Origin of the sequence: Wolbachia endosymbiont of Trichogramma pretiosum (assembly GCF_001439985.1) — a bacterium.
In the GTDB taxonomy this organism is placed as follows: Bacteria; Pseudomonadota; Alphaproteobacteria; order Rickettsiales; family Anaplasmataceae; genus Wolbachia.
The window spans coordinates 429,941-487,433 of sequence record NZ_CM003641.1 but is presented as its reverse complement, the minus strand read 5'-3'; the positions used below and the strand labels follow the sequence as shown (position 1 = coordinate 487,433).

General features: G+C 33.9%; 63 protein-coding genes, 2 tRNA genes, 5 pseudogenes and 1 riboswitch (1 of these 71 only partly in view). Of the genes and pseudogenes, 56 read left to right on the top strand and 14 right to left on the bottom strand.

Going from position 1 to position 57,493, the window contains the following annotated elements:
* Positions 1-54 precede the first annotated feature (54 nt).
* Both wTpre_RS02355 and wTpre_RS06480 read right to left on the bottom strand, forming a co-directional pair.
* Positions 55-522, bottom strand: coding sequence for a hypothetical protein (locus tag wTpre_RS02355; protein ID WP_068651686.1), 468 nt, complete (start codon positions 520-522; stop codon positions 55-57).
* 365 nt (positions 523-887) lie between these two features.
* A pseudogene (locus tag wTpre_RS06480) lies at positions 888-1,283 on the bottom strand (SDR family NAD(P)-dependent oxidoreductase).
* A gap of 290 nt (positions 1,284-1,573) precedes the next feature.
* Between wTpre_RS06480 and carA the strand changes: the two are divergent.
* From carA to wTpre_RS02170, 36 genes and pseudogenes are all read left to right on the top strand, one after another.
* Positions 1,574-2,662, top strand: a complete 1,089-nt coding sequence (gene carA / locus wTpre_RS02345; protein WP_068651684.1) for a glutamine-hydrolyzing carbamoyl-phosphate synthase small subunit — start codon at positions 1,574-1,576, stop codon at positions 2,660-2,662.
* Between the two features lie 109 nt (positions 2,663-2,771).
* Positions 2,772-2,853, top strand: a tRNA-Tyr gene (locus tag wTpre_RS02340).
* Positions 2,854-2,856: 3 nt separating this feature from the next.
* Positions 2,857-2,927: transfer RNA gene (locus wTpre_RS02335), tRNA-Gly, on the top strand.
* 77 nt (positions 2,928-3,004) lie between these two features.
* Positions 3,005-4,177: an elongation factor Tu gene (gene tuf / locus wTpre_RS02330; protein ID WP_068651682.1), complete on the top strand. Its 1,173-nt coding sequence runs from the start codon at positions 3,005-3,007 to the stop codon at positions 4,175-4,177.
* A 14-nt stretch (positions 4,178-4,191) separates the two neighbouring features.
* Positions 4,192-4,512: a 30S ribosomal protein S10 gene (gene rpsJ / locus wTpre_RS02325; protein WP_068652604.1), complete on the top strand. Its 321-nt coding sequence runs from the start codon at positions 4,192-4,194 to the stop codon at positions 4,510-4,512.
* Positions 4,513-4,521: 9 nt separating this feature from the next.
* Entirely contained in the window at positions 4,522-5,244 is a 723-nt protein-coding gene (gene rplC / locus wTpre_RS02320; protein ID WP_068651679.1) for a 50S ribosomal protein L3, read from the top strand.
* Positions 5,245-5,246: 2 nt separating this feature from the next.
* Entirely contained in the window at positions 5,247-5,861 is a 615-nt protein-coding gene (gene rplD, locus wTpre_RS02315) for a 50S ribosomal protein L4 (protein WP_068651677.1), read from the top strand.
* Complete coding sequence (locus wTpre_RS02310) at positions 5,858-6,145, top strand: 50S ribosomal protein L23 (protein ID WP_068651675.1); 288 nt, start codon at positions 5,858-5,860, stop codon at positions 6,143-6,145. Before rplD ends, wTpre_RS02310 begins: the two co-directional genes overlap by 4 nt.
* Before the next feature lies 1 nt (position 6,146).
* Entirely contained in the window at positions 6,147-6,971 is an 825-nt protein-coding gene (rplB, locus tag wTpre_RS02305) for a 50S ribosomal protein L2 (protein WP_068651673.1), read from the top strand.
* A gap of 3 nt (positions 6,972-6,974) precedes the next feature.
* Positions 6,975-7,259 (top strand): 30S ribosomal protein S19, encoded by a 285-nt coding sequence (gene rpsS / locus wTpre_RS02300; RefSeq protein ID WP_068651671.1) that lies wholly within the window; start codon positions 6,975-6,977, stop codon positions 7,257-7,259.
* 9 nt (positions 7,260-7,268) lie between these two features.
* Positions 7,269-7,619 carry a 50S ribosomal protein L22 gene (rplV, locus tag wTpre_RS02295; protein ID WP_068651669.1) on the top strand — a complete coding sequence of 117 codons (351 nt, stop codon included), beginning with the start codon at positions 7,269-7,271 and terminating at the stop codon, positions 7,617-7,619.
* Between the two features lie 38 nt (positions 7,620-7,657).
* A complete protein-coding gene (rpsC, locus tag wTpre_RS02290; protein ID WP_068651667.1) occupies positions 7,658-8,278 on the top strand; it encodes a 30S ribosomal protein S3 in 621 nt (206 codons plus the stop codon).
* An 11-nt stretch (positions 8,279-8,289) separates the two neighbouring features.
* Entirely contained in the window at positions 8,290-8,703 is a 414-nt protein-coding gene (gene rplP, locus wTpre_RS02285; RefSeq protein WP_068651665.1) for a 50S ribosomal protein L16, read from the top strand.
* Between the two features lie 11 nt (positions 8,704-8,714).
* The gene (gene rpmC, locus wTpre_RS02280) at positions 8,715-8,918 is read left to right on the top strand and encodes a 50S ribosomal protein L29 (RefSeq protein ID WP_068652602.1); all 204 of its coding nucleotides are present in this window, start codon (positions 8,715-8,717) and stop codon (positions 8,916-8,918) included.
* On the top strand, positions 8,911-9,141 hold the full coding sequence (gene rpsQ, locus wTpre_RS02275) for a 30S ribosomal protein S17 (protein ID WP_068651664.1): 231 nt from the start codon (positions 8,911-8,913) through the stop codon (positions 9,139-9,141). Before rpmC ends, rpsQ begins: the two co-directional genes overlap by 8 nt.
* 18 nt (positions 9,142-9,159) lie before the next feature.
* The gene (gene rplN / locus wTpre_RS02270) at positions 9,160-9,519 is read left to right on the top strand and encodes a 50S ribosomal protein L14 (protein WP_068651662.1); all 360 of its coding nucleotides are present in this window, start codon (positions 9,160-9,162) and stop codon (positions 9,517-9,519) included.
* Positions 9,519-9,836 (top strand): 50S ribosomal protein L24, encoded by a 318-nt coding sequence (rplX, locus tag wTpre_RS02265; RefSeq protein WP_068651660.1) that lies wholly within the window; start codon positions 9,519-9,521, stop codon positions 9,834-9,836. Before rplN ends, rplX begins: the two co-directional genes overlap by 1 nt.
* A gap of 6 nt (positions 9,837-9,842) precedes the next feature.
* Complete coding sequence (gene rplE / locus wTpre_RS02260; RefSeq protein WP_068651658.1) at positions 9,843-10,379, top strand: 50S ribosomal protein L5; 537 nt, start codon at positions 9,843-9,845, stop codon at positions 10,377-10,379.
* Positions 10,380-10,390: 11 nt separating this feature from the next.
* Positions 10,391-10,699, top strand: coding sequence for a 30S ribosomal protein S14 (rpsN, locus tag wTpre_RS02255; RefSeq protein WP_068652600.1), 309 nt, complete (start codon positions 10,391-10,393; stop codon positions 10,697-10,699).
* A gap of 22 nt (positions 10,700-10,721) precedes the next feature.
* Positions 10,722-11,117 carry a 30S ribosomal protein S8 gene (gene rpsH, locus wTpre_RS02250; RefSeq protein WP_068651656.1) on the top strand — a complete coding sequence of 132 codons (396 nt, stop codon included), beginning with the start codon at positions 10,722-10,724 and terminating at the stop codon, positions 11,115-11,117.
* Between the two features lie 16 nt (positions 11,118-11,133).
* Entirely contained in the window at positions 11,134-11,679 is a 546-nt protein-coding gene (rplF, locus tag wTpre_RS02245; RefSeq protein WP_068651654.1) for a 50S ribosomal protein L6, read from the top strand.
* Between the two features lie 5 nt (positions 11,680-11,684).
* On the top strand, positions 11,685-12,056 hold the full coding sequence (gene rplR / locus wTpre_RS02240; RefSeq protein ID WP_068651652.1) for a 50S ribosomal protein L18: 372 nt from the start codon (positions 11,685-11,687) through the stop codon (positions 12,054-12,056).
* A gap of 12 nt (positions 12,057-12,068) precedes the next feature.
* Positions 12,069-12,581, top strand: a complete 513-nt coding sequence (gene rpsE / locus wTpre_RS02235; RefSeq protein WP_068651650.1) for a 30S ribosomal protein S5 — start codon at positions 12,069-12,071, stop codon at positions 12,579-12,581.
* A 3-nt stretch (positions 12,582-12,584) separates the two neighbouring features.
* The gene (rplO, locus tag wTpre_RS02230; RefSeq protein WP_068651648.1) at positions 12,585-13,055 is read left to right on the top strand and encodes a 50S ribosomal protein L15; all 471 of its coding nucleotides are present in this window, start codon (positions 12,585-12,587) and stop codon (positions 13,053-13,055) included.
* Positions 13,056-13,058: 3 nt separating this feature from the next.
* On the top strand, positions 13,059-14,387 hold the full coding sequence (secY, locus tag wTpre_RS02225; protein ID WP_068651646.1) for a preprotein translocase subunit SecY: 1,329 nt from the start codon (positions 13,059-13,061) through the stop codon (positions 14,385-14,387).
* Positions 14,384-15,025: an adenylate kinase family protein gene (locus wTpre_RS02220; protein ID WP_068651644.1), complete on the top strand. Its 642-nt coding sequence runs from the start codon at positions 14,384-14,386 to the stop codon at positions 15,023-15,025. The genes secY and wTpre_RS02220 overlap by 4 nt, the downstream gene beginning before the upstream one ends.
* Positions 15,026-15,084: 59 nt before the next feature.
* On the top strand, positions 15,085-15,453 hold the full coding sequence (rpsM, locus tag wTpre_RS02215; RefSeq protein ID WP_068651642.1) for a 30S ribosomal protein S13: 369 nt from the start codon (positions 15,085-15,087) through the stop codon (positions 15,451-15,453).
* A 24-nt stretch (positions 15,454-15,477) separates the two neighbouring features.
* The gene (rpsK, locus tag wTpre_RS02210; RefSeq protein WP_068651640.1) at positions 15,478-15,864 is read left to right on the top strand and encodes a 30S ribosomal protein S11; all 387 of its coding nucleotides are present in this window, start codon (positions 15,478-15,480) and stop codon (positions 15,862-15,864) included.
* Between the two features lie 20 nt (positions 15,865-15,884).
* A complete protein-coding gene (locus wTpre_RS02205) occupies positions 15,885-16,952 on the top strand; it encodes a DNA-directed RNA polymerase subunit alpha (RefSeq protein ID WP_068651638.1) in 1,068 nt (355 codons plus the stop codon).
* A gap of 7 nt (positions 16,953-16,959) precedes the next feature.
* Positions 16,960-17,388 (top strand): 50S ribosomal protein L17, encoded by a 429-nt coding sequence (gene rplQ / locus wTpre_RS02200; protein WP_068651636.1) that lies wholly within the window; start codon positions 16,960-16,962, stop codon positions 17,386-17,388.
* Between the two features lie 10 nt (positions 17,389-17,398).
* Positions 17,399-17,742: pseudogene (locus wTpre_RS02195) on the top strand (YraN family protein).
* 47 nt (positions 17,743-17,789) lie between these two features.
* Complete coding sequence (gene atpH / locus wTpre_RS02190; RefSeq protein ID WP_068651635.1) at positions 17,790-18,338, top strand: ATP synthase F1 subunit delta; 549 nt, start codon at positions 17,790-17,792, stop codon at positions 18,336-18,338.
* Positions 18,335-19,876 carry a F0F1 ATP synthase subunit alpha gene (gene atpA / locus wTpre_RS02185; protein WP_068651633.1) on the top strand — a complete coding sequence of 514 codons (1,542 nt, stop codon included), beginning with the start codon at positions 18,335-18,337 and terminating at the stop codon, positions 19,874-19,876. The genes atpH and atpA overlap by 4 nt, the downstream gene beginning before the upstream one ends.
* Before the next feature lie 9 nt (positions 19,877-19,885).
* Positions 19,886-20,380, top strand: coding sequence for a transcription elongation factor GreA (gene greA, locus wTpre_RS02180; RefSeq protein WP_068651631.1), 495 nt, complete (start codon positions 19,886-19,888; stop codon positions 20,378-20,380).
* 3 nt (positions 20,381-20,383) lie between these two features.
* Positions 20,384-21,037: a 3,4-dihydroxy-2-butanone-4-phosphate synthase gene (gene ribB / locus wTpre_RS02175; protein WP_068651629.1), complete on the top strand. Its 654-nt coding sequence runs from the start codon at positions 20,384-20,386 to the stop codon at positions 21,035-21,037.
* Positions 21,038-21,107: 70 nt separating this feature from the next.
* Complete coding sequence (locus tag wTpre_RS02170; protein ID WP_068651627.1) at positions 21,108-22,373, top strand: M48 family metalloprotease; 1,266 nt, start codon at positions 21,108-21,110, stop codon at positions 22,371-22,373.
* Positions 22,374-22,397: 24 nt separating this feature from the next.
* On the opposite strand, the gene wTpre_RS02165 is transcribed toward wTpre_RS02170, so the two are convergent.
* Positions 22,398-22,733: a TrbC/VirB2 family protein gene (locus wTpre_RS02165; RefSeq protein WP_068651625.1), complete on the bottom strand. Its 336-nt coding sequence runs from the start codon at positions 22,731-22,733 to the stop codon at positions 22,398-22,400.
* A gap of 93 nt (positions 22,734-22,826) precedes the next feature.
* Positions 22,827-23,561, bottom strand: coding sequence for a 3-oxoacyl-[acyl-carrier-protein] reductase (fabG, locus tag wTpre_RS02160; protein ID WP_068651623.1), 735 nt, complete (start codon positions 23,559-23,561; stop codon positions 22,827-22,829).
* Positions 23,562-24,252: 691 nt separating this feature from the next.
* Here fabG and ppdK point away from each other — a divergent pair.
* From ppdK to wTpre_RS07375, 5 genes are all read left to right on the top strand, one after another.
* Positions 24,253-26,889: a pyruvate, phosphate dikinase gene (ppdK, locus tag wTpre_RS02155; protein WP_179945532.1), complete on the top strand. Its 2,637-nt coding sequence runs from the start codon at positions 24,253-24,255 to the stop codon at positions 26,887-26,889.
* A gap of 163 nt (positions 26,890-27,052) precedes the next feature.
* On the top strand, positions 27,053-27,181 hold the full coding sequence (locus tag wTpre_RS07180; protein ID WP_256359296.1) for a hypothetical protein: 129 nt from the start codon (positions 27,053-27,055) through the stop codon (positions 27,179-27,181).
* A gap of 89 nt (positions 27,182-27,270) precedes the next feature.
* Entirely contained in the window at positions 27,271-28,431 is a 1,161-nt protein-coding gene (locus tag wTpre_RS02150; protein WP_245609537.1) for a hypothetical protein, read from the top strand.
* Between the two features lie 1,236 nt (positions 28,432-29,667).
* Positions 29,668-29,892 (top strand): efflux RND transporter periplasmic adaptor subunit, encoded by a 225-nt coding sequence (locus wTpre_RS07380; RefSeq protein ID WP_245609536.1) that lies wholly within the window; start codon positions 29,668-29,670, stop codon positions 29,890-29,892.
* A gap of 15 nt (positions 29,893-29,907) precedes the next feature.
* A complete protein-coding gene (locus wTpre_RS07375; protein WP_245609535.1) occupies positions 29,908-30,504 on the top strand; it encodes an efflux RND transporter periplasmic adaptor subunit in 597 nt (198 codons plus the stop codon).
* A gap of 102 nt (positions 30,505-30,606) precedes the next feature.
* On the opposite strand, the pseudogene wTpre_RS02140 reads toward wTpre_RS07375, so the two are convergent.
* The 4 genes and pseudogenes from wTpre_RS02140 to wTpre_RS02125 form a co-directional block, all read right to left on the bottom strand.
* Positions 30,607-31,937 (bottom strand): annotated as a pseudogene (locus wTpre_RS02140) (IS4 family transposase).
* 211 nt (positions 31,938-32,148) lie between these two features.
* Positions 32,149-32,472, bottom strand: a complete 324-nt coding sequence (grxD, locus tag wTpre_RS02135; RefSeq protein WP_068651619.1) for a Grx4 family monothiol glutaredoxin — start codon at positions 32,470-32,472, stop codon at positions 32,149-32,151.
* Between the two features lie 16 nt (positions 32,473-32,488).
* Positions 32,489-32,707, bottom strand: a complete 219-nt coding sequence (locus tag wTpre_RS02130) for a BolA/IbaG family iron-sulfur metabolism protein (RefSeq protein ID WP_068651617.1) — start codon at positions 32,705-32,707, stop codon at positions 32,489-32,491.
* 38 nt (positions 32,708-32,745) lie between these two features.
* On the bottom strand, positions 32,746-34,065 hold the full coding sequence (locus tag wTpre_RS02125; RefSeq protein ID WP_083495758.1) for a malic enzyme-like NAD(P)-binding protein: 1,320 nt from the start codon (positions 34,063-34,065) through the stop codon (positions 32,746-32,748).
* 119 nt (positions 34,066-34,184) lie between these two features.
* Between wTpre_RS02125 and pgsA the strand changes: the two genes are divergently transcribed.
* The 10 genes from pgsA to wTpre_RS02080 all read left to right on the top strand — a co-directional run bounded on the left by pgsA (position 34,185) and on the right by wTpre_RS02080 (position 40,949).
* Positions 34,185-34,727 carry a CDP-diacylglycerol--glycerol-3-phosphate 3-phosphatidyltransferase gene (gene pgsA, locus wTpre_RS02120; RefSeq protein WP_068651615.1) on the top strand — a complete coding sequence of 181 codons (543 nt, stop codon included), beginning with the start codon at positions 34,185-34,187 and terminating at the stop codon, positions 34,725-34,727.
* A gap of 102 nt (positions 34,728-34,829) precedes the next feature.
* Positions 34,830-35,060, top strand: coding sequence for a hypothetical protein (locus wTpre_RS06465; RefSeq protein ID WP_245609534.1), 231 nt, complete (start codon positions 34,830-34,832; stop codon positions 35,058-35,060).
* A 13-nt stretch (positions 35,061-35,073) separates the two neighbouring features.
* Positions 35,074-35,829, top strand: a complete 756-nt coding sequence (locus wTpre_RS02115; RefSeq protein ID WP_245609533.1) for a hypothetical protein — start codon at positions 35,074-35,076, stop codon at positions 35,827-35,829.
* Between the two features lie 41 nt (positions 35,830-35,870).
* Positions 35,871-36,557, top strand: a complete 687-nt coding sequence (locus tag wTpre_RS02110; protein ID WP_068651612.1) for an outer membrane protein assembly factor BamD — start codon at positions 35,871-35,873, stop codon at positions 36,555-36,557.
* Between the two features lie 7 nt (positions 36,558-36,564).
* On the top strand, positions 36,565-37,305 hold the full coding sequence (locus wTpre_RS02105) for a YebC/PmpR family DNA-binding transcriptional regulator (RefSeq protein WP_068651610.1): 741 nt from the start codon (positions 36,565-36,567) through the stop codon (positions 37,303-37,305).
* Complete coding sequence (locus tag wTpre_RS02100; protein WP_068651608.1) at positions 37,302-38,360, top strand: M23 family metallopeptidase; 1,059 nt, start codon at positions 37,302-37,304, stop codon at positions 38,358-38,360. The genes wTpre_RS02105 and wTpre_RS02100 overlap by 4 nt, the downstream gene beginning before the upstream one ends.
* Entirely contained in the window at positions 38,344-39,213 is an 870-nt protein-coding gene (locus wTpre_RS02095) for an SPFH domain-containing protein (RefSeq protein WP_068651606.1), read from the top strand. The genes wTpre_RS02100 and wTpre_RS02095 overlap by 17 nt, the downstream gene beginning before the upstream one ends.
* Before the next feature lie 76 nt (positions 39,214-39,289).
* Positions 39,290-39,392, top strand: a riboswitch (TPP riboswitch).
* Entirely contained in the window at positions 39,381-39,635 is a 255-nt protein-coding gene (locus wTpre_RS02090) for a SemiSWEET family transporter (protein ID WP_083495757.1), read from the top strand. Its footprint overlaps the riboswitch before it by 12 nt.
* A gap of 91 nt (positions 39,636-39,726) precedes the next feature.
* Positions 39,727-40,017, top strand: coding sequence for a thiamine diphosphokinase (locus wTpre_RS06460; protein WP_369665135.1), 291 nt, complete (start codon positions 39,727-39,729; stop codon positions 40,015-40,017).
* Positions 40,018-40,472: 455 nt separating this feature from the next.
* Entirely contained in the window at positions 40,473-40,949 is a 477-nt protein-coding gene (locus tag wTpre_RS02080) for a hypothetical protein (RefSeq protein ID WP_068651604.1), read from the top strand.
* A 450-nt stretch (positions 40,950-41,399) separates the two neighbouring features.
* On the opposite strand, the gene wTpre_RS05835 is transcribed toward wTpre_RS02080, so the two are convergent.
* From wTpre_RS05835 to wTpre_RS02065, 4 genes are all read right to left on the bottom strand, one after another.
* Entirely contained in the window at positions 41,400-41,588 is a 189-nt protein-coding gene (locus tag wTpre_RS05835; RefSeq protein WP_068651602.1) for a hypothetical protein, read from the bottom strand.
* Entirely contained in the window at positions 41,569-41,700 is a 132-nt protein-coding gene (locus tag wTpre_RS05830; RefSeq protein ID WP_179945531.1) for an ankyrin repeat domain-containing protein, read from the bottom strand. Before wTpre_RS05830 ends, wTpre_RS05835 begins: the two co-directional genes overlap by 20 nt.
* 23 nt (positions 41,701-41,723) lie before the next feature.
* Entirely contained in the window at positions 41,724-42,239 is a 516-nt protein-coding gene (locus wTpre_RS02070; protein ID WP_068651600.1) for a hypothetical protein, read from the bottom strand.
* 413 nt (positions 42,240-42,652) lie between these two features.
* On the bottom strand, positions 42,653-43,813 hold the full coding sequence (locus wTpre_RS02065) for a Bcr/CflA family efflux MFS transporter (RefSeq protein ID WP_068651598.1): 1,161 nt from the start codon (positions 43,811-43,813) through the stop codon (positions 42,653-42,655).
* Positions 43,814-43,938: 125 nt separating this feature from the next.
* On the opposite strand from wTpre_RS02065, the gene ubiE reads away from it, so the two are divergent.
* Both ubiE and wTpre_RS02055 read left to right on the top strand, forming a co-directional pair.
* Positions 43,939-44,637 (top strand): bifunctional demethylmenaquinone methyltransferase/2-methoxy-6-polyprenyl-1,4-benzoquinol methylase UbiE, encoded by a 699-nt coding sequence (ubiE, locus tag wTpre_RS02060; RefSeq protein ID WP_068651596.1) that lies wholly within the window; start codon positions 43,939-43,941, stop codon positions 44,635-44,637.
* A 181-nt stretch (positions 44,638-44,818) separates the two neighbouring features.
* The gene (locus wTpre_RS02055; RefSeq protein WP_068651594.1) at positions 44,819-46,516 is read left to right on the top strand and encodes an ABC transporter ATP-binding protein; all 1,698 of its coding nucleotides are present in this window, start codon (positions 44,819-44,821) and stop codon (positions 46,514-46,516) included.
* A gap of 745 nt (positions 46,517-47,261) precedes the next feature.
* Here wTpre_RS02055 and wTpre_RS02050 read toward each other — a convergent pair.
* Positions 47,262-47,945: pseudogene (locus tag wTpre_RS02050) on the bottom strand (transposase); the annotation flags it as partial.
* Between the two features lie 1,129 nt (positions 47,946-49,074).
* Positions 49,075-49,242 (bottom strand): hypothetical protein, encoded by a 168-nt coding sequence (locus wTpre_RS05655; protein WP_157055008.1) that lies wholly within the window; start codon positions 49,240-49,242, stop codon positions 49,075-49,077.
* A 768-nt stretch (positions 49,243-50,010) separates the two neighbouring features.
* Between wTpre_RS05655 and wTpre_RS02035 the strand changes: the two are divergent.
* The 3 genes and pseudogenes from wTpre_RS02035 to wTpre_RS02025 all read left to right on the top strand — a co-directional run.
* A pseudogene (locus wTpre_RS02035) lies at positions 50,011-50,459 on the top strand (ankyrin repeat domain-containing protein).
* Positions 50,460-50,549: 90 nt separating this feature from the next.
* Positions 50,550-53,111: an ATP-dependent chaperone ClpB gene (clpB, locus tag wTpre_RS02030; RefSeq protein ID WP_068651590.1), complete on the top strand. Its 2,562-nt coding sequence runs from the start codon at positions 50,550-50,552 to the stop codon at positions 53,109-53,111.
* Between the two features lie 27 nt (positions 53,112-53,138).
* Positions 53,139-57,493, top strand: partial view of an NAD-glutamate dehydrogenase gene (locus wTpre_RS02025; protein WP_068651588.1) — the 5' portion only. It continues 316 nt past the right edge of the window; the window shows 4,355 of its 4,671 coding nt (coding positions 1-4,355); its start codon is at positions 53,139-53,141; the stop codon falls past the right edge of the window.

Genomic DNA, 57,493 nt, shown 5'->3' with positions numbered 1-57,493 from the left:
CTGATTTCAGTGTTTATACGTTAGCCATGGATCTAAAAATTTACAAACAAAAGATTACACTTCGCAACTTTGTGATGGAATAAGTTTCTTAATGCTGTTGACGCAAAACTCAGTTATATTATTAGCTATTTCATCGAATCTATCATTTATATACTTACCTATTTTTTCATCTTTAATATATTCGTACAGAGCTAAAATAGCTATAGTTGAACATATTGCGATGAAACCAACTTTTTCTGTAATAAGTAATGATAGCCCACCTGCAAATATGGACAGCCCTCCAATAGCTAGGTTTATAATTTTATTTTGCATTGATTGATTCTCCTTATCCTCTAAAGCGTTTGATATTGCTTTTGAGGAGGTTTTTATTGCTATTGCTGTAGTTGAGATTATAACAAACATCATGGCTATTTTTGCTAAGAGAAAAACTAATGGTAGCATTATTACAAGAAACAATAAAGCACCTCCTATAAACAACCATCTCCCACTTATTTTTTTAGACTGATTTGTACTATTAGGCAACGTAAAGCTCGAATTTCATTATCATTTTATCCTTGTAACATGAAACACGACGATAGTCAAGATGTTTTTGTGTGGAGAAGCTTGCGATTGAGTTTTGAAGAGCTTTAGCTTTACAAGATGGTAGATCTGGTGATTATCGTAAGATTCTTGCAGTCATTTTGGTGGGAAGAATTTGTAAAATATGAAAAAGTAACCGCCAGAAATTGGAAAAACTATAACTTTCTTTCCCTTAAATATACTTTTAAAATATATGCTGCAGCTTTTTCTGGCTCCCATATGAAGGAAAGTGGTTTATTAGACTTAAACATATCTGTTTTTACTGTCCCTGGCATTATGGTGATAAACTTTATACTACTGTTAGTATATTAGATTTTTAGTGATTGAACACAACTTTTTAGTGCTGCTTTGCTGGCACAGTATGCAGAAGCATGTGGTGTTGCATGCATAATAACAAGAGAAGATATAACTGCAAAAGTTGCCAAGGAATTATGATGAATCCATTCTTCAGTCCAGTTGATAACGCCAAAATAATTGGTTTCAAATATTTTTTTTATGAATGTTGGTATGAAACTTATCTTCTATTTTGCCACATCCTGCATTAAGAAAAAAGAGATTTGGTATAATATTTTGCTTTTTTAAAAATCAGACGAGTTTTTAACATTTTCACTTTTGCTTACATCACACGTTATAGGTAAAAAATTACTACCTAATTCTTCTTTTAATTTTTCCAGTTTTTTAGTGCTCCTTGCAATGCCAATCACAAACCATCCATCTTTAATGAGCAACCATGCTAGACTTTCTCCAATGCATAGATGATGCTCCTGTAGTGAAACAAGTTTTCTATCTATGTAAATTTACATAACATGAAGCATGAATGTAATGACTATTACCTATTTACACAAGTTAAGTTTGCTATAATTTTGCTAAATAATAAAAAAAAGAAAGCTGCTTATAATTTTGAATTTTATATAAACTTAAAGGGAAATTTAGTATTTACTTACTTGTAATTTAAAATTCTTATATAATACCTTAAATGAGTTGAGAGAATTAAATGCAGGATGCAGCTTTGGTTTTACAAGATGGCAAGTGCTTTTTGGGAAGATCGATAGGTAAAAACGGTAAATGTATAGGCGAAGTTTGTTTTATTACTGGTATGACCGGATATCAACATACTATAACCGATCCTTCTTTTGCTAATCAAATCATAGCGTTCACTTTTCCTCATATTGGTAATGTTGGAATAAATCACAAAGATAATGAAGGAGAGAAAATTTTTGCAAGTGGGGTGGTTATGCGTGAACTTTCTCTTATGTCTCACCCTTCTTCATATATTAGTTTACATGATTGGTTGGGGAAAAATAATGTAGTTGGGATATCGGGAATTGATACTAGAGCTTTGACGAGATATTTGAGAAAACATGGATCTCAAAATGGAATGATATGTCTGTCAAGTGAGGCACATATATTAGATGAATTGAAGAAATACAAATCTGTAAATGGAATAGAAATAACTAAGAAAGTCAGTTTAAGTAATAACTTTCAAAGCGCTCTTAATGCAAAATATAGGGTTGTAATTGTTGATTTCGGTGTAAAAAATAGTATAATCTCACGCTTAGTAGAACTTGATTGTACGGTTGAATTAGTCAAACCAGATACAGGTTTTGCTCACAAAATATTAAGCATGAATCCAGATGGTATAGTACTTTCAAATGGCCCTGGTGATCCACAAGTGATAGGAGAGAGTGTAATTTTAGAAATAGAAATTATTGTAAAATCTAAAATACCAGTTTTTGGCATATGCCTCGGCCATCAATTACTTGCAGTTACTTTGGGAGCAAAGACTGTCAAGATGGATATTGGTCATCGGGGTAGTAATCATCCAGTTTATGATCTGGAGAATAAAAAAGTTGAGATAACTAGCCAAAATCACGGTTTTGTTGTTGATTCATCTTCTCTTCCAAGTAACGTTGAAGTTACTCATATTTCTCTATTTGATAATAGTGTAGAGGGAATAATGATGAAGGATTACCCAGTCTTTTCTACTCAATACCATCCAGAAGAAGCTCCAGGTACACATGATTCACATCATTTATTTGGGCGTTTTATTGACAATATTTTGTTATACAAAAGTAAAATCTAACTGAAATCAGTTAGATTAGCTTTTATTACTTGATCTTTTGGATTTGGGTGTTTAATATTGAGAATAATAAGGCTTAAGTTAAGGTAGTGTTCTCTTAACGGACTCTTGTGGAGGAGTGACCGAGTGGTTAAAGGTAACAGACTGTAAATCTGTCCGCATTGCGTACGTAGGTTCGAATCCTACCTCCTCCATGTGCGGGTATAGCTTAATGGTAGAGCTCTAGCCTTCCAAGCTAGTGACGTGGGTTCGATTCCCACTATCCGCTCTTTTTTTGTTGTATTTATATAAAATCAACATATCATCTATTGATGTATTTATATTTTAGGTAGAAGAATTAAGATTATGACAGCGATAGTAGAAGCATTTGGAAAGCCGCATGTAAACGTGGGAACGATAGGACATGTGGATCATGGGAAGACAACGTTAACGGCGGCGATAACAAAGCATTATGGTAATTTTGTAGCATATGATCAAATAGATAAAGCGCCAGAAGAAAGAAAGAGAGGGATAACAATAGCAACAGCGCATGTTGAATATCAAACAGAAAAGAGACACTATGCGCACGTTGATTGTCCTGGACATGCTGATTATGTAAAGAATATGATAGTAGGTGCAGCACAGATGGATGCAGCGATATTAGTGGTGTCAGGGGTTGATGGGCCGATGCCACAAACGAGAGAGCATATATTGCTGGCAAAACAGGTGGGTGTTGGATATATCGTGGTATATATAAATAAAGCTGATGTTGCTGATGCTGATATGATAGATTTGGTAGAAATGGAAGTGAGAGAGTTGCTGAGTAAGTATGGATTTCCAGGTGATGAAGTCCCTATGATAGTTGGGTCTGCGTTAAAAGCATTAGAGGATGACGGTAGTGAATATGGAAAGAAATCAATAGATAAATTGATGGAGAAGTTAGATGAGTATGTGGCGGTACCTCCAAGGCCTATAGATTTGCCGTTTTTGTTACCAATAGAAGATGTATTTTCAATATCGGGCCGAGGGACGGTAGTAACAGGAAGAATAGAGAAGGGGGAGATAAAGACGGGCGATGAGATAGAGATAATAGGTCTGAGAGGGACGCAAAAGACGATATGTACTGGTGTTGAGATGTTTAAGAAGTTGCTAGATAAGGGTAGTGCAGGACTCAATGTAGGGATACTCCTAAGAGGAACAAAGAGAGAGGAAGTGGAGAGAGGGCAAGTACTGGCAAAACCAGGGACAATAACCCCGCATAAGAGATTTAATGCGGAGGTGTATATATTGAAGAAAGAAGAAGGAGGAAGGCATACGCCATTTTTTGGAAATTATCAGCCACAGTTTTACTTAAGGACAACGGATGTAACTGGCAGCATAAAATTGCTAGATGGAAAGGAGATGGTAATGCCAGGGGACAATGTAAGTATAGAAGTGGAGTTGCAAGTACCAATAGCAATGGATAAAGGATTGCGTTTTGCGATAAGAGAAGGTGGTAGAACTGTTGGTTCTGGCGTTGTTTCGGAAATTTTAGAATGAGTGTAATGACTAAGATGAAGCAAGATATATATATTAGAATCAAAGCTTTCGATTGTTCTTTGTTGGAAAAGTGTATTCGCGAGTTTATTGATCAATTAAAGCAGTTTAATGCAGATTTATCTGGTCCAATTGCATTACCAAGAAAAGACTCTAAGTTTACTGTTAATAGATCTCCTCATGTTGATAAAAAATCTCGTGAGCAATTTGAAATGAGAATTTCTAAGCGGTTAATTATTGTACATAATCCTACTTCTACTATGATGAAGATGCTTGCGGATTTATCTTTTTCCGCTGGCGTAGAAGTGGATTTAAGGGTTAAAGAAGTTAATATTTAGGAAAAGGAAATGGAGAGAATAAACTCGCTCAGGAGAATTGGTTTGTTAATGACGAATGTTGGCCATACCGCTATGTATTTTGATAATAGCCGCATAGCTGTAACCTTATTGCATCTCAGCGAAACTTATATTATTGATGTAAAAGGACAAGATAAATGTGGCTACAATTCAGTCATTTTAGGTACAGGAGATTTAAAAAAAATAGCAAAACCTCAGTTGGAATATTTAAAGAAAAAAGGTATAAATAGTAAGTGTAAGTTATACGAAAGTAGATTAACTGATTTATTCGGAATAGAATGTGGTAAAAAGGTGGGGGTTAATCATTTTGTAGTTGGTCAATATCTTGACATTACCGGTTATTCTTTAGGCAAAGGGTTTGCTGGTGTGATGAAGAGGCATAACTTCAGTGGGCTTAGGGCATCTCATGGCGTTTCTATTGCTCATAGATCACAAGGTTCTACTGGTCAATGTCAAGATCCTGGTAGAGTGTTCAAGGGGAAGAAAATGGCTGGTCATTTGGGTGGTGGTAGAGTAACTGTGCAGAATATGAAAATATTATCCATTGACTATGAAAATAGCATAATTGCTGTAAAGGGTAATAATGTTCCTGGGTTTAAAAACTCTTATGTTTTTGTGAGAGATGCAATTAAAAAGCCTTTACATAAAGATGTTCCTTTTCCAGTAGGTCTGCTGTTGAATGTGAGTGGTGATGATGGTAATTTGGTGAGTTAGTTATGGAATGTAAATTAGTTGATCTATCTAATAATAATGTAGGCAGTGTTGAGCTTAATCCCTTGATATTTTCTACCAAGAGAAAATTGAGTATTTTGCATGATGTAGTGAGATGGCAATTGGCAAAGAGAAGAGTTGGTGCTCATAAAACAAAGGGTATCAGTGATGTTTCTGGTACAACAGCTAAGCCGTATGGTCAAAAACGTACCGGTAGGGCGAGACAGGGGAGCTTACGATCTCCTCAATTTAGAGGTGGTGGAATTATTTTTGGTCCTGTTGTGAGGAGTCATGCTTATTCTCTTAACAAAAAAGTACGTAAATTTGGTTTGAGAATTGCTTTGTCTCTAAAATATTTAAATAATCAAGTTGTTGTTCTTGATAGTTTAAATGTTGATGTGAAGAAAACATCTAAAATGTGTGAATATATCAAAAATTTTAAATTCTCTTCTTTTTTAATAGTTGGTGATTATGGAGATGATTTGTTACGTACTGCTAAAAATTTACATTATGTAGATTTAATCAAACCCATTGGGTTGAATGTTTTTGATATATTAAATCATGAATGTGTGATGTTAACAAAAGACACTTTAAAGTATCTTGAAGGTAGATTGTTATGATTAAATATAATAATATAATAAAATCTCCTGTAATCACGGAAAAGTCTTCTCTTTTAAGAGAGAAGTTTAATAAATACTCTTTGTATGTTTTTGTAAATGTAAATAAGCGTCAAATAAAATCGGCAATAGAGTCTTTATTTAATATCAGAACTTCTTCTATAAATGTTATTAGGGTTAAACCTAAATATAGACGTTTCAGGGGTGTGGTTGGTTGTAAAAAACAGAGAAAAAAGGTTTATTTTTCTTTGATAGATGGTCAAAAATTAGATATAATGAACGTTTGATATGGGTATGAAATTTTTTAATCCTGTTACTCCGTCTTCTCGTGGGACTATATTAATAAGTAGAACTGGTTTATCAAAAGATAAGCCAGAGAAGTCTCTTGTCTTTGGTAAGAAATCCAGTGGTGGAAGAAATAATCATGGTAGAATTACAACTCGTCACAGGGGTGGTGGTCACAAGAAGAAGTATAGAGTTATAGATTTTAAACGTAATAGAAGTGGTCAGGGTGTGGTTGAGAAAATAGAATATGATCCAAATAGAAGTGGGTTTTTAGCATTAGTATCATATGGGGAAGATGATACTAAATCTTATATATTAGCTCCTCAGGGTATGAATCCTGGTGATGTTGTGACAGCTGGAGATGATGCTGATATTTTGCCAGGGAATTGTTTACTACTCAAGTATATACCTGTTGGTTCTTTTGTTCATAATGTTGAGCTGAAGCCGGGTAATGGTGCTGCGATTGCTAGAGCCGCTGGTTGTTATGCACAAATCGTTGGTCGTGATGGCCAATATGTTTTATTACGACTCAGGTCTGGTCAAATTAGGCTGATTTTATCTTCTTGCAAGGCTACTATCGGTGTAGTATCTAACCCTGACCATAAGAATAGAAAGTTGGGTAAAGCTGGGAGAAGTAGGTGGCTTGGGATCAGACCTACTGTACGTGGAGTTGCGATGAATCCGATCGACCATCCTCATGGGGGTGGGGAGGGAAAAACTTCTGGCGGTCGTCATCCTGTTACTCCTTGGGGTATTGCGACAAAAGGAAGGAAAACTAGGAAAAAAAATAAATCTAGTGATAAGTATATAAAAAAATTAAAAGGTTAATTTATGAGTAGATCTGTATGGAAACCGCCTTTTTTACACCCATCTGTGCTAAGATTAGTTCAGAGAGCTTTAAAAGAGGGTTCTATTAATAAGGTGATAAAAATTCATTCCAGGGCTTCTGTAATTCTTCCTAATCATTTGGGTTTAAAGTTTGCTGTTTATAATGGTAAAGATTACATTCCTGTTAGTGTTGATAATCAGAACATGATAGGTCATAAATTTGGTGAATTTTCACCTACTCGTAAATTTACTGGGCACAGTGGTGATAAAAAGGCAACAAGAAGATAGGTAATTTATATGAAAGATAGAGATATAATAGTTGAGGCTGGTTCTAGGATTTTAAGATCGACTCCTCGCAAATTGAATTTGGTTGCTGATTTAGTGCGTAATAAAAAAGTTTCTTTTGCTAATATACAGTTAAGATTTTGTGAAAAAAAAGCTGCTGGTTTTATAATGAAAGTGTTGAATTCTGCAATTTCTAATGCTCAAAATAATTATGGATTGAACATTGATAATTTATATATAAAGGAAATTTTAATAGGTAAGTCCCTTACTTTGCGTAGAGTATATCCAAAAGCTATGGGTAGGGCTAATAGAATGAGTAAATTTTATAGTAAAATAACTATAAAATTGAAAGAAATTATATGATTTATAGAAATAGAAAGTTAATAAGGAAAGTGTGAAATATGGGACAGAAGGTTAATCCTAAAGTATTTAGATTACGGGTAAATGGTAATACCTGGGATTCTGTTTGGTGTGCTACAGACGGTTATAAACAGAGATTGCATCACGATCTATTTATTCGCGGTTATATAAATGAATCCTTTAAGCATGCTGGTATTTCTAAAGTAATTGTAGAGCGTACAGTTAATTTAGTGTCTATAATAATACATTCCTCTAAGCCTGGAGTTATAATAGGTAAGAAAGGTTTGGATGTTGAGAAGATAAAGCAAAAAATAGCTAAAAAAGTAAAAAGTGGTGTCGAAGTCAATGTAGTGGGAGTTAAAAAGTCTGAAATAGATGCGGTTTTGATATCAAGGAGTATTACACATCAGCTAGAAAAAAGGATTTCATGTAGAAGAGCGATGAAAAAAGCTATTCAAAATTGTTTGAAGATGGGTGCTGAGGGTATTAAAGTAAGTTGCTCTGGGCGTCTTGGTGGAGCTGAAATAGCTCGTACTGAATGGTACAAAGAAGGTCGTTTGCCTTTACACACTTTGCGTGCTAATATAGATTATGCTCTTTGTGAAGCGAAGACTATATCTGGTGTTATAGGAGTTAAAGTTTGGGTTTATGTTGGTAGTTAAGGTATATTGAAATGTTCGTTCCCAAAAAGAGTAAATATAAAAAGTCATTTAAGGGGAGAATTAAGGGTAATGCTAAGGGTGGTAGCACGTTGTCCTTTGGAGATTATGGATTAAAAGCTATGGAGGTAGGTAAGGTTCAGTCTAAGCATATTGAAACTGCAAGGCGCGTAATATCTAGAACGTTAAAACGCTCTGGTAAATTGTGGATAAGAATTTTTCCTGATACTCCGGTTAGTAAAAAGCCAGCAGATGTACGTATGGGTAAAGGGAAAGGTAGTGTTGAATTTTGGGTATTTAGAGCTAAGCCCGGTAGGGTTTTGTTTGAGATTAGTAGTGATGTTCCCATGTATTTAGCAAGATCGGCGCTTGAAAAAGCGACTGCTAAGCTTCCTATGAAGTGTAAATTTATATCTAATCATAATTGAATGGAGTTGCAATGGATATAGTTAAACTTGAATCAGAATCTTCACAGGGATTACATGAACTCCTTGTGAATTTAAGGAAAGAATTTGTTAATTTGGCTTTTCAAAAAAAGCTGGGCCAGTGCAACAATTTTTCACGTTTTAGCTTAATAAAAAAGAGCATAGCTCGTAGTCTAACTGTGTTGAATAGAAGAAAGGGAGAGGGAAGGAATGCCTAAGAAGGTTTTGTGTGGTGTCGTAACTAATGCTGAGTCTGATAAGACTGTGAAGGTTTCGGTGTTACAAATGTATAAGGATAGGTTGTATAGAAAAGTTATTAGAAAATATAAGAAGTATACAGCACATGATGAGGATAATAGTTGCAAAAAGGGGGATAAGGTTTTAATACAGGAACATAAGCCTATTTCTGTTACTAAAAAATGGGTTGTTATCAATAGCTAAAAGGGAATAGGTACTTATATGATTCAAAAAAATACATTGTTAGAGGCCGCTGATAATTCTGGTGCGCGTGCAGTTCTTTGTATTGGCTTGTTGGGTGGTAGGAAATCTGCATCTGTAGGTGATACGATTATTATATCTACTAAGTCTATTAACCCAAAAGGTAAGGTTGAAAAAGGAAAAGTATATAAAGCAGTTGTTGTTAGAGTAAAAAGTAGTGTCAAGAAATCTGATGGTTCTGTAATTCGTTTTTCTAGCAATGCTGTGGTTTTAATTAATGATCAAGGTGAACCACTTGGTACTCGTGTGTTTGGTCCAGTAAAAAAGTTACTATCTGGTTCTTTTATGAAAATAATGTCATTAGCTGATGAGGTTTTATAATGAGTGCTAAAATAAAAAGTGGTGATGATATTATAGTTTTAACTGGTAAGGATAAGAGAAAAATTGGCAAGGTAATCAAAGTTATAATATGTGATGCTAAAAAGAAAGTATTTGTTTCTGGCATAAATGTGTGTAAGAGACATACTAAACCAAGAGCTGGTAGTAGTGGTGGTGTGTTGAATAAAGAGTTAGCTATTGATGTATCCAATGTTGCAATATTGGATCCTAAGTGTAAAACTCCAACTAAAGTAGGATTTAAGATTGTAGATGGTAGAAAAGTGCGTTTTGCAAAAGTTTCTGGAGAAGTAATAGATTAGGTTGGTATGTTTAAACGATTGTATAAAGATAATATAGTAAAATCCTTAAAGGATAAGTTTAGTTACGGAAATGTAATGCAAGTGCCTAAACTTGTCAAGGTATGTATCAATATGGGCGTTGGAGATGCTGCTACGGACAATAAAGCGATAAATGAGCCATTTGATGATCTACATTTAATTGCTGGGCAAAAGCCTGTGTTAACCTTTGCAAAAAAATCTATTTCTGGTTTCAAAATTAGAAAAGGTGCAACGGTAGGTTGTAAAGTGACTTTGCGTAGAAATAAAATGTATGAATTCTTAGAAAGGTTAATATATATTGCTTTGCCAAGGGAAAAAGATTTTAGAGGGTTTAGTGTGAAGCAATTTGATGGTCATGGTAATTTTTCCTTTGGTATCAAGGAGCATATATCATTTTTAGAAATAGACTATGATAAAATAAGTAAAATTAGAGGTATGGATATTAATATTATAACAACTGCAGTTAGTGATAAGGAAGCAAAGGAATTATTACTAGCTCTTAAATTCCCTTTTTTTGATAATTGAGAGAAATATATATGGCAAAAAAATCCATGATACAGAAGAATCTTCGTAGGGTAAAGTTGTGCGATCAGTATAGGGAGAGAAGGGAACAACTAAAATCTATAATGAATAATAGGGATTTATCTATTGCAAAAAGATTTGCCGCTCAAAGTAAGCTGATTAAAAAATTTCCTAGAGATTCTTCTAAAATCAGAATTAGGAATAGATGCGCTTTAACTGGTAGGCCGAGAGGAGTATATAGAAAATTTGGTTTATGTAGGATTGTTTTACGTGATTTATGTTCTTTTGGACAAGTTCCAGGGGTTACAAAATCTAGTTGGTAAATGTGATATAAGGAGTGTAATAGTGTCGTTATCTGATGGTATTGGTGATTTTTTAACAAGAGTACGTAATGCTCAATTGGCAATGCATAGGGAAACAAGAGTCCTATTCTCTAAGGTGAATTCTTCTATATTGAAGATCTTAAAAGAGGAAGGGTATATTCTTAATTATGAAAAGCAAGAGAGTGATAGTGTACCTTCGCTTGTTGTACAGTTGAAGTATTATGATAAATTACCTGCGATTAATGATATAGCTAGGGTATCAAAGCCCGGTTGTCGTTATTATTCTAAGTGTAAGGACATTTCTAAAGCATATAATGGCCTTGGAATTTTTATTATATCTACGCCGAAAGGAGTGATGACCGATTATAATGCACGTAGATTAAAAGTTGGTGGAGAAGTTTTGTGTCGTGTATTTTAAATGATAGGAGAAATGTATGTCTCGTATAGGTGCCGCACCTATCACTATTCCTGCTGATCTTTCAGTCGAATATAATGATGGTAGGGTGTTGATAAGAAGTGTTAGGGCAGAAGAAGAGTTGAGCTTGTATAGTGGCATTCTGTGTCAGATAGTTGATAATCAATTGTTGCTTTCTGTTGATCAAGGCAGGGATGATTATAATAAAATAAAATCTATATGGGGTACTTATAGAAGTAATATTAATAACATGATTAACGGTATGGTTAATGGTTTTTCTGTTGATCTTGAGATTAATGGTGTAGGTTATAAAGCAGAATGTGATGATAAGTATTTGACTTTATATCTTGGTTATAGTCATAATATTAAGTATAAAGTCCCTAAAGACGTTGAGATTAAGTGTATAAAGCCAACTCATTTAGTGATTCGCGGTATGGATAAGCAAAAAGTCTATATGGTCGCTTCTGATATATGCAAAATTAGAAAATATGATCCTTATAAAGGTAAGGGTGTTGTAATAAAAGGCAAATTTATGCTGCGTAAGGTTGTAAATAAAAAGAAGTAATTAAAATGAAAAGATTGTATAATTTTTTAAGTGGCTATAAAAAAAGGAAACTTCGTAATAGAGCAAAGCTCGATAAGAGCGCTGGGCGTTTACGTATATCCATATTTAAGTCTAATAGACATTTTTATGTTCAGTTGATTAACGATGCAAAAGGAACAACCTTAGCTTCTGCTTCTACTTTGGATGATAAAATTAGGAATGTATGTAAAGGTAGGGTCAATGCTGAAACTATAAAAAGGGTTTCTTCTTTATTGATCGAGCGTCTGCCTAGTACAAGATTGCAGCAGCGGTTCGTCTTTGATCGGGGGGCATATAAGTATACAGGATTGATTTCTCAATTTGCTGAAGCTTTAAGAAGCTCTGGATTTGAATTTTAGAAGGTTTGAAGTATGGCTGTAAAGAATTTACAAAGTAATAATGATTTATCAGAACTTTTGGTTTCAGTCCGAAGGGTAACAACGGTTACTAAAGGTGGTAGAAGATTTTCATTTTCAACCTTGGTTGTTGTTGGTGATGGTAAGGGTAGGGTAGGATGTGGAATAGGTAAACATGTAGAGGTTGCTGAAGCAAGAGTGAAAGCTGTGAATGCTGCAAAGAAGTCGATGGTTAGGGTGTACTTACGTGAAGGTAGAACTTTACATCATGATATTAAAGCTAAATTTTGTTCTGGTGAGATAGTTTTAAGAGCTGCAAGAACTGGAACGGGTATTATTGCTGGTGGAGCAATGAGGTCGGTTTTTGAGGTATTAGGTATAAAGGATGTAGTAGCTAAGTCTACCAGATCAAATGATCCCCATAATATTATATGTGCAGTATTTAAGGCTTTTGGTGTTATGTTATCTCCTCGCCAAGTGGCAGGTAAGAGGGGTAAAAAGATTAGTGAGATAGTTGGAAATAGGTAAAGTATGAATGATGCTGTAAAATTAAATTCTGTGTTTACCAAATTATCTAAGAAAAAGAAGCCTAAGTTATTAGGTAGAGGCATTGGTTGTGGTAAAGGTAAAACATCCGGTAGGGGGCATAAAGGACAAAAAGCGAGAAGTGGAGTTTCTATAAATGGTTTTGAAGGTGGACAGCAGTCTATATATACTCGTTTACCTAAAAGAGGTTTTAAGCCTATACGCAAAAACTTATACTCTATATTTAATGTTGGTGATGTACAGTGCTTAATGGAAGCTAAAAAAATAGTCAAGGATTCTATCATAGATAAGGAGCTACTACATAAATTAGGTTTTATAAGATCTGTTAAAAGTAAAATCAAACTTCTTAATAAGGGTAAATTGAGCGAAAAATTTGTGTTTCATGTTGATTTTGCATCAGAAGCTGCAAAAAGATCTGTAGCTTCAGTTGGTGGTAGTGTAGCAATACTGTCGTAAATCATGAGCAGTAAATTTGCATTTAATAGTTTGGATTCTACGTTATTATATAAAACTGATTTACTAAAGCGTATATTTTTTACGCTAATGGCTTTAGTTTGTTATCGTTTAGGTACTTATGTTCCTATTCCTGGAGTTAATCTTGATATAATCAATGATGTATTTCCAAAAGAGAGTTCCGGTGTTTTTGGAATATTTAATTTATTTTCTGGTGGCGCTTTAGCTAGAATGACGATCTTGGCGTTAAACGTTATGCCATACATAGTTGCATCCATAGTTATGCAATTATTATCTTCTGCAGTTAAAGGAATCAATGAAATTAAAAATGAAGGAGAGTTAGGACGTCGAAAGATGAACTCTTATATACGCTATATGACTGTAGTGTTTTGTATCTTTCAATCAATTGCGATCTTGATAGGGTTAGAAAGGATGAATGGGGAAGGGGTATTAGTTGTAGTTGAACCTGGTATTATGTTTCGTACTATAGGTGTCTTTAGCCTTTTAGGTGGAACTGTATTTTTAATATGGCTTGGTGAGAGGATTAGTGTGAGCGGTATAGGCAATGGTATATCATTAATCATTTTTACTGGCATAACATCTGAATTACATAATGCTTTATCATCTCTGCTAACATTAAATAAAAATGGTAGTATGTCTTTTTTCATTACCCTTTTTGTTATAGCATTGTTTTTTTTACTTCTCCTTTTAGTCATTTTTACAGAATCTTCTTATAGAAAGGTGATTGTTCAATATCCCAAAAAACAGTTTAAAAAATTACATAATGATGATTTTACTTACATTCCATTGAAGATCAATTTATCTGGTGTAATACCAACTATTTTTGCTAACGCAATTTTATTAACGCCTATTTCAATTGCAAATTTCTATAAAGGTCATGCCATTGCCGATTTTATTTTAAACTACTTTATGGCAAATAAAATGATGTACATTATAACTTACTTAATACTCATAGTACTTTTTAATTTTTTCTATACCAATTTTATATTTAATCCAGAGGAAAATGCTGATTTTCTTAGGAAAAATGGTGGTTTTATTCCTGGTAGAGGGCCTGGAAAACATACTTCTGATTATCTTCAAGATGTAGTTTTTAAATTAACATTTATTGGATCTGCGTATTTGGTGGTAATATGTACTATACCTGAAATTATGAGGTACCATTATGATATACCATTTATTTTTGGTGGGACGAGCTTGCTGATTATAGTTAACGTTATTACTGATACTATTATGCAAGTACAATCTTACGTTTTTTCAAATAGGTACGATAGTTGGATAAAGAAATATGAGTCTAAAACAAGGAGACTAAAGTGATTGTTACAATTTTTGGTCCTCCTGGATCTGGTAAGGGTACTCAGTCCAGTTTATTAATAGCAAAGTATAATTTTGAATTAGTTTCAGTAGGAGATTTATTAAGGAATATTATATCTAGTGGGAGTAAATTAGGTAAAGAAATAAAGGATACTGTTGAATCTGGTAATTTAATTCAAGATGAAGTTATATGTAAATTATTGTGTGACCAGCTTGCATTAATAGATGGTGATTTTTTGTTAGATGGTTTTCCAAGAAATTTAAATCAAGCTCATTTTTTGACTCAAGTTTTGCAAAAAAGATGCAATAGGGATGTTGATCTTGTAATTGAGTTGCAGCTTGACGATAATATTGCAATTAATAGATTAAAAGATCGTCTTACTTGTTTGGATTGTAAAAGTGTATATAGTATATCTTCTTTTAAAAATACCACTTGTGCTAAATGTGAAAGTACGAGATTGGAGAAGAGAATTGATGATGCTAGTATGCTTGCAATTAATAAGAGGATAAGAGAATATCATTTTCAGATGAAGGATTTGCGCGAGTATTATAAGGGTAGGTTATTAACAATTAATGCTAACTTGAGTGTTGATAGAGTAATGCAAGAGATTGAAAGTAAAATTTCTTGTAATTTGATTTGACTATAAGTTGTTTTATGGTATAACTTAGGAGTTATTTTTAATAAAGTATCGAGGTATTAGTGGCACGTATTGCAGGCATAAATGTTCCAGTCAAGAAGTGTGTTCCCTTCGCATTAACTTATATACATGGTATAGGTATTACTACTGCGAATATAATTTGTCGTAGTTGTAAAATTGATGAGCGTAAGCGTGTTTCGGAATTACAAGATGAAGATATAGAGAGAATTAGTAGTTTTATTAGGCAAAAATATGTCATAGAGGGTGAACTCAGAAAAAAAGTGGCTATGGATATAAAATCTTTAATGGAAATCGGTTGCTATAGAGGATTAAGGCATAGAAAAGGTTTGCCTGTGAGGGGGCAAAGAACCCATACCAATGCTAAAACTCGTAAAGGCAGATCTAAATTACCTATTGCTGGGAAAAAATAAAATTTGTTATTATCGTGATTTTTTATGAAAAAAGTTAAAACGGTTGGTAAGAATACAAAAAGGTTTATTAGTGGTATTGTCCATATTCGTGCGACTTTTAATAACACTTTTGTAAATGTGACTGATATTTGTGGTAATACGCTTTACCAAACTTCTGTTGGTGCATGTGGTTTTTCTGGTTCGAGAAAATCTACACCTTATGCTGCAGGTAAGGTTGCCGATTCTGCTGCGAAGAAAGTAATAGAGAGATTTGGTATGAAGGTTGTCTCTGTAATAATTCGTGGTCCTGGTTTTGGTGCAGAAGCTGCAGTTAAAGCACTTCGAAATTGTGGATTGACTGTCACTTCAATTGCAGATAAAACGGCGGTACCTCATAATGGGTGTAGATTGAGGAAAAAAAGAAGAGTATAGGATATTTGGAAGGTTTTTGTATGTATTATAGTGATAGTGTTTCTTTCTATGGGGATTTAGATAGATTAACTAAGCCTAATGCGATTAAGGTAGTATCAGGTGATTCAAGTAAAAAAGGTGATATAGTTCTAGAACCTTTGGAAAGTGGTTTTGCTTTAACGTTGGGTCATGCATTAAGGCGTGTGATGTTGTCTTCTCTTCGCGGTAGTGCTGTTTATGGAATAAAAATTGAAGGCGTGAATCATGAATTTACTTCGATCCAAGGAGTTAGAGAAGATATAACTGATATAGTATTAAATATGGGCATGTTGAGATGTAAGCTAAATAACACGTCTAATAAGTGCCTGAATTTGAGAGCTAAAGGTCCTTGTCAAGTATTAGCTGGAATGATAGAAACTGACGACCAATGCTCTATTGTTAATAAAGATTTGGTGATATGTACACTAGGTCAAGATATGGAGCTTAGCATTGCTATATATGTTGCTAGTGGAAAAGGTTATCTTTCTATAAATAAATATAAAGAAAATGAATTTTTAAAGTCTATGAATGAACAAGATTTAATTGGTTTTATTCCAGTTAATGCTTTATATAGTCCTGTTGAGAGGGTTTCGTACAGAGTGGAGAATAGTCGTGTTGGTCAAGTTACTGATAAAGATAAGCTGATATTGTCAATTGAAACTGATGGTACAATCTCTCCCAGTCAAGCTGTTGACTATGCTGCAAGAATATTACAGGAGCAACTTCAGCCTTTTATTAGTTCTGATATGAGTTATAAAAAATCGCAGGTTTCTTTGTCTAGTGGTGCTAAAGATTTGGGCTATGATCCTATTCTATTGCGTAAAGTAGATGAAATGGAATTATCTGTTAGATCTCATAACTGTCTAAAAAATGAAAATATAATTTATATAGGTGATCTTGTGCAAAAGACGGAAGTTGAAATGTTAAGAACCGCTAATTTTGGTCGAAAGTCTTTGAATGAAATCAAGGCAATTTTAAATAATTTAGGTTTGTCTTTGGGTATGAATATACCAAATTGGCCGCCTAAGGATATAGATGAACTGGCTAAACAACATACTGATGAGGATTAGGTAGTATATGAAACATGGAATAAAGAAAAATAAACTGTCTCGTTGTACCGGGCATAGGTTATCAATGTTAAAGAATCTATCTATTTCGTTAGTTAATCATGAGCAGATTGTAACTACTTTACCAAAGGCTAAAGCACTTCGTCCATATGTGGAAAAGTTTATTACAATTGCTAAGAATAACGATTCTTTACATGGTAGAAGGCTTTTGCTTTCACGTCTTCATAATAGTAAGTTGGTAGTTGATAAATTATTAAGCGTTCTAGCTAATCGTTATCAAGACCGTAAAGGTGGATACTCTAGAATAATAAAATTTGGTACTCGAAAGGGTGATTGCGCTCCAATGGCAGTGATAGAGCTGGTTGATAGGGATATTTCAGCAAAAGGTGAGATTTATAGTAAAAATAAAAAAGGAAACAAAGTGGTTACACAAAGCTAATTATTTTTTCATGGTAAGTAGGTTACGCTATTTTGCAGGTTACTTTGGGGAATTGTTAGCTTCGATATATTTAAAGATAAAATTCTATAATATTAGAAAACGTCGCTTCCGTTGTAAGTTGGGTGAAATTGACTTAATTGTATCTAAAAAAAAGGAACTGATTTTTATAGTAGCTAAAACAAGTTTATATGGAAAGGAAGTACCGATATCTTATTTTCAGTATCAGTCTATTATAAATTCTTCTAAGTATTTCTTAAGTAAAAATCTTGGTTTTTTAGATTATTCAGTCAGATATGGTTTATGTTTTCTTTCCTTAAGGAGAAGACCTATCTATACAAAAATGCTTGGATTTAATAATGGTAGCTTAAATAACTTAGATTTACTAGAATGGGTAATTTAATATGAAAAACAATAATTTGGTTTCATCTTATGCTAGAGCGCTGTTTCATGTCTCGGGGAGTAGATTGGGTATTATAAGAAAAGAAGTAGAATTTTTGTTAGCTTTTTTTAAAGATCAAGATGTTTTTGTGTATCTATCTCATCCTATGGTTTCTCTTTTGCATAAAAAAGAAGCGATACTTTCTATAAATGAGAACTTGAGTGAAAACTTAGTCAAATTTATTATGGTTACACTTGCAAACAAGCGCTCCCGTTTATTAATCCTTATACTAGAAAAATTCTTAAATCTTGTAAGGGAAAGTGAAAACGAACTGGAAATTACTATAAAATCAGCAGAGGTTTTAAAGAAACCTGATATAAAAATAATTACTGAATCTTTGAACTTTCTTGGTAAAATAATAAAAGTCAGTAATGTAGTTGATCCTTCTATACTAGGTGGCTTCGTAGTTAGGTATGGTTTTAACTTGATTGATGCTTCGCTTAAGAGTTATTTGGATAGATTGGTTGATTTGAGTAAAATGGAAATGTTGAAAACAAGGAATTATATATGAAGAATAGCATAAATGCCTCTGAAATAGTAGACATAATAAAAGAGAAGGTTGAGACATTTGATTATCCTATAAAGCGAGAAAATATAGGTGAAGTAATTTCAGTAACGGATGGTATCACGTTGGTCTATGGGCTGGAAAAAGCAAAGTTTGGTGAAAAGGTATCTTTTGCAAGCGGTGTAGAAGGAATAGTTCTTGATTTAGATCATGATACAGCTGGAATAGTTGTGCTTGGCAATGACCGTGATGTAAAAGAAGGGGACGTTGTAAAATGTAGTGGTGATGTTGTACAGGTGCCTGTAGGTCATGAATTATTAGGGAGAGTTGTAAATGCATTGGGCGATCCTATAGACGATGGCGGAGAAATTAGAGCCAAGAGCAAAATGTATATAGAGTCTAAAGCGCCAGGTATTATTGACCGCAAATCTGTGCATGAACCTCTGCAGACAGGAATTAAAATTATAGATTTGTTGATTCCTATAGGTAGAGGTCAACGTGAACTAATTATTGGCGATAGACAAATTGGTAAAACCACTATTGCGATTGATACTATCATCAATCAGAAGAAGATCAATGATAAGGTAAACGAAAATCAAAAAATTTACTGTGTTTATGTTGCTATTGGACAAAAAATTTCGACGGTAGCAAAAGTGGTGAATAAGCTAAAAGAAAGTGGAGCATTAGAGTATACAACCGTAGTTGTGGCTAGCGCATCTGACTGCGCCCCTATGCAATTTTTAGCACCTTATACCGGTTGCACTATTGGAGAATTTTTCCGTGATAATGGAATGCATTGCTTGGTGGTATATGATGATTTATCTAAGCATGCTGTGGCATATAGGCAGATGTCCTTGTTGCTCAGACGTCCTCCTGGTCGTGAAGCTTATCCTGGAGATATATTCTATGTACACTCTCGCTTGCTTGAAAGAGCTGCCAAAATGTCTGATAAAAAAGGACAGGGATCTTTGACTGCTTTGCCGATTATTGAGACTCAGGCTGGTGATGTATCTGCGTATGTTCCAACTAATGTGATTTCAATTACCGATGGACAAATTTTTCTTGAGTCTGAATTGTTTCACAAAGGATTTCGCCCTGCGGTGAATATAGGTTTATCGGTTTCTCGGGTTGGCTCTGCTGCACAATTGAAATCTGTGAAAAAAGTTGCTGGTTCTATAAAGCTGAGTTTGGCCCAATATAGAGAACTGGAAGACTTTGCTAAATTTGGTTCTGATCTTGATGCTACTGTTCAATTGTCCTTAAACAAAGGTAAATACCTTATTGAATTATTAAAGCAAAAACAGTATTCACCTATGCAAATAGAAGAGCAAGTATTGCTTATGTATATCTTTTCTAATCTATATGGTCAATTAAATAAGGTACAGGTGAGCAACATCAATAGGTTCGAGTGTGATCTTATCAATTATTTTCAAACTGTTCACCCTGGAGTTTTAAAAAGGTTGTCGGGTGACACGAATGATGATATAAAAGATGATATTATTGGTATTGTGAGTGATTTTGTCACTCAATTTAATTGCGTTTAGGCGGTGATTATGACTTCATCAATTGTTAACAGGTTTCCTATTACAAGAGAAGGTTTTGAGAGTATGCAAGTCGAACTTGAGAAATTAAAGGAAGAAAAACCTTCTATCATACAGGCTATTTCTGATGCTCGTGATCAAGGCGATTTATCTGAAAATGCAGAATATCATGCAGCACGGGAGAGATTAAGTTTTATTGAAGGCCGTATAATTGAGGTAGAAAGTAAACTTTCACATGCAGAAGTGATAGAAGTAAAAAATTTGTCTGGTGATACAGTAATGTTTGGTGCAACTGTTACGGTAAGTATGTTAAACGATGATAACAGTGAAATTGAATATGTTTATAAGATTGTAGGTGGATATGAAGCTGATGTTTCAAAGCAGTTGATCTCTACGGATTCACCACTCGGTAGTGCTTTAATTGGCAAAAAAGTTGGTGAGTATGTGGAAGTGATAGTGCCAAATGGAGAGAAGTTGTATAAAATAGTTAAGATTGAGTTTAAGTAGATCATGGTACAGGTAACTTATCCTTCAATTGGTCTACCAGGTATTTCTTCTGTGGAAGATGTACTCAGGGACGCTAGTTCTGGTAAATTATTCATTTTAGTTGACGATGAAAACAGAGAGAATGAAGGTGATTTGGTTATTTTAGCTGAAAAGGTGAAACCAGAACATATTGCTTTTATGGTTAGGTATGGCACTGGTATTGTGTTTTTAGCTATGACAAAGTTTTACATGAATAAACTTAACCTTGAATTTATGAAGAGAAGTAATGTAGATGAAGCACTTATTCCTCACACTGCATTTACTACGTCAGTAGATGCTCGTTATGGTATTACAACGGGTGTTTCTGCTCATGATAGAACGCATACGATACTTACTGCTATTGATGGAAAAAGTACTAAGGATGATATTATTACTCCTGGTCATGTTTTTCCTATTATTGCAAGTGAGGGTGGGGTTTTAGCACGCAACGGTCATACTGAGGCAAGTGTTGAGATAGCAAAATTGGTTGGATCTAGTCATGCAGCTGTAGGATGTGAATTAGTGAATGATGATGGCTCTATGATGCGCTTACCCCGGTTGCTTGAATTTGCTGAACAACACAAAATTAAGTTAACTACCATTGATAAACTTATCAGCTACGTTCGAAATTTAAACTAGCGTTTATAAATTCGTATAGTTTAAATGTTAAAATGTAAAATTACTAAAGTTATACGAACAAGGAACTTCCATGTCTAAGCTTTTTGTTTTACTATTTTTTTTCGTATACTGTAATAGCGCTTACTCTGTTAGTATTATTAGAGATAGTGAAGTGGAAGTGGTAGTGAAGGATCTAGCGCAACCTTTATTTTCTGCTGCGGGTATTGATAATGATAAAATAAAAGTTTTTATAGTTGATGATAGATCGATTAATGCTTTTGTAATTAACAATAATAGCATTTTCATTCATTTAGGGCTTTTACAATATTCGACTGAACCTTATGTCTTACTTGGTATATTGGCACATGAAATTGCTCATATATCTGCTGGTCATGTATTACAAATGAGTAGTGCTGTAGGTTATTTTCAATCAATAGCAATGGTTAGTTATATGGTAGGATTAGTTTCTAGTATTGTCATTAACCCTCAGGTTGCGAGTGCAATCTTGCTTAGTGGTGTAACGCTTAGTTCAAGGTTGTTTTTTAACTCTTCTCAAGAGCAAGAGAGTGTAGCAGATAGCTATGCTTTAAGATACCTAGATGAATCTTGCTATGATAATTTGGGTATGAAAGAGATTTTTGACTATTTTAAGAGTATTGAGCATGAAAACACTGAAGAGTATTTCCACACTCACCCACTTGGTGATAAGCGTATATTTGCTGTACAGAATTATAAGGTTAAAAACAATATAAAACCAATCCTTGCGGATAAATTGCTGAAGTTTGAGCGTATGCTTACAAAGCTAGACTCTTTCTTTGCTCCTATTCATGTGTTATCTAGTAAATATGGAGGTAGCTCTAAGTATGTAAATGCTGTAATTCACTATAGGCAAGGAAAGATAGAAGAGGCTATTGCTAAAGTTAATTCATTGATTCAAGAGTCACTCAATGATCCTTATTTATATGAATTAAAAGCGGAGATGTTATACAAAGCTGGAAATTTAAGTGAAGCAATAAAAATGTATGAAGAATCACTTAGATATTTATCTGAGAAGAATAACTATTTAGTGAAACTTGCGTTATCTTATACTTTATTATTACACGGTAAAATAGAGAAGGCAATTTTTTACCTAGAGCAGGTTGCAAACGTAGAAACAAATAATGCCCTTGTCTGGAAGTATTTCAGTGTTGCATATAAACGTAGCGCTGATATGGCAATGTATTATTTTTCTTTGACGAAAAAGGCTTTTATTGAAGGTAATTTAGAGAAATTTATGAAGTACGCTGAGCTAGCCACTAAAACTTTTCCGAAAGATAGCTCTTATTTGCTGCAAATTGAGGATATGAAGAAACAATAAACACAAAAATACACCTATTTTAGGTTATTTCCCGCATTTATCCAACATATCTTTCGCTTCAGTACTTACATTGGGCATAATTTTCATTATAATCGTTTTAGCGCCAAAAAACACACCACAAAACACAACCAAGGCACAGATAGCTGGCCATGGCATTCTACCAAATATTGCAAGCAAAGCCGCACCTATTATGACTACAGTCATAAGTGGCCCACCTATTGCCCAAATATAACCAATAACATTGCATATTACTTGGGCAGTTGTATCACTTATATCATCAGCAGCATTTACGTAATCTGAAAAAGAAAGAAACATCACTACACATAGAGCATTAAAAAGTTTTTTTATTATATAGCTCACTCTTTTGCCTCCAAGTAATAAACTAGTGTGAATCTAAATTTATATACATTTATTTTAGGGTAAAACTTATAGTTTGTCCATAAATAAGTGTTGCTACATAAATAGCCCACCATTGATGTTAAGGACATGCCCCGTTATATATCTTGCTTCGTCACTTGCTAAAAACAATACTCCTGCTGCTATTTCTTGCCCTGTTCCCATTCTTTGCATTGGAACATTATCCAATATTTTTTCTTTTTGTTTTTGATTTAGAACTTCAGTTATCTTAGTATCTATAAACCCAGGAGCAATGCAATTTACTGTTACACCGCGACTTGCAAATTCTTTTGCTATAGATTTACTCATAGCTATTATTCCAGCTTTTGATGCTGCATAATTTACTTGCCCGGCATTGCCTGTTAAACCTACTATTGAGGAAAGATTTATAACTCTTCCCCAGTTGTTTTTAATTAATTTTCTGCATGCTTCTCTATTTAGTTTAAATGTAGAGCTCAAATTAATATCAATTACCTTTTGCCATGCTTCATCTGTCATTCTCAACAATAAGCTGTCCTGTGTAATTCCTGCATTGCATATGAGTCCATCAAAGCCTTTCATCAACTCACTTGCTTTATTTATTAGTTGATTTACTTCTTCAGGATTTGATAAGTCACAAGGAAGCACGTGAATGTTTTTTTCATATTTTTTAGCAACTTCTTCGAGTACTTCTTTTTTTGTACTAGAAATACACAAAGTTGCTCTGGCCTTATGCATAATTTCTACAATTGCCTGGCCTATTCCGCCTGATGCACCAGTAATCAGAAATTTCTTATTCTCTAATCCAAACATAATAATTTTTATTTGTTCCAGCTCTTAACAGAATATTAAAAGACTTGCAATAGATTTTTTTTCATAACTTTCATTTAATAGAAGCTTCTTGACAAATCTTGTATTTATTTGCGAAATTATGTCTGCTGAATGCCTTTTTTATTTTTCTACACTCTGCTAGATCGCGCTTATTTTAAGCGTTAGCACATTAACAATTACAGTAATAAAATTATCACCGTGTGGATTCTTTTGCCTTTTTTTGATTGGTAAGTTTATTAACACTTATAGCTAACGTAATTTAAGAGAGCCAGCGCGTGACTAGTTCTTATTACTTGATCAGTATTCTGGATCCCAGTGTCTGGGCACTGGAATGACAGGAGTGTGAGATAAGGCTACATTCATACTGCAACAGGTATGACGTTGTCATTCCAGCACTTGATGCTGGAATCCAGAAGTCTTTACTACAAATAAGTATATTGAGCACAAAATTATGCTAAAACACAACGTTTTGGTGAGATTATGGACAAACTAGATTCTAGCGTCATGCGCTGGAACGACATCATAGAGGTCGTTGAGATGACAGAAAAGAGTGCTGGAATGAAAGGAAAAGGGACTATTTAATGTATTAGCTCTGCTGAATTTTACAAAATTTATTACTCCTACCTGACAAATTTATTAGAATAGTGTGTATATTAGTGAAAATCCGAAAAAAATGCAAGAAAAGTTAATGTATTACTTTAGCCAAAGCAACTGTGAAGGCAATGCAGCAATGAGAAATCTACTAGGAGGGAAGGGAGCAAATCTGGCAGAGATGTGTAACATTGGCATTCCTGTTCCACCTGGTTTTACAATTTCCACTGCTGTTTGTCAGGCCTATTGTCAAGATAATGAATTGTCTTTTGATCTACGTAACGAGATAAAAAACTACATGACGATGCTAGAAAATGACATCGGTTGTAAATTTGGGGATTTAAATAATCCCTTATTAGTTTCCATACGCTCTGGTAGTGTTAGTTCAATGCCGGGCATGCTTGATACTATTTTAAATGTTGGTCTAAATGATGAAACCCTTGTTGGGCTTGCAAAAAAAAGTGGCGAACGTTTTGCTTACGATAGCTACTGCCGTTTCATCATGATGTACTCCAATGTTGTACTACAGCTTGATCATCACCTATTTCAAGATGTTATTGATAATGAGCAGCAAAAGAGTGGAGGAAAAAGCTTAGCTGATCTTGATGTTAATGTTTTAAAGAAAATTCTTAATGATTTTAAAGAGATAGTATGTGAGAAAATAGGAAAAAATTTCCCGCAGAACGTTGAAGAGCAATTGTTAAACTCAGTTAATGCAGTATTTGCCTCTTGGAAAAATGATAGGGCTGTTTCCTATAGAAGAATACATAATATTCCTGAAAACCTTGGAACAGCAGTCAACGTGCAAGCAATGGTTTTTGGTAATTTAAATGATAATTCTGCAACCGGCGTGATATTTACACGTAATCCTTCAACTGGAGAAAAAAAGATTTTTGGTGAGTTTTTAGTTAATGCTCAGGGTGAGGATGTGGTTTCTGGTGTTTATACTCCTATGCCAATTGACGGGGAGCAAGAAAGTACTATGGAGAAGTTGCTACCAAGTGTCTACCTAGAATTATGCGCGGTATGTGAAAAACTTGAAAGTCATAATAAGGACATGCAGGATATCGAATTTACCGTACAGGACGGTAAGTTATGGATTTTGCAGACTAGGTCTGGCAAGCGCACAGCCGAAGCTGCTATTCGCATAATAGTTGATATGGTAAACGAAGGAGGGATTACAAAAGAGGAAGGAATATTGAGAATTGATCCAAAAACTTTTGACAACTTATTGCATCCAGTTCTTGATGTTAAAATCGATCAAAAAGTAATAGGCAAAGGACTGCCAGCTTCTCCAGGTGTTGCTTCTGGGTATGTAGTATTCAGTGCAAGTGATGCTGAAAAAGCTGCAGAGCAGGGTAAAAAAGTAATTTTTGTCAGATCAGAGACGAGCCCTGAAGATATTAATGGAATGAATGCTGCAAGTGGAATAGTAACAGCGCGAGGAGGTATGACCTCGCATGCCGCTGTTGTAACTCGTGGAATGGGTAAACCATGTATTTGTAGTCTAAATGGACTTTATATTGATAAAGATGAAAAATTTCTTTCTATGGGGGATATAAAAGTAAATAAAGGTGAATCAATCACCATCAATGGAGGAACAGGAGAGGTTATGCTTGGTATTCTCCCTACAATTTTGCCTGAATTATCTCAAGAGTTCAAAACAGTAATTAACTGGGTAGATAAAGTTAAAACAGTGAAGGTGAGAGCGAACGCTGATACTCCAAAAGATGCAAAAATTGCAAAAGGATTCGGTGCAGAAGGTATAGGCTTATGTCGCACAGAACATATGTTTTTTGCTAGTGATAGGATCGAATTCATTCAAAAATTGATAATAGCTGATGATGAAAATGAAAGGGTAAATGCATTAAATAAACTCGAAGAAATGCAAAAGTCTGATTTCAAAGAAATGTTTTCTATTATGGAGGGCGAGGAAGTCACTATACGATTACTTGATCCACCTCTACATGAGTTTTTACCTCATGATCAATCCATTATAGAAAAAATCGCCAGATCATTGAATAAGTCAGTTGAATTGGTAAAAAATAAAATAGTACAGTTATCAGAAAAAAATCCAATGCTTGGCCATCGAGGGTGTAGGCTTGCTATTTCTCATCCTGAAATATATAAAATGCAGATTAGGGCAATACTCAGTGCTGCAAGTGAATTAAGGAAAGAAAAGAAGATAGAAGTGAAACCTGAAATCATGATTCCTTTTACCATGAGCGAGAAAGAGTTTGTTCTGATATGCGAGTTAGTAAAGAAAGAAGCTAAAAATTTCGATGTGAATTATTCAATCGGAACGATGATAGAACTGCCAAGAGCAGCACTTATTGCTGACAAACTCGCAAAACACGCAGAATTTTTTAGTTTTGGCACTAATGATTTAACACAAACAACTATGGGACTTTCACGAGATGATTCAGTTAATTTCCTCGATTCTTATAAGGAAAGTAACATATTCAAAAACGATCCCTTTGAGGTGCTAGATGTCGAAGGGGTAGGGGAATTAATCACAATAGCTATCGAAAGGGGCAAAAAAACCAGAAAAGAAATTAAACTTGGTATATGTGGAGAGCATGGAGCGAATCCACAGTCCATAGAGTTTTTCATCAAATCAGGGGTTGATTATGTGTCATGCTCGCCCTATAGAGTACCGGTTGCAAAATTAGTGGCAGCACAGCTTAGCATAAGTTTGTTGGGCAGCACAACTGTATGAACATAGATTTTGCTAACAAGTAGCGGAATGATGATTTTTCAAATTGTCGATAAATCTAAGTAAGTTTAGCTATTTTGCCGCTACTTTTTTTTCTTAGTATCTTTAAAAGAATTGACTTTTTATTTGAAGTAATACAAGACAAAATAGTAGTGAGTGAGGTAAAATGTCAATATTAAAAGAACGCAAGGAACATTTACTAGAAAAGTTTAAATATGTTGCCAAAGAATTTGGCAAATCTTGTACAAAGTCCAATCATCTGTCAGTACCAAAGGAACAGCAACTCTACTATTGATTTAGGTAATAGAAAGGTTTTTGGTATCATAAATAAGATTATGTGTTGGATAGAGAATAATTTTACTTATTTTTTTTCCACGATATAATTTGTTTCCAGAAGTTGGAGTTGAAGGAAGAAAAATTCCTCGAACTAATACAAGGGTTAAGTATTTTACTCCAGATGACCAAGCAGAATATACTAGAATTCCTTATGAAGGAAAATTATACGTGGACTTAATGCTAGAAGTGGAAAGTAACAAGTTAAAAGGCTTTAAAGGCAAACTATATGATACAACTGATAAAATTAGTAAGGGTAAAAGAGGTTGTGTAGCTTATGTTATCACGCTTGATGGAAAATTAGTAACTCATGAACATATTAATATTAATAAAAGCGAATGGGCTTATCGTCATTCAACTCTTGCATGTGGTAGGCCAGTTTTATGTTCTGGTTTAATGAAAGTGGTAAATGTTAAAATAACCTATATAGACAATAATAGTGGGCATTATAAAACGGAATCAGAAAACTTATACAATGCAGTGAAAAAGTTAGAGGGTCTGTTTTCGAAAGATGCGAAAGTTGTTTGCTTACCATGTTGGGTTATCTTGAAAAAACAAATTCCGCTTATACGCAAAATTGTTCTAGCCAAACGAGAGCCAGTAGAGGAATCCTTGAAAAGGATGGAGAAAAAAGGGAAAGATGGATTGACTCAATATGAAAGACATTTTAAAAAGATGAAGGAATTCAATGAGAAGTATGAACAAAAATTGCTTCTTTTAAACTATAAGTCACCTACAAATGAACTGTCCTACAAACCAACTATACATAAAAAACACAGATTGAAATACTCTGAATATATTAACTTACACCTTAGTTTTTTGAAAGAGTTTGATAAAAATCCTGAAGTGCAAAAAATAGCAATAGAACCTTCAATAAGAAGGGTTATTGGAACAAATTATGGCCATAAGCCTACAGTTGCGTTTGCTAAGGTAAAGTTAATAGATAAAGATGGAAAGCTGCAAGAAACGGACGAAATAGTAGGTACAAATGTTGCTTTTCACCATGAGAATGATCTTGATGTCTTTGCTAAACTTCTAGATTTTAAAAAGTATAGCTATATTTGTGATTCCCCAAATGAAGATAGAGATGCTGTAGAAAAATTAATGCCTAATAAATGGGTAGCTTTTATGAGTACAGACCAGGCTAACAAGTTTGTAAAGGATACTTTACAAATTAAAATTGATAGTGTTGAACAATTGGCTACCCGTTAGAGCTAAACTATATTGAATATATGCTAATATATCTACTCATCATGGTGGCAAAATAGGTAGATGAGAGAAATACAACCATAGAGACAAATGGGCGTCATGAAAGTAGTTCCTTTGTTGTCATGCCAGTGCTCAGACACTGGCATCCAGTTAAATTTACGGAGTATAATGGATTAGAGTGTCTGCTACTTGAATGACAAGCAAAGGCTAATCGGATTACAAGAAAGGGAGCACCGAAAATAAATAGGTGTCATTCCAGTGCGTGACGCTGGAATCCATAATCTTTTCAAAAACTCAGAATTTCTAGATCCCAGTGCCACGCACTGGAATGACACCCTTTTAGTTGCTGTACTAACATTGTGGTACAACAGACCAGGATGGAGTTAATAGGGTACCTCTTCCTGAAAATACGGAAAGTCAGTAAAAAAATCAGGCATTAGCACTTCAGCTCTGTAGTTGAGTCAATGTGAGAGAGTAAGTCTACAAAAGTAGACTTGCTAATTGAACTTTGATCCTTTATTTTACTATAGAACAGCACTGAATCTGCGAGATCATAGAATTTATTTCTAATCTCTCTGAATGTACTACTTATATCAATAGGTGTCGACTCTTATTGCAAATCAGATTTAAATAAGCCATGAGTATCTTTCAGATGATAGTACCACTTGCAATTATTTCGCTCTGCTGTTACCCATCAACTATTACCTGGGGAATTTTCTTCACATTCTCTATAGCAATCATGAAGTGCCCTCCATTGAAATGGAGGGTTTAGTATAGGGTTTGTCATAATATACTCCTTAATTATAAAACTGATAGCACATTAGTACTTATATGCTAATATAATATTAATTCTTATATTGACATAATAACTTTTCGGATAAGGTTTCTTGATTAAAAATTTCATTTTGGCAAACTTACTTCATTTTAGAAAAATTTCCTCACATAAAACTGTTTATAGAGTGACAATAGATACATTATACTTACAATTCTCATTCGAAAACTTATGCAGTTATTTCTACAAGATTGGTCAATAAATTTTGCTGTTTAAGGATGAGAAACAAAGTAATCATCGTTTCCAGTATCGCTCTTATTCTACTGTTTTTTATCAACAGTACATTTTTAAAAAAAAGATCAGACGGTTCATAGTGATAATCCAATTAGTAGTTTTTTAGTAAAAACTCAGGATTATACTCCACAAAATCGCACTGTATATTTAAATTTTCTGGTACAACAAATCCCTTGAATAGGGCAAGCCTTGTCTCAAGAACAAGTGGTCAAGTTATTGCTATTTATTTGTCTGATGGTGAAAAATTAAAAAGAGGCGATGTAATTTTAAAGATAGAAGATTATGACATAGTTGCACAAGTTGAGAAAGCCAAAGCTTTATTAAATCAGCGTGAAATTGAGTATGATTCCTCTCGAAAATTGAATAAAAAAGGCTATGGAGCACAGATAAGATTGTAATCAGCTTTTACTGCATTGCAGAGTGCAAAAGCTGATCTAAAAAGGCTAGAATTGGATTTAGAAAACACTGCGATTAAATCTCCTATTGATGGTTATATAGATAAGATCAACATAAATGAAGGGGATTTTGTTAATCTTGGACATAAGATAACTGACATAGTTAATTTTGATCAGGTTCTTGTGGTGTTATATGTTTCAGAAAATGAAGTAAATAAAATAAAGCTAGGTAGCACAGCGCAAATTAATTTGCTAGACGGAAGGGAATTAGTAGGTGAATTGAGTTTTGTTAGTAAAATTGCTGAGCCTAAAACTGGATCTTATAGAGTGGAGGTAAATGACAATGAGATTATATCTTTGCAAGGACTTACTGCTAGTGTAAGCCTACCTTCAGGTGAAAGATTTGCATATAAAATTCCTTCTTCGGCCTTAAGCTTAAATGACGATGGTATTCTTGGAATAAAGATTGTTGATGATAATAATTATGTAGTATTTACAGCAATAGAAATTGTTGATTATGAAGACGATGGAGTTTGGGTAGTCGCAAATAATGAAAGTAAGCCTATAAAGCTAATAACATTGGGTCATCTTGTGAAGCCTGGTGATAAGGTATAACTCGAATGTAACATGACGCCAAATGAGCTACTCGCATTTTTGAGATACAAATCACAATATTTGTACGGTTGTGTGTGTGCTACTAAAACCATACGCGTCAAGTTAAGGGAAAATGAGCAAATTTAGTGCACTCAAATTTGATATTCTTGTTTTTCTATATTTGTCTTTTAAGGAGAATTTTGACCAGGTTGAGGCGAGTTTTTTTTTGAGGAAAATTTGTATCTTACTGACTACACAATTTAATGTTAAGAATAGCTCTCTAACTTGCCTTTTAAGCTCAATAAATTCCTTTATTAGACTAAGTTCTGTACCCTTTTTTAGTTCTGTACAACCAACCATTCCATGAAATATAATAATTGCGCGCAATTTAGCGTATAGTTTACATAATACTCTGTATGGTTTTCCTTTAAATTCGTCAAGCCTGATGTGACTCTTATACAATTTAAATAATAATTCAATCTGCCATCTTACTCGGTAAATTATTAATACCTGCTCAGCACTAATTTTATTTTCTAGAACGTTAGTTATGAATATTAACCAATCCAGCAATTTTTGATTCTTTTGAGAAGATGTATATCCATTTGATTTTGCTAACCTATTAGCACTTCTTCTAATTATAGACTGTTCTTCAGTTAATTTTTGACATATAATTCTCACTTTAATTTTTATTTCTTTTCCTAACAGCACCTCATTTTCTAGAAACAATTTATCCTCTAAACATTCTAATAACTCTATTTTTTGATTTGTTTATATACCATATATGGTGGTATCAGATTTATAACGACTTATAAAATAAGCTCCGGCTTCATTGATTTGTTTAAAGGAACTTGGCACAAAATAACCCAAATCAGATATTAGTCAATCGTTGCTCGATATATTGCTTAAATGTCTTCTATACAACTGATCTGACCTTATTCCCTCAGTTATATTAAGCTGCTCTAATGTCTGGGTTAGGTAGTCAAAAACTAATTGTAACTTTATTCCATACTTAGTATTACTTTCATAACTACTGTAGCTATTACCATAACCTTTATATATATTTTCCATACCATTAGGTATGGCTGATATAGCTACTATCCAATAGCTTAACACTTCTAAAGTGCTTCAAAGTTCTGCAATCAACCTTTTAAGCTATTTTTAAATAAAACTAAAGACTCATTATACATTCTTTTCATAAATTCCACTGCTTCCTTGGTAAATCTAAAGTCCAGAACTTGCTTTGTTATATTTATCGAGTCTCCACTCAATAATTAACAAATTATCTCTATACTACAATTATCAATCCCTATATTACCCAAGACTATGGCTTTTACAAACGATGAGCCTTTTAGCTTCCTCTTTCTTTTTATGAATCCTGTTGTGGTTGAGATTTTATCTGCTTTTTCATTAAAAAATTCTTTGAGCTTTTTTGAGATGCAAACTATTCTTTTCATTGTATAAGTTCTCCATTTTGTTTGTTAAATTTAGAAGAATTTATATCTTCTTTTTCTTTTCTTTACACCAACTTTACCTCACTTCTTCTTAACTTTACACGTATGGCTACTAAAAGGGTGTCATTCAAGTAGCTGACACTGAAACCAAGAAAGGAAGGCAGTGTCTGGACACTGACACTACGTTTTTATTTTTCCACTCTGCTGTGTAAACTTACTCGGCAATAACCTTTTTTTCTTTTAACAAATTTTGTAATTCACCATTTTCATACATCTCACGGGTAATATCACAGCCACCAACAAATTCTCCCTTTATATATAATTGTGGAATTGTTGGCCAATTAGAAAAACTTTTTATGGACTGACGTATTTCATCATTCTCAAGTAAGTTGATGCATTTAAACTTTACATTCAATTTTTTGAGAATTGACACGACGAGCCCAGAGAATCCGCATTGAGGAAAGTCAGAGGTGCCTTTCATATAAAGCACCACATCATTCTCTGCTATGTCTTTTTTTATTTGTTCAAAGTTGTTCATAAATATTACCTTAATTTTAAGTGCTAGTCTCTAGTTGCAATGCATGTATAGACTGATCTTTGAGAGTTTTATATACCATTCTATGTTGTTCTATTTTTGTCTTTCCAGAAAAAAACTTGGAAGTTATTTTTAGATGGTAATGATCATCATCTCCAGCAAGGTCCGTAATCCTTATATCAGCATCAGGAAATGATTGTTTGATAATTTTTTCTAACTCGTGAATTGTAATAGCCATCAGTTTATTTTAATTATAAGTCTAAAATACGCAATTAATTATTGTGAAGACAATAGATTCAGCGTGCTCAGAGCACTAGCAAGACGAGATTTTAATTGGCTTTCATACTGATTCCAGTTCTCTATTTCCTTTCTTGCCACACCTGAAGTAACTGCAGCCTTTGCAACAGCAGGAGATACTATAGAAATTAATCTTGGATCAAATGGAGTAGGCATTATATATTCACGTCCATAGCTCATCTTACGACCTCCATAGGCTGCAGATATCTCATTTGGCACTGATTCGCGGGCAAGCTTTGCTATTGCATCTGCAGCAGCAATTTTCATTTCATCATTTATTGTCGTTGCATGTACGTCGAGTGCTCCTCTGAATATGTAAGGAAATCCCATTACGTTATTGACTTGGTTGTTATAGTCTGACCTACCAGTTGCAATTATTGCATCTGGCCTTACAGATTTTGCAAATTCAGGCCTTACTTCTGGATCAGGGTTAGCAAGAGCAAAAATGATCGGTTCTTTACCCATGCTTTTTAACATCTCTTCGCTCAGCACATCCTTTGCGGATAGTCCGATGAATATATCAGTGCCTTTTATGGCATCAAGTAGAGAACGTTCTTTAGTGTCAATTGCATATTTTTCCTTCCACTCATTCATATCCTCTTTTCTGTCTTTATGTATTACTCCTTGTTTGTCACATAGTACTATGTTCTTAGCACCCATAGACTTCAGTATTTCCAAACACGCAATACCAGCCGCTCCAGCACCATTCATGATGATCTTGACATTCTCTAATTTCTTTCCAGCAATATCGAGGGCATTTTCTATACCAGCTGCAACAACTACTGCAGTTCCATGTTGATCATCATGAAAAACCGGAATATCCATCAATTCATTTAGACGTTTTTCTATTATGAAACAATCAGGAGATTTTATATCTTCTAAATTTATCCCACCCCAACTTGGACCAAGATACCTTACTGCATTGATGAAATCTTCTATGTTTTCTGTGTCAACTTCTACATCAATTGCATCAATGTCAGCAAAACGCTTAAATAAAACAGCTTTGCCTTCCATGACGGGTTTTGAAGCAAGAGGACCGATATTGCCAAGTCCCAGCACTGCGGTGCCATTTGAAATAACAGCCACATAATTGCTTTTTGCCGTGTAATCATAAACAGCTTTAGGATTTTTAGCTATTGCAAGGCATGGCACTGCAACACCAGGGGAATAAGCAAGTGATAGGTCATGCTGTGTGGATAAGGGTTTTGTTGGTATAACCGATACCTTACCAGGTTTACCACTTTTATTATGGTACTTAAGTGCTTCTTGTTTTGTGGTGTTATCTAAATCATTATTCATGCTTTGAGCTTATTGTTAGTAATTTTTAAAGTATATGGGGTTTTTATGAATGTTCAACTATTAGCTTGTGAATTCTGCTGTACTTCTGTATAAGTTTATCTACCAATAGTTTGACTTGCATGCTTAAGAAAAACTTTCCTAATTTGCTAACAATTTCTCGTGCACTTGCGATACCGGCAATAATATCAAGCTTTTATATAGAAAGTAAATATGCAAGTCTAATAACAATATTGATCTTTATGTTTGCGTGCATTACAGATTTTTTTGATGGTTATTTAGCACGTGCATGGAAAGTCCAATCGAATTTTGGCAAGTTATTTGATCCAATTGCCGACAAGTTAATAGTAGCTTCAACAATAATCATGCTAGTTTATAAGCACAAGATAGATGATATTACAATTATACCGTCAGTTATAATTGTTTGTAGGGAGATATTAGTTTCAGGTACGCGGGAGTTTTTGATAGCTACAAACGTTAGCCTACCTGTGAATAAAGCTGGAAAAATTAAAACATTTTTGCAGATGATTGCTGTGGTAGCGATAATAATGAGTGATTATGAGAAAATTCGATATGCAGGTGTTATTTGCTTATGGGCTGCAGCTGTTATGACTATGTGGTCAGGCTATAATTACGTTCTAGCTGGCATCAAACAGATTGACTAAATTGCTTAAGAGTATACAAAAAAGAAGTTAATAATTTCACAATATTGACTGATTAGTTAAAATCATGTATAATGTGTTAGTTTATAAATTAGTCAAGTTTGTATGACTGGCATTATTATAGATAGCTTTAATACTGAGTCTTCCTTTAAGAGATTAAGTTCTAAGAAAGATATTAAAATAGAGGATTTTTTTCGAGATTTCTGTTCAACAGTTGATGAAGAAGAAAAAGAGAGAAAAAAACTTGAGCAAGAATTATTAATTCTTGAAGAAGGAAAAAAAAAAGCAGAAGCTGGAAAAGGAGTTATTAACGTTAAAAAAAAGAGAGCTAAATAGAAAATGTGTATCATTGACAATAATGGTTCCATTTGCATTGCTGATGGCAGCTGAGCTCGAAAAAACATGTAGCGATCAGGTATTAGTTGGCCTTATAAGCGGTGCATTAGGACATATTATGTTGCCTTTGACAGTCTTATCTCTTATTTGCGCGCTATATTTAATTTATAATAATAGAAAAATAGCAGAAAAAGAACGAGAGTTGAAGAATATTGAAGATGGAGAAAAAGAAAAGAGAGATATTCCTTATACAGTTGATGATTACTTTAACTATGCTGATGCTGCTTTAGTTACATTAGTTATTGTGGCTAGCATAGTAAGCGAAGCATTGGCACAAGGAATAATAGAAGACGTAGCTTTTTCAATTTCTAGTATATTCTACTTTGTAGCGAGTGCTGCTTTTTGCTATTGTGAGTACGAGAAAAATAAAAATTATGAAGTAGAAGAAGAGCAAGGCTTTGATGAGAAATATGAAAAAAAGACAAGCAACAGGTCTACAGCTAAATTGATGCTTGCTGGTTCTTCTTTATTACTAGTCAGGAGGATAATGTTGATTTCTGAAGTAGCATTATCTGCTGTTGGACCGGCTTTAGGTCTAGTAGGTATTGCTCTTTTGATGGTCGGAAGTGGATTGATCATACATTCTTATATTGGAAAGCTAGAGAATGTAGAAGTGAGTGGAAAAGGTGTTTCAACAGGTGCTGGTGTATGTAATATATGGGAAGGGCGGGTTTTGCTCGATGATAATGCCAAAAATTTGTTTATTTAGGTAATATTTAGTCTATAATTTATTTTGATCAAAAAAATATTATGTATAAGACTTTAATCATATGCTTTTTTCTTCTAATTTGCCACTTTACGCAGTTATATGCGAATGACCTTGAACACACTGAAACTGAACTATATGAGGAGGCAGTTAAGCTTTATGATCAGAAAAAATATAAGCGAGCTATTAGAGCGTTTCAAAAGATAGAGGATTTGTATCCTTTATCTTATTGGGCAATGAAAGCCAAATTATTATCTGGACTTTCTTACTATAAGATGGGTAAATACAGCAGTGTTGCAAGTGATATGGATGATTATATATACGTTTATCCAAATGGTGAAGATTTGCCATATGTATATTACTTAAGAGTATTATCTTATTACATGCAAATTAACAAAGTGCAGCTTGGGCAACAAATTGCATATAAAACTTTAGAGCTAGCTACTGAATATGTTAATCTTTTTCCGAATAGCGAATATATAGAAGAGGTTAAAGAAAAAGAAAAATTAATCACAGAACATATATCAAAAAAAGAGTATTCTATTGGTGAATTTTACCTAAAGCGTGGTGAATATTTGGCAGCAATTAAGCGTTTTCAAAATATGATAAGCGATAAAGATTCTAAATATTCTTCTAGAGTTATTAGTTATTTAACAACAGCTCACTTAGCTCTTGGCCTTGACTTAGAAGCTGAGCAGTATGAAAATATGTTAGTAGAAGGGGTGAATTAGTTTTCTTATGGCTGGTCATTCACAGTTTTCAAATATAAAACATCGAAAAGGTGCTCAGGATGCAAAGCGCTCGCAAAAATTTGCGAAGCTTATTAGGGAAATAACAGTTGCTGCAAAACAAGGGCTGACTGATCCAGAACTCAATCCACGTCTTCGCTCTGCTATCTTTGCTGCGCGAAAGGAAAATCTACCAAAAGATAAAATAGAAACAGCAATAAAAAATGCAGCTGGTAACGTTGCTGGAGAAAGTTATGAAGAAATACAATATGAAGGCTGCGGACCTTCTGGTGTTGCACTTATTGTCCATACTCTGACAAATAATCGCAACCGAACTGCTTCTGAGATACGTTATATCTTTTCTCGCAAATGCGGTAATTTGGGAGAAATAGGATGTGTGAGTTACCTTTTTGATCATGTAGGCTTAATTGTCTATAAAGCAGAGGGTATAAATTTTGAAGATTTATTTAACTATGGAATTGAATTGGAAGTATTGAATGTTGAGGAAAATAACAAAGAAGAATTATATGTTATAACTTGTGAAGTAAAAGACTTTGGTAAAGTACGTGATGCTTTCTATGCAAAATTTGGAGAACCAGAACTTGCTCGTCTTTCATGGCAACCAAAGGACCTGATTGAAGTTAGCGACAAAGAATTAATTGATAAATTATCTATATTAGTTGAAGAGCTAGAAGATAGTGATGATGTGCAGTATGTTGAAGGTAATTTTATTTTTGCTGATAAACTATGAAGCTGGTAATACTTCCACTGCTTTGTATTTTACCAGTATATGCAACTGAAACATTTGCGAAGAAAGACTATTGTCATTCCAGTGACCAGACACTTGAATCTAGCAAAATTGATTATAAACAGTACGCTATACAACATTTTCGATTAAAAAGCTTGATTCCAGTGTCAAATACTGGAATGACACCAACCCACTCTCCAGTGTTATTCCAAGACGGGATCAGGAAAAAAAAAGCTGCTTTGGTGACAGAAAGTGATAGAAAGTTATCATTCATATCTAGTGACATAAAATCCTCTTTTTTTGATGCAGGAGGTTTGACGCCAAATACGGTGATGAAATTAATCAAAGTATATAAAGATTTTGGTATAGATTTTAAAAAAGACATTGTGCCTAAAAGTAAGTTGGAAGTTCTGTGTGAGAGTGATCATAAGGCTGAAGAAAAAATTTTATATACTTCACTCACAACAAGCAATAAAGCTATAAGTTTATATTATTATGAGTCACAAAATAGCAAAGAAGAGTACTTTAATAAAGAGGGGGTAAGCTTGAAGAGTAGCAAAATTTTTGTAAGTCCCTTAAACGGAGATTTTCGTATATCTTCGAAATTTGGTAATAGAAAGCATCCTGTTCGCGGTAAAATTGCTTTTCACAAAGGAGTGGATTATGCAGCTAAGCTTGGCAGTCCCATATATGCTGCTGCAGAGGGTGTGGTAGAATATATAGGAAAGAATGGTGGCTATGGAAATTACATCAAAATAAAACACAAAAATGAATATTCAACTTGTTACGCACATATAAGCAAATTTAGTAGCGATATAAAGTTAGGCTCTAAAGTAAAGCAGGGGCAGATCATTGCTTATGTCGGAAGTACTGGTGTTGCAACAGGACCTCATTTACATTATGAAGTTATATATAATGGTAATCATATTGATCCTCTTACGATAGCTCATGGCAATGAGATAAAGTTGCCTGATCTTGAATTAAGAGAGTTTAAATTATTTGTAAGTAGGGTAGATGAGATAATCAGCAGAGAGGGTGCAGGTGAAAAAGCAATCTGATAAAGACAGCACAGATAAAAATACGATAAGTGATAGAAATCTAAGTAAAATTCGGGCTTTTCCTGTACTAATAGCGCTAGGGTTAATTTTATTGGTACTTTTTATGTATGACAGCACAATTGCACTTGGAGTTGCCGCTATTTCAATTTTGACTTTTCTTCAGGCACTTTTCGTTAATGACCCTAATGAAGCAAGAGTGATAGAGTTTTTTGGTCATTATATTGGAACTTATTTTAAGTCTGGAATATGTGTAACGCTTCCGTTTTCGAGTAAATATAGAGTTTCTCTGAAGTTTCAGAATATTAACACAGAAAAAATTAAAGTTAATGATGCTAATGGAAGTCCGATAGAGATTTCAGTAGTAATTGTTTGGAGAGTTAGCAGTCCTGCAAAGGCATATTATAATGTTAATAATTATCATGAATTCGTTTTTGTGCAAAGTGACTCGGTAATTAGAGAACTGGCAAGTAATTATCCGTATGATAGCGAAAACGATGAGGAATCTTTGCGTAAAAATTCTGATAAAATTTCAAATGAATTGATATCAATGCTACAACAAAGATTGAATATTGCTGGAATCGAAATTGCAGAAGCGAGAATATCGCATTTGGCCTATTCATCTGAGATTGCACAAGCAATGCTGAGGCGTCAACAAGCGCATGCTATCACCTCTGCAAGAAGGCATATAGTGCAAAATGCAATAGGAATTATCGAAGAAGTAATAGCCCATTTTGAAAAAAATAAAAGCTTACAATTGGATGGAAAACAAAAGGTTCAATTGATAAACAATTTGCTAGTTGCTCTGATCTCTGAGCAGGATGCACAGCCGACTATTAGTTTGGATAATAATTAGCACAGAAGCCGATTGGGTTTCGTGAATGCAAGTCACTGTTAATTTCTTGATTAATAGACTAAATGATATTATAAATTACACACATTAGTGGTGCTCTAAAAAAGCTGAGAGTATATAAAGTACAACCTTTTGAACCTGATCTTGTTAAAACAAACGTAGGAAAATGTATGTATATAAATATTGAAGGGTGCTTTGGCTTCATCGCGTTCATTACATCTCTCATTGGGTTATTTCCTCAATTATATAGATCATATATCACAAAACTTACTCGTGACGTACTGATGCTAATGTTGGTTAATTGTCTTATTTGTTCATCATCTTGGATTATTTACGGTATTTGTCAGGGTTTAACTTTCGTGATACTCATTAATATTGCTGGATTAGTGATCAGTATAATATCAATTGTTCAAAAATGTTACTAAGATGCAAAAACTGCACGAAGCGTTTTATAATCATATGATACATTGTAGCGTGGAGCAAGAATATCGTTCTATTGTAGCACTAAATGGATAAATACCTGATTCATCATTTTTTAAACAAGATATACCTGTTATTGCTGTAGATGGAGGAGCAAATAAGCTTCTATCAATTGGCGTAAAACCTGATCTTGTAATAGGAGATTTGGATAGTATAAATCCGAATTTACGTGCTAATTTAAATACAGTATATCTACCTAATCAAGATTATTGCGACTTTTCTAGAGCAATAGCTAACTTAAAAACAGTAAAGTTATTGCCATCAATAGTAACGGGTATTACTGGAGGAGCAATTGATCATATACTACAAAATATTAACTTTTTTTAAGTACAGATAGTATCTTTTATATGCCTTCACCTCCCACGGTGGGGTACGCCTTACAAGAAAGGTATTAGCTATTTTTCCTCTTTGCTAAAAATACTAAAATATCCTTACTTGGTATACCGAAAGCTCAAATATCAACTAAAGGATTACAATGGGAACTGTACCTTAGTAACCTTGCTTTTCCAGGAAAGAATTCTTGCTTTAATCGAAGTTTAGGCGATGAGTTATCTATAGAAATACACAGAGGCGTGTGTTTAGCAATGATATATTTAGAAGCAGTAAATGATGACGTATGTTGAGTTAAAACATTAAGAAAAAAAAAGTAGAAAAATCGTGTTAACACTAATTCTAAAAACTACAGGCGCCTTTTATGAGCTAAAGTAAAGGTCAAATATCTGGAATTCTGGACATAAAATCCTCCTGTATAAAAAAAGATTCAGAATGTACACACAACAGATGTGGCTGAATTCTTATTGAAAAATTGGTTAAAAGATCTGCAGACCAAGATAGATTTTGAGCTCTCTAAATATCTCTACCACCAGTATAATGGCATTTTGAGTATGCGTAAGCAATTTTTCCATCAAAATAAAAAATTTTATTCTACAGAGAATAAAAAGGAGTTTGCTAATTTTCATACTGATCGGATTTCACTACTCAAACCTAGAAACTTTAATGTATTAAGGTATCTGTTCAGGGCAATATGCAAGTCATTGCTCCCTTTCTTGTCATTACATTCACAGCTGTACAAACATTTTGGTTTGTGGGCAATTCGTGTAGCAGACGGTTTCATTCAAGTGCTTGACACTGTAATCCAGATTGGGCCTAAGTTGGTAAACACTTTACAACGTTTTGGATGGAACTCTGTGAAAGGACTGGATGCCAGTGTCAAGCATTGGAATTACACCATTTGCTGTGCAATTTACCTGCAAAAATGAATGTTCGTACAGCTGTGTGCTTGACGCTGAAATCCATTATACTCCGTAAATTTAACTGTGTGCCAGTGTAAGCTACTTTCATAACATCAACTGATTTTTTTTGCATTCCAATTATGCAAGAAATCTATTGTATAACATTATTATTACCCTCTTGATAGTTTGTTATCTCCTCTCCTCCTTAGTTACTTGGTGCAATTATTTAATCAGATTCAGTTGATGGTTCATTAGATCAAAACAACCATAAAAAAATCCATCCAAAAATAATCTTATTAAAGAAAGAGGTTTAATAAGTATACCAAATAAACTACTAAAAAAAAGAGCTTGGCTGTTCTTCATTTGTTGATGATTCACTTCGTGTACTAACACCATTTTGTGTAAGTGTTATGTCAATAGAATGTCCATTATCAGCAGCTTCAATTTTTACATACTTTCCTCTTCTGCACTTATCTCCTATTGTTCTTCCTTTGGGTCTTGCTCTTGTGTAACTGGTTGGACATTACCTTCTTGTCCAGCATCTTCCTCTTGATCTCCTTCACTATCTGTCGATACTGAACTGTCATCAGTTTTTTTTCTGCGGCTTTTTTTTAATAGAGATTTTATTTCTTCTGTTTTAGCTAAATCAAAAGGAGTTTTTTTCATCCTTATCTTTTATATTGATAGCGATTACGTCTACTGCTAATAGAATTTTTACTATGTCTATATGACCATTTTTAGCAGAATAATGTAAAGGGGTCTTTTCACTTTCATCTATTGCATTAACATCTGCCCACTTATCTAGACATCTTCTAGCTGCTGAGAAAAACTGTCCCCAAGCTTAGCAAATAAGTGTAAGGGAGTAGCTTTATATAATTCTAGTTTAATTTCATTAGTACCATTGGGTTTATAAAAATATATTACAGAACTAAATCTTGTTTTATTATTTATATTGGTACCAATCTTTATGAAGTCTAAATCATTTTTAACAAAATCTTTTCCTGATGATTGGTAATGGTCAATGACTTGCTTTTTTATTGACTTATGAGATCTTTTAATATTTTCTATAATTTTATTTCCTTCTTCTTGTGAAAAGCTGAAAGCTAAAGGTTCATTATCTTTATAATCATCAGAAATTGTCGCTTTGAAAAGGGTATAAACTTTATTGATTTGTCTTGAAGATATTTCTTTTTGTGAAAAGTTGAAAGCTGGAGGATACACACTGTAATTAAAACCTTCATATTTAAACTCAAGTGGCCCAGTTCCAATAAATTTTAGATTATGATCCTTTGTTAATTGTGATAAAAATTTTTCCATTTACTTTCATCAAACTCGTTGTAACGATGCCATGAGCAAATTAATACTTTATCTCCAACATCTCCAAATTGTACATGAATACTGTTTGGTTGTTTAAATATATCATTATATTTTTTCCAAAATCATAGGTTTTAAGAACCTCAACTTACATATTATGAACATCATTGCTGATATATTTTAAGAAGATTTCCCTAACTCTGCGAGTCTTTTCAGCTAATCAAACTTTCTTACCCTGATTTAGGGAGCTGTTAAAATGTGTATAATCAATAAAACTGCCACCCTATCTGCACTTTTCTATAGAAATAGTATTATCATGGTACAGTTGCTAATAATCAGTGAACTCTGCAGATAAAGTTCTCTGGATGCCAGCACCACATAACGAAATTACACCTTCATAAGGTTATATAAGAAATCTATTGTAATAAGCCTTCTCTGTGTTTTTCAGTATATTTAAGTAAACTATATATAAGAATTGCAATTATAGAACATGCAACTGTTAACAGTAAATTTGGTAAAATACTATAGTGAAAAAATTTTCCTACTATATATATTCCAATAGCTCCAAACATCATATTGCAGAATGAGAGGACTGCACTACCAAGCCCTATACCCTTGATTGTTTCTAAAGCAGAAGTTACGTTATTGCTGATTACAAGTGCAAGCCCGATATTGCTCGGAATCCAAAGAACTTGAAGAATAAGTACACTTAACTTGTTTGCGAGATAAAAATATACCAATAAACCATCCGATATCATCGGTAATACCAAACCTATTATTAACATCTTGCTCACTCCTATTTTTGGTACGTACCTTCTATTAATTAAAGTTCCAATTATGTAAAATATAACTATGATTGATATGAGATAGCCAAAATATTGTACTTCAACGCCCATTGATTCAAATATGAACGGGTAGTTAGCAATGTATGCCCAAAGCCACATGAAAGTTAATCCATGAATGGTTGAAAATCCAAGGAAACGATAATTCTTAAATATTAATATATACTGCTTGAATATATTAATACTGGCTTTACTTTTATTTACGGTCAGCGTTTCTTGTAGCTTCAAGTAAATAAAAATGAGTATAATAATTGCAGCAAGTGATATGATAAAAAATAAAAACTTCCAACTATAACCACGTGAAATTATATAACTGCCTACCACTGGAGCTATTCCAGGTGAAAGTGCTACTATCATATTTAACTTTGAGATTACTCTTGAGTATTCACTACCTGAGTACATATCCCTGATCGCTGCATATCCGACAACGCCTGCAACACCAGCTCCAGCTCCTTGTATAAACCGGATTAATATTAAAAGTATAATATTATCAGCTATACAACATACAATACTTGCCAAAGTAAAAATTGTCATACCAATCAGCATTATTAGGCGCCTGCCATAATAGTCTGACAATGGGCCATAAATTAATCCAGATATTGCAACTCCTACTAAATTTAAACTGATCGTAAGCTGCGCTATATTACCTTTCACCTTAAAATAGTTGGCAATACTTGGCAATGCAACTGAGTATAAGTCTGTTGCCATATCAACAACTGCTACAGATAATATCATAATAAGAGAGATGATATTTTGTGAAAAAGCTGTCGACACTAATGATTTACTGGATTAAACATGTTTAATTGTAGTATATTTTTCTCATTATTATATTAATTTAACTGCTAATCTCTATATAAAATATGGATAAATCACAATTAGTTAAAGAGGTTTTCGATTCTGTAGCAAATCGCTACGACATTATGAATGATATAATGAGCTTTGGAATGCACAGGCTATGGAAAGAGAAGATGGTAAGTAGTGTGCATTTTAAAAAGAACTCCAAGGTTTTGGATATTGCTGGAGGAACCGGAGATATAGCTATAAGAATAGCAAGAGGTGAACCAAGTACTCAAGTTACAGTATGTGATATAAATCAAAACATGCTGGACAAAGGGCGTGATAAATCAATAAATTCAAATCAGCTAAATTTCAATTGGGTATGTGCAAATGCAGAGAGTTTACCATTTGAAGATTCTGAATTTGATTATTATACAGTAGCTTTTGGTATTCGAAACTTTTCTGACCGTAAAAAGGCTTTAAGTGAAGCATATAGGGTATTGAAGCCAGATGGGAAATTTATTTGCTTGGAGTTTGCCCCTATGCATTATCAAAATGAGATATTCACCAAATTTTATGACTTATACTCATTTAAAGTAATTCCTAAAATTGGTAGCATGGTTGCTAAAGATAAGGGTTCTTACGAATACCTAGTAAGAAGCATAAGAGAATTTCCAACTCAAACTAATTTTAAAATGGAAATTGAAAAGGTAGGCTTTAAGGATGTTGAGTTCTATAATATGAGCTATGGAATAGTGGCGTTACACATTGGAATAAAATGAATATTAAACTATGGTATGCTAATCGTTCCAACAGTTTTTTGCTATCTTACTGTAATTGCGCAGCGTTTTTCCTTAAGTAGAAACCAAGCTAAAGTTTCTTGAACGTATTGCTCTAACGAAGTACACTGTAAACTAATATTGTAACTTTTTTCTGAAGCTAAATACTTAACTTTAAAATAAAATGCGATCTAACATTAAGCAGCTATTTTACTATATAAAACCTAGTCTACATTATTTTAGCATAGCTTTTATTGCAGTTCTATTTTCAGCTTTAACGATTCTTCTTTTTGTTAGGGGCTTAAGCAACATAATTGATTCTGGCGCAGAGCATAACTTTACTACCAAGCTCGTAGTTTCAATACTGATAGTTTTAGGTATTTCTTTCACTGCATTTATTCGGTTATATTTTATTGGCATTGGCAGCGAGAAAGTTATCGCAAGAATCAGATACGACTTATATAGCAGTATCACTGACTTGCAACCGAGTTTCTTTGAGAACACAGGAGTACAAGATGTTATCTCAGCATTAATTAATGATACCTCTGCATTGCAATCGATAATAAACAGCAGCTTACTGACAATATTGAGAAATTCAGTTGTACTGACTGGTAGTGTTGCAATGCTATTATACACAAATCTGCACCTCACTGCATATGCAGCTGCAATAATACCCATACTGCTCATTATCATGACTTCACTTGGAAAAAAAGTTCGCAATTATGCACGCTTCGCTCAGGATAAATTAAGTGAGCTTGCTTCATTTGGTGAGGAAAATTTTAGATCTATAATAACTATCAAATCGTTTGTACTCGAAGAAAATGAAAAAATTCGTTTTCAGAAATATCTAAACTCAGTATCAAAATCATACGTAAAATTAGTACTCTTACGTGCTATTTTAGTAACTATAGTTATCACGTGTGTGATAGGTTCGCTAGTTATTTTGCTTTTTTTTGGAATAAAAGAAGTTTTAAGTAATAATATGACCATTGGAGAACTCTCCTCATTTGTGTTTTATTCAGCGCTTGCTTCAGGGGCTGTAAACAATCTAAGCGATAACATCAGTGATTTGCAACGAGGTCTTGGAATTGTAGAGCGTTTATTTGAATTTATGAACGTGAAAAGCTCTATATTAGATAATGATAATCCTATAAGGATCAATAGTGTTCAAAAAAGAATTTCGTTTAATGATGTAACATTTTTTTATGCTGATAAGCCAGCATTAAATAACGTATCATTTTCTATAGAGGTAGGCCAATCAGTATCAATTGTTGGACCATCTGGAAGTGGCAAGAGCACCATTTTAAAGCTTTTGCTCCGTTTTTACGATCCAAGTGAAGGCAGTATTACTATTGATGGGCATGAAATCAAATCAATTGCGCTAAGTGACCTCAGATCGCTGTTTGGCTTAGTGCCACAAGACCATATGATATTCTCTTGTTCAGTAATGGAAAATATACTATATGGTAAACCAGATGCTGAATATGAAGAGGTGAAGCAAGCAGCTATCAGCGCTTATGCGATGGAATTTATTGATAAGCTGCCTGATAAATTTGATACATTTGTAGGAAAAAGAGGACTGAAACTTTCTGAAGGACAAAAACAACGCATCATAATAGCAAGAGCCATACTCAAAAACCCTCAGGTTTTAATACTGGATGAAGCAACCTCTGCTCTTGATTATAAAAGTGAAAACCTAGTGCAAAAAGCACTTAGCAAGTTGATGCAAAACAGAACAACAATTATAATTACGCACAGGCTATCAACCGCACTCAAAACTGACAAGATTATAGTGATTAATTGCGGGAAAGTAGAAGAAGTGGGAACTCATGATTCTCTAATGAGTAAAGATGGGCTGTATGCAAAATTGGTGAGGACATAGCAAAAACTGAAGGAAATTTTGAGTCGTACTTGTTGGTTGTTATGCTAGATTAATAATAAAAGTTATTAAATCTTTAACTATTTTAACTTGTAATAATACTATAGTATTTTTTAAGGGTTACTATAGTTTATAATTATAGTCATTTCCCAAGATCACCTTGTACGGCTTTCAATTTGCCAACATAGATTGTGCCAATACAAGTTTTACCAGCACCAATTTCGCACTGTGCACAAGCTTCTGCACCTGCATAAGCACCTTGTGCTACTAATTTGTGTCACAATCATTTTAACTCATATCATAACTATTATGATACGTGTTACAATCCTTGTGATACGTTTGATTTTTTCTGCTAAGAGATTAGATTTAAATCACTAACAAACGTACGTTCTTTCACTTTTGATATACGTACTTCCAATAGCACATGGTTTCCCATGTGCTTCACATTTTACTTTAAAATACAATAAATTTGACTACTGACAGCTTTTTCTTGAAATCTTAGCAGCATTTTGCTGTGGAAAAGCTTTTCAATGCGAATATCTTCTATATTAAAATCGTATTTTGAAATATACTGTAAGTTTGTATATGCTATTTTTGACATTAGAGTTATTAAATCATTAACTTTTTTATCATATAATCATCTAATGGTTATTTTTTAAAGTATTCTTATGAATTATAATTTTCCTCATCTCCACGTGTTGGTTCATACATTCCTACGCGCACAGCTTGCACAACCATACGCGTCAAGTTAAGGGAAAATGAGCAAATTTAGTGCACTCAAATTTGATATTCTTGTTTTTCTATATTTGTCTTTTAAGGAGAATTTTGACCAGGTTGAGGCGAGTTTTTTTTTGAGGAAAATTTGTATCTTACTGACTACACAATTTAATGTTAAGAATAGCTCTCTAACTTGCCTTTTAAGCTCAATAAATTCCTTTATTAGACTAAGTTCTGTACCCTTTTTTAGTTCTGTACAACCAACCATTCCATGAAATATAATAATTGCGCGCAATTTAGCGTATAGTTTACATAATACTCTGTATGGTTTTCCTTTAAATTCGTCAAGCCTGATGTGACTCTTATACAATTTAAATAATAATTCAATCTGCCATCTTACTCGGTAAATTATTAATACCTGCTCAGCACTAATTTTATTTTCTAGAACGTTAGTTATGAATATTAACCAATCCAGCAATTTTTGATTCTTTTGAGAAGATGTATATCCATTTGATTTTGCTAACCTATTAGCACTTCTTCTAATTATAGACTGTTCTTCAGTTAATTTTTGACATATAATTCTCACTTTAATTTTTATTTCTTTTCCTAACAGCACCTCATTTTCTAGAAACAATTTATCCTCTAAACATTCTAATAACTCTATTTTTTGATTTGTTTATATACCATATATGGTGGTATCAGATTTATAACGACTTTTTCTTATCAAAAAAACACCGTAAAACCCCATCCTTCAGGGCGGGGATATAAAGCGGAAGTGGGTATTGACACCGAATATGCACAAAAGCACAATAGATTTAGCGGCAGGGTATGCCGTGTTGTGCCTATGGAGGGGATAGTGCATTTAGCCTCCCGATAAAGCAGTAACCGACCTAGATGATTCAGACTTCGGTCTGAACGTGGTAGGAATCCTTGGTCTTTAGGGCGGGGAGGATATCAACACACGAAGGCACCTGCCCTTCCTTTTTAACAAAAAATATCTATATATCTATTATAATATATGTAAATGCATATTATGCAAAATATAAGTAAGGTTATGCGCTGCTTAAACTTCTCTAATTAGTGAGACTCAACTATAAGAGTAGCTTGTATAAAAAAGAAGATACTTAGTATCTTCTTTTTTATAGTTGCATTAGATTTAGATCTGATGACAACTAAGATAAATCGTTCAGACCTTCCTGGAGATGAGACGTAATAGAATGTAATTAATCACTAAATTTTACATCCTGTTCAAAGCTCCAATCACTTTCCCTACATTTACTCATGCATGCATTACGTAGTTCGTTATTATCCTAATGACTTTTAGGACATGAGCGTATGCAATGGTAATATTGTTTATACGATTATTTTCTAGTATTATATGCAGCAGCACTTTTTGTATTGCTTTTCATAATACTCTCCTTAATTAAAAAAATAGTATAATATTAACATGTAATTATAAATTTTATACTAAATATAGTATATCTTCTTTTTAGAATAACATAAAAATCAAACTACCCATACCCTCTCCTAGCATTTAGTTAACCAGCAATCATTTATCGCTCTGACGTAAGAAGTGTAGCCACTGCCAAGTATAGCCTTCCCAGCCTTTATTGAATAGCGAGTAGATATGGGAGGCTTTATTGAATTGCAAGGAATAAAGAGGAGTAATGAAAGGAATTTACGAGGCAAATTTAAAAATAGGCACACCTATATCAGTAAAGTTATTAATCAAATAGCATTTTAAAAGCACCTCTTGAGAGAGATTTACCTCAGATTTATTTTTAAAACTAAATCCAAATGTTTTTTTTGAGTCTCAGGAAAAAATCTCGATACGTGAACGTATTTCATACCTTATCTTCTTTCTCCAGTGGGTAAGTTTGCCTTATAGTAATGTTGTTGTTTCTTTCTGATAGAGAATATATATTGCTGCAGATTTTTGCATTTTTTCTTGGCTTTATGATGGGTTTTAAAATTGTATTGATTGCATAACTTATATGAATTATCTGTATCATAAGCTCCATCTGCACGCAGAGACTTAATCTTATAGATATAACCCATTTCCTTTGGTTTTTAGATGCTATCATGTGAAAGAAAATTAGTATTTCGAATTTCTATTGCCTTTTTGCTGTTTATGTCCAGAGCAACATGTAGCTTTCTTATTTGATATGTACCATTATATTTCCTTATCTTGGCGTTATTTTTGTTATGTTGAGTGCTGTGACTATAAATATGCATTATAGTACTATCTATAGCAATTCAATATTCTCTATGTCATTTTTATTTGTTCTGTGGTTACATAATTTTAAAATAAGTTTGACGAGAATCTTGTGAATACTTGGTGATTCTTCACTATACTTTGTAAATATCTTTTTATAAATCCAACTGCTTGCCTTAAGCCTATTCTAAATAGATTAACGACTATATGTACTGCAATAACAATCTTATCGCTATAAATCTCCAGGAACTTTTTCTGAACTTTCGTACTAGTTTTCTATAGCTTCATCGATAAAATGAAAGACATTTCCTCTTTTTTCTAAAAATTGATTATACTCTTTAATGATTACTGACTTTCGTCTTCTTTGGCATATACTCTACAAAATGTTCATTTCTTAATAAAGTAACCATTTTCTTTAGATTTTCTCCCTTTTTTCTCCCATCTCTACTCGCTATGCAACAAAGCTAACTCGGGTTACCTTACTGTGTTGTCAGCATTTTTGAGTAAGTAATGTTAATAAAAAAATGAGTAAAATGATCTTTTTAATCTTAAAAAGATGTTGAATATGGATAAATTGAGTCAAGATACAAAAAACAAGCTGCGTTTTTGGTGGCTTATAACAGTAATAGTGTGCATTATTGTTACGTTACGCATTGCTTCTCAAAATTGTGACTTAGAAATTGTAAAATTCTCAGTAAAAAATTTATTAGATACTGATACACACATGCCTAAGTTAACTGCGTTACATCACGCTGCAGAAGGGAATGTTTAGAGATAGTTAGGTTTTTAATAGATGAGGGAGTTAACGTAAACATTATTAACAAGTATGTAAGCGCAGCACTACATAATGCTGCATATTATGGTGATTTAAGGATTATCAGATTTTTGCTAGAAAAAGGCGCTAATCCTAACGTTATAAACGATGATAAAAAAACTAGAAATGTAGCTGTGTTAAGGTCAAGGCATAACAAAGATAAGCCCTACGATCAAATATTCAACCACTATGGATTTTAATCCATAGTGGTTGAATGCTGAATGACTTTAAGTTTGAAATTGAGAAAGTAGTTGTTATATATATCATCAAGTATGAGTTAAATTTGTATTATGGACTTGAATAAATTTACCGAAAAAGCAAAAAGCCTAATCCAGAGCGCTCAAATGAAAGCATTGGGAGCTGGGCATCAGATTTTTATGCCTGAACATTTACTTAAAGTAATGCTTGAAGATGAGTCAGGTTTAGTTCAGGCTTTGATAGCTACTTGTGGTGGAAATATTCAGAATATTTCTGATGCTGTGAATAGTACAATTAAAAAGTTTCCAGTGGTTGGAGGACCAGGTAGTGGTGGACTTCAGCTTTCAAGAGAGGTAGCAAAAGTTTTTGATGATTCAATTGGTATTGCGAGGAGAAATAAAGACACATTTGTTACTGTTGAGCGGTTGTTGCAGGGCCTTGCTGCACAAAAAGATGAAATTGTAGGTAAAATTTTAGCAGAAAGTGGTGTAACACCGCAAAAATTAAATTCAGTCATTGCAGAAATGAGAAAAGGTGGCAGTGCAGACTCTCTAAATAGCGAGGAAAAATTAAATGCGGCAAAGAGGTATACAAAAGATATTACAGAGCTTGCTATGCAAGGTAAGCTTGATCCTGTAATTGGTCGTGATGAGGAAATCAGGAGAACTATGCAGGTATCGTTGAGGCGAACAAAAAATAATCCAGTACTGATAGGTGAACCTGGTGTTGGAAAAACTGCAATAGTTGAAGGTTTAGCAAACAGAATTGTTGCAAATGATGTACCACTTGGTTTGCATGATGCAAAAGTTTTAGCTTTGGATCTTGGTGCATTAATTGCTGGAACAAAATTTAGAGGGGAGTTTGAAGAGAGGCTAAAAGCAGTGATTAATGAGATTTCAAAAGCAGAGGGAAAAGTTATTTTATTTATAGACGAGCTTCATACTTTAGTGGGAGCAGGAGGGACAAGTGGTGCGATGGATGCTTCAAATTTGCTCAAGCCTGCTCTTGCGCGTGGAGAAATTCGCTGTATAGGGGCTACAACTTTGGATGAGTATCGTCAACATATAGAGAAAGACCCTGCGCTTGCAAGGCGTTTTCAGCCTGTGTTTATTTCTCAACCGACTGAGACTGATACTATTTCAATACTGAGGGGTTTGAAGGAGAGGTATGAGGTGCACCATGGTATTAGAATCACAGATGGTGCGATAATCGCTGCTGCAACGCTTTCTAATAGATATATAACAGATAGGTTTTTACCTGATAAAGCGATCGATTTAATTGATGAAGCAGCAAGTAGGGTTAGAATTGAAATGGACAGCAAGCCTGAGGTTGTTGATGAGCTTGAAAGAAAGATTATACAGCTGAAAATTGAGTCAGAGGCTTTGAAAAAAGAAAGTGATGAAGGCTCTAAGCAACGTTTAAAAAAGATAAATGAGGAAATTGAGAGTCTAAACAGTAAATTTGCTGACTTAAGCAGTAGATGGCAGATGGAGAAGAATAAAATAGCTAAAATACAAGAAACTGCTGAAAAATTGGATAACGCCAGGAAAGAGCTAGAATTGGCTCAGCGCAATGGAAATTTAGGAAGGGCAGGGGAGTTGATGTATGGTGTGATTCCTCAACTTGAAAATGAGTTAAAAAATCAGGAAAAAGTTACTGATAGTTTCCTAAAGAAAGAAGTTACTGAGAGTGATATTGCAAATATTGTTTCAAAATGGACAGGCATTCCAGTTGATAACATGATGAATAGTGAAAAGGAAAAGCTCCTTAACATGGAAAATGAAATAGGAAAAAGAGTAATAGGGCAGAGAGATGCAATTGAAGCGATAAGTAATGCAGTAAGGCGCTCCCGTTCTGGTGTTCAGGATACCAATCGACCTTTTGGTTCATTTTTATTCTTAGGTCCAACCGGAGTTGGAAAAACAGAGTTAGCAAAATCTCTTGCCAAATTTTTGTTTGATGATCAATCAGCACTTCTACGCTTTGATATGTCAGAGTATATGGAAAAACACTCCGTTTCAAAGTTAATTGGTGCGCCTCCAGGATATGTTGGTTATGAACAAGGTGGCAGATTAACTGAAGCAGTAAGGAGAAGACCATATCAGGTAATTTTGTTTGATGAGATAGAAAAGGCAAATCCAGATATATTTAATATATTACTGCAGATTTTGGATGAAGGTAGACTCACTGATAGCCATGGCAAATTAATTGATTTTCGCAATACTATACTGATTTTAACTTCTAACCTTGGCGCTGAGATAATGCTAAGAGGAACTACCGAATCTGTGAAAGATGAGGTGATAAAAATAGTTAAGTCAGAGTTTCGTCCAGAATTTTTAAATAGACTGGATGAAATTGTTATATTCCATAGCTTAACCAAAGATGACATTGATAAAATTATAGATGTTCAATTATCTTATTTACAAAAGATGCTCGCTAAGCGTAAACTGAGTATTAGTTTATCGCAAGAAGCTAAAGAACTAATAGCACAAACTGGATATGACCCTGAATATGGAGCGCGTCCTCTGAAAAGGATAATACAAGAATGCATTCAGAATAATCTAGCTAAGTTAGTTTTATCTGGGGAGATAGTAGAAGGAGATGAGCTAATAGTGTATACTTCCGGTAACGAAATCTTAGTTGAAAAGATCTAGATTCGCTGTGTATTTTTGTTTTGAAAAATGTGTATAAATCATAATGTTAATGTTGAGTCTTTATTTAAGCTAGTTGATCAAGGGAATAAAAAAGAGAAAGAAAAAATTAAAGAGTTTATACAGTACTTTTATAATTTTGTTTATAATAGTGACCTAAAAGTCAACGATAAATTTCTTTTATACATTGCAGAAGATGCATACAACTTCATTCTTAAAAAAGAAAAAGAAGAAAGTAAGTTGGCAGTAAGTAATGTAAATGATATTTCAGGAATAGAAGGCAATTTCACTATAATTAAAATCACAAATTATGATATGCCCTTTTTAGTGGACTCTGTCATTTCCACTATTAAGTCACACGGTTTAACTATATGCTATTATAGTAACAGCATAATTAATGTTCAAAGAAAAAATAGCCTAATAGATAAAATTCATCTTTTGGAAGAAAGTAATGGAATCAAAGAGTCAGTAATATATGTAATTATTAAAGGCATAAGTGGTAGCTTTGTTGATGCACTAGAAGAATCTCTACGAAAGACGCTAAAAGCAGTCAAATGCGTTGTAAAGGACTGGCAATTGATGCTCAAGAAGCTTCTTGAGCATCCGGCATTGGATGCTGTAGGCAGAGATTTTCTAGCTTGGTTGAAAAATAACAATTTTGTATTTTTAGGTTATCAAGAATATATTGCTAATAAAGAAGGAAAGCTTGCTCTAAGTGGTAAGGAGAGCCTCGGGTTAATGAGAGCAAGTCAAGGGTACCAAAATTCATCAATTTCTTCTGAAAGCTTGAATCCTTTATACATACTAAGATCAGACCTAATCTCAATAGTTCATCGGCGTACCTATATGAATTGTATAGGAGTGAAAGAATTTAATGATCAGGGTGATGTAATAAGGGAACAGCATTTTTTCGGGCTATTTACTTCTATAGCAGAAGTGCAAGATATTCGAACTATTCCGTTAATAAAGGATAAGGTTACAATAATAGAAAAAAAGGCAGGATTTGTTCCTGGTGGCCATAACAATAAAGCTTTAATTTCCATTTTACAGGCATTTTCTTGTGACGAATTATTCCAATCAAATGAAGACGAGTTATTTGAAACTTGCACCTCGATCATGTCTCTTGCGATTAGACCAAGAGTCAAGTTATTTTTGAGAAAGCTAGGGAACTTTATTAGTTGCGTAGTGCTGATACCGATGCGTTATGCTAGCGCTAGGCTAATGTTCAAGATACGTGATATATTGAAGGATGAAACAAGTTCAGGAAGTTCAGATATTTATAACAATCACATTATCAATGAATATGATCTAATGAAATTACATGTAGTGCTAAAGGCCAAAAATGCTAGCGTTCTTGATTATGAAGTTTTGCGTATCGAAAACAAATTAAGAAACATTACGGAAAAGTGGGAAGATCGTTTTATAGACAATTTATATAATACTTTTAGCACTGTTGAGGATGTATTCATCCGCTATTCCAATGCATTTCCGGCAAGCTATCAAGAGAATTTTGAACCTTATGATGCATATTACGACATGAAAAAATTGGAGATAGTAAGGAAGAAAGGGGTAAGTGAGGTTGATTTGAGACTTACTTGTGACAATCTTAACTATCAGTTAAAAGTTTATACTCCAAGTAATGGTGGTCTTGAATTATCAAAGATATTAAAAATTACTAAGAATTTGGGAGCAAAAATTCTATCTCATAACGGTTATTATATGGAAATCAATGGTGGAGTATGGATACACCACTTTGTGTTGTCAAGAGTCGATGAGTTAATAAGTGACATTACTCTGAAAGAGCAATTTGAAATAACGCTTGCAAAAGTGTTCAACAAGGAAATTAAAAATGACTATTTCAACAGTTTGATCATTATTGCTGGGCTCAAATGGAAGGAAGTGCTTCTTATTAGGGTGCTAAGTGCCTATCTAAAGCAGGCGTTATTTAACTATAACCCAGAATATATCCAAAAAGTGGTCTCAGAGTACCCAAAAATAGTGAAATATCTGATACAGCTATTTCGTGCAAGATTCAATCCTAATATAGATATTGATAGAGCAGAAACTACTAACATTTTCCAGGAAAAAATTGAAGAACTACTAAAAGAAATCAGCAACGTTTCACATGATTACGTTTTGCGTTCGATATTTAACTTGATAATGGCAATTTTGAGAACCAGTTATTATCAAGATGATAAGCCATACTTATCTATCAAATTTGATTTAAGTAAAATAAATGGTTTACCTGACCCGCGCCCATACCGTGAATTGTATGTTTATTCAAACCTTTTTGAGGGAATACATCTAAGAGGAGGGAAGTTGGCTCGTGGTGGTTTGAGATGGTCGGATAGAACGGAAGATTTTCGCACTGAAGTTTTGGGACTCATGAAAGCCCAGATGACAAAAAATGCGGTCATTGTACCTGTTGGCGCAAAGGGTGGGTTTGTAATAAAGCAAGTTTATAAAGACAAAAACATTTTAAGGGAGAAAGGTGTTGAATGCTATAAGAATTTCATCAGAGGAATGCTTGATATTACTGATAATGTAGTTGATGGCAAAATAACTCCACCAGAAAATGTGATTAGGTATGACGAAGATGATCCATATTTGGTAGTTGCAGCAGATAAAGGAACTGCTTCATTTTCTGATTATGCAAACGAAATATCCTCTGAATATAACTTTTGGCTCGAAGATGCATTTGCATCTGGTGGATCAGCAGGTTATGACCACAAAAAGATGGGTATTACAGCAAGAGGTGCATGGATTGCAGCACAACGCCATTTTTGGAGAATGAATAAGGATATTTACCAGGATACAACTGTTATTGGAATTGGAGATATGGCTGGCGATCTATTTGGGAACGGCATGCTGCTTTCAAGAAATATGAGTTTAATTGGAGCATTTAATCATATGCATATTTTTGTTGATCCAAATCCTGATGCGGAAAAGAGTTTCGTGGAGCGTAAACGGCTATTTGAATTACCGTTTTCCACTTGGATGGATTACAATAGAGATTTGATTTCTCATGGTGGCGGGATATTTGAACGTAGTAGCAAACAAGTAGAAATTTCTCAAGAAATGAAAAAGTGCTTTGATATAACGGAAGATACGTTATCTCCAAATGATTTGATTCGATATTTGCTCAAGGCAAAAGTGGATTTCATATGGAATGGAGGAATTGGCACCTTTGTTAAGGCAAAAAGTGAAAGCCATGGCATGGTTGGCGATAAAGCAAATGATGAATTAAGAGTAAACGGTCATGATATTAGAGCTTCTATGTTTATAGAGGGTGGCAACCTTGGTTGCACGCAGCTTGGAAGGGTAGAATATGCTAAAATAGGTGGGTATATCAATGCAGATTTTATTGATAATTCAGCAGGAGTAATATGTTCTGATCTTGAAGTTAACATCAAGATTGCTTTTGTTGCAATTATGAAAGAAGGGGGAATTTCTTTGGAAAAAAGGAATGAAATACTGTCTAGCATGATAGATGAAGTTGCATCTAAGGTACTTGAAAATCATAACGTGATTGAAACAAAAGCATTGCTTCTTGAGTGCTTGCAAGCTAAAGAAAAGTTGGAGGATCACCATAGATTATTACTCAGTTTAGAAAAATCTGGGCTGTTAAACCGAAGAGTAGAATTTCTTCCAACTGAAGAAGAGATAGCAAGGATGTTAACTGGTGCAGAAGGTTTCAGTTCTCCTCAGCTCTCTGTTCTAATGTCTTATGCTAGAACGAGAATAAAAAATGAAATTATACATTCCGATCTGTCTGAAAAAGATCTTATATCTCATAACTACTTGCTAGGTTATTTTCCTAAAAAGATGGTAACAAAATTTAAGGATTACATATTGAAACACCAACTTCGCAGGGAAATTATTTCTACTTGCATTGCAAATGATGTAATAAATAAGATGGGCTGTATGTTTATTAATAACTTGGTTGAGAGTACTGCAATTAGAGTACATGAAGCAGTTAACATATATATTGTCGTGAATCACCTATATAATTTAAATAGCCTTTGGCATGAAATTGATGAATTGGACGGCAAAATTGATGTCGATTTGTATTTACAAATAGTGAGAAATGTACAAAAATCTGTTTGTAGAGTGTCATTTTGGTTAGTAAAAAATCTTGGTCAACTTAATCTTACAGAACTAGATGATGTTACAAAATTTAGGGGTACAATTGAAACTTTAGGCCATGATGTTCTAGATGATCGCCTGTTAAAGATCTATAATCATGGGTTGATCTCTTTGGTAGAGCTTAACATAAATAAAGGTCTAGCAAAAAAGGTTGCTGATTTACGTATTCTTATTTATGCGTTGGACGTTATATCTGTTGCTGAACAGACATCTTTATCAATCTTTGAAGCTGGTAGAAT

Excerpts from the sequence above, each read along its gene's own strand:
- rplO (WP_068651648.1), top strand. The coding sequence starts at position 12,585 with ATGAATGATGCTGTAAAATTAAATTCTGTGTTTACCAAATTATCTAAG.
- rpsQ (WP_068651664.1), top strand. The coding sequence starts at position 8,911 with ATGCCTAAGAAGGTTTTGTGTGGTGTCGTAACTAATGCTGAGTCTGAT.
- wTpre_RS02170 (WP_068651627.1), top strand. The coding sequence starts at position 21,108 with ATGTCTAAGCTTTTTGTTTTACTATTTTTTTTCGTATACTGTAATAGC.
- rpsK (WP_068651640.1), top strand. The coding sequence starts at position 15,478 with ATGAAAAAAGTTAAAACGGTTGGTAAGAATACAAAAAGGTTTATTAGT.
- wTpre_RS02105 (WP_068651610.1), top strand. The coding sequence starts at position 36,565 with ATGGCTGGTCATTCACAGTTTTCAAATATAAAACATCGAAAAGGTGCT.
- greA (WP_068651631.1), top strand. The coding sequence starts at position 19,886 with ATGACTTCATCAATTGTTAACAGGTTTCCTATTACAAGAGAAGGTTTT.
- rplX (WP_068651660.1), top strand. The coding sequence starts at position 9,519 with ATGAGTGCTAAAATAAAAAGTGGTGATGATATTATAGTTTTAACTGGT.
- ppdK (WP_179945532.1), top strand. The coding sequence starts at position 24,253 with ATGCAAGAAAAGTTAATGTATTACTTTAGCCAAAGCAACTGTGAAGGC.
- wTpre_RS02310 (WP_068651675.1), top strand. The coding sequence starts at position 5,858 with ATGATTAAATATAATAATATAATAAAATCTCCTGTAATCACGGAAAAG.
- wTpre_RS05655 (WP_157055008.1), bottom strand. The coding sequence starts at position 49,242 with ATGATACAGATAATTCATATAAGTTATGCAATCAATACAATTTTAAAA.
- rplP (WP_068651665.1), top strand. The coding sequence starts at position 8,290 with ATGTTCGTTCCCAAAAAGAGTAAATATAAAAAGTCATTTAAGGGGAGA.
- rplD (WP_068651677.1), top strand. The coding sequence starts at position 5,247 with ATGGAATGTAAATTAGTTGATCTATCTAATAATAATGTAGGCAGTGTT.
- rpmC (WP_068652602.1), top strand. The coding sequence starts at position 8,715 with ATGGATATAGTTAAACTTGAATCAGAATCTTCACAGGGATTACATGAA.
- wTpre_RS02055 (WP_068651594.1), top strand. The coding sequence starts at position 44,819 with ATGCGATCTAACATTAAGCAGCTATTTTACTATATAAAACCTAGTCTA.
- carA (WP_068651684.1), top strand. The coding sequence starts at position 1,574 with ATGCAGGATGCAGCTTTGGTTTTACAAGATGGCAAGTGCTTTTTGGGA.
- rpsS (WP_068651671.1), top strand. The coding sequence starts at position 6,975 with ATGAGTAGATCTGTATGGAAACCGCCTTTTTTACACCCATCTGTGCTA.
- rplE (WP_068651658.1), top strand. The coding sequence starts at position 9,843 with ATGTTTAAACGATTGTATAAAGATAATATAGTAAAATCCTTAAAGGAT.
- rpsE (WP_068651650.1), top strand. The coding sequence starts at position 12,069 with ATGGCTGTAAAGAATTTACAAAGTAATAATGATTTATCAGAACTTTTG.
- rplQ (WP_068651636.1), top strand. The coding sequence starts at position 16,960 with ATGAAACATGGAATAAAGAAAAATAAACTGTCTCGTTGTACCGGGCAT.
- wTpre_RS06465 (WP_245609534.1), top strand. The coding sequence starts at position 34,830 with ATGACTGGCATTATTATAGATAGCTTTAATACTGAGTCTTCCTTTAAG.
- wTpre_RS02065 (WP_068651598.1), bottom strand. The coding sequence starts at position 43,813 with ATGATATTATCTGTAGCAGTTGTTGATATGGCAACAGACTTATACTCA.
- pgsA (WP_068651615.1), top strand. The coding sequence starts at position 34,185 with ATGCTTAAGAAAAACTTTCCTAATTTGCTAACAATTTCTCGTGCACTT.
- wTpre_RS02205 (WP_068651638.1), top strand. The coding sequence starts at position 15,885 with ATGTATTATAGTGATAGTGTTTCTTTCTATGGGGATTTAGATAGATTA.
- rplV (WP_068651669.1), top strand. The coding sequence starts at position 7,269 with ATGAAAGATAGAGATATAATAGTTGAGGCTGGTTCTAGGATTTTAAGA.
- wTpre_RS05835 (WP_068651602.1), bottom strand. The coding sequence starts at position 41,588 with ATGAAAAAAACTCCTTTTGATTTAGCTAAAACAGAAGAAATAAAATCT.
- clpB (WP_068651590.1), top strand. The coding sequence starts at position 50,550 with ATGGACTTGAATAAATTTACCGAAAAAGCAAAAAGCCTAATCCAGAGC.
- rplF (WP_068651654.1), top strand. The coding sequence starts at position 11,134 with ATGTCTCGTATAGGTGCCGCACCTATCACTATTCCTGCTGATCTTTCA.
- wTpre_RS02090 (WP_083495757.1), top strand. The coding sequence starts at position 39,381 with ATGTATATAAATATTGAAGGGTGCTTTGGCTTCATCGCGTTCATTACA.
- atpA (WP_068651633.1), top strand. The coding sequence starts at position 18,335 with ATGAAGAATAGCATAAATGCCTCTGAAATAGTAGACATAATAAAAGAG.
- rpsJ (WP_068652604.1), top strand. The coding sequence starts at position 4,192 with ATGAAGCAAGATATATATATTAGAATCAAAGCTTTCGATTGTTCTTTG.
- wTpre_RS02100 (WP_068651608.1), top strand. The coding sequence starts at position 37,302 with ATGAAGCTGGTAATACTTCCACTGCTTTGTATTTTACCAGTATATGCA.
- wTpre_RS02110 (WP_068651612.1), top strand. The coding sequence starts at position 35,871 with ATGTATAAGACTTTAATCATATGCTTTTTTCTTCTAATTTGCCACTTT.
- ribB (WP_068651629.1), top strand. The coding sequence starts at position 20,384 with ATGGTACAGGTAACTTATCCTTCAATTGGTCTACCAGGTATTTCTTCT.
- wTpre_RS02125 (WP_083495758.1), bottom strand. The coding sequence starts at position 34,065 with ATGAATAATGATTTAGATAACACCACAAAACAAGAAGCACTTAAGTAC.
- rplN (WP_068651662.1), top strand. The coding sequence starts at position 9,160 with ATGATTCAAAAAAATACATTGTTAGAGGCCGCTGATAATTCTGGTGCG.
- atpH (WP_068651635.1), top strand. The coding sequence starts at position 17,790 with ATGAAAAACAATAATTTGGTTTCATCTTATGCTAGAGCGCTGTTTCAT.
- wTpre_RS07180 (WP_256359296.1), top strand. The coding sequence starts at position 27,053 with ATGTCAATATTAAAAGAACGCAAGGAACATTTACTAGAAAAGTTTAAA.
- tuf (WP_068651682.1), top strand. The coding sequence starts at position 3,005 with ATGACAGCGATAGTAGAAGCATTTGGAAAGCCGCATGTAAACGTGGGA.
- secY (WP_068651646.1), top strand. The coding sequence starts at position 13,059 with ATGAGCAGTAAATTTGCATTTAATAGTTTGGATTCTACGTTATTATAT.
- grxD (WP_068651619.1), bottom strand. The coding sequence starts at position 32,472 with ATGAACAACTTTGAACAAATAAAAAAAGACATAGCAGAGAATGATGTG.
- rplC (WP_068651679.1), top strand. The coding sequence starts at position 4,522 with ATGGAGAGAATAAACTCGCTCAGGAGAATTGGTTTGTTAATGACGAAT.
- rpsC (WP_068651667.1), top strand. The coding sequence starts at position 7,658 with ATGGGACAGAAGGTTAATCCTAAAGTATTTAGATTACGGGTAAATGGT.
- rplB (WP_068651673.1), top strand. The coding sequence starts at position 6,147 with ATGGGTATGAAATTTTTTAATCCTGTTACTCCGTCTTCTCGTGGGACT.
- ubiE (WP_068651596.1), top strand. The coding sequence starts at position 43,939 with ATGGATAAATCACAATTAGTTAAAGAGGTTTTCGATTCTGTAGCAAAT.
- wTpre_RS02070 (WP_068651600.1), bottom strand. The coding sequence starts at position 42,239 with ATGGAAAAATTTTTATCACAATTAACAAAGGATCATAATCTAAAATTT.
- rplR (WP_068651652.1), top strand. The coding sequence starts at position 11,685 with ATGAAAAGATTGTATAATTTTTTAAGTGGCTATAAAAAAAGGAAACTT.
- rpsN (WP_068652600.1), top strand. The coding sequence starts at position 10,391 with ATGGCAAAAAAATCCATGATACAGAAGAATCTTCGTAGGGTAAAGTTG.
- wTpre_RS02130 (WP_068651617.1), bottom strand. The coding sequence starts at position 32,707 with ATGGCTATTACAATTCACGAGTTAGAAAAAATTATCAAACAATCATTT.
- fabG (WP_068651623.1), bottom strand. The coding sequence starts at position 23,561 with ATGTTTGGATTAGAGAATAAGAAATTTCTGATTACTGGTGCATCAGGC.